This is a genomic window from Xanthobacter variabilis (assembly GCF_043831965.2).
In the GTDB taxonomy this organism is placed as follows: domain Bacteria; phylum Pseudomonadota; class Alphaproteobacteria; order Rhizobiales; family Xanthobacteraceae; genus Xanthobacter.
In genome coordinates, this window is record NZ_CM195533.1 from 2,890,954 (window position 1) to 2,947,208 (window position 56,255).

Annotated in this window: 49 protein-coding genes and 1 pseudogene (2 of these 50 only partly in view); 26 read left to right on the forward strand and 24 right to left on the reverse strand. The window is 67.9% G+C overall.

From position 1 onward, the window contains the following. On the reverse strand, positions 1 to 195 hold the beginning of the coding sequence (locus V5F26_RS12550; RefSeq protein WP_509210508.1) for a lysine-2,3-aminomutase-like protein. It extends 951 nt beyond the left edge of the window; only the first 195 of its 1,146 coding nucleotides appear in the window; the start codon lies at positions 193 to 195; its stop codon lies beyond the left edge, outside the window. A 161-nt stretch (positions 196 to 356) separates the two neighbouring features. Here V5F26_RS12550 and V5F26_RS12555 point away from each other — a divergent pair, with 161 nt between their 5' ends. From V5F26_RS12555 to V5F26_RS12565, 3 genes are all read left to right on the forward strand, one after another. Further along, positions 357 to 680: an XdhC family protein gene (locus V5F26_RS12555; protein WP_234050063.1), complete on the forward strand. Its 324-nt coding sequence runs from the start codon at positions 357 to 359 to the stop codon at positions 678 to 680. 122 nt (positions 681 to 802) lie between these two features. Next, entirely contained in the window at positions 803 to 1,504 is a 702-nt protein-coding gene (locus V5F26_RS12560) for an XdhC family protein (protein WP_394946071.1), read from the forward strand. Next, positions 1,501 to 3,201, forward strand: coding sequence for an NTP transferase domain-containing protein (locus V5F26_RS12565; RefSeq protein ID WP_394946072.1), 1,701 nt, complete (start codon positions 1,501 to 1,503; stop codon positions 3,199 to 3,201). The genes V5F26_RS12560 and V5F26_RS12565 overlap by 4 nt, the downstream gene beginning before the upstream one ends. 1,070 nt (positions 3,202 to 4,271) lie before the next feature. On the opposite strand, the gene V5F26_RS12570 is transcribed toward V5F26_RS12565, so the two are convergent. Beyond that, complete coding sequence (locus V5F26_RS12570; RefSeq protein ID WP_394946073.1) at positions 4,272 to 4,730, reverse strand: DUF488 domain-containing protein; 459 nt, start codon at positions 4,728 to 4,730, stop codon at positions 4,272 to 4,274. Between the two features lie 213 nt (positions 4,731 to 4,943). Between V5F26_RS12570 and V5F26_RS12575 the strand changes: the two genes are divergently transcribed. Further along, positions 4,944 to 6,134, forward strand: a complete 1,191-nt coding sequence (locus tag V5F26_RS12575) for a zinc-binding metallopeptidase family protein (RefSeq protein WP_394946074.1) — start codon at positions 4,944 to 4,946, stop codon at positions 6,132 to 6,134. Between the two features lie 119 nt (positions 6,135 to 6,253). Here V5F26_RS12575 and topA read toward each other — a convergent pair whose 3' ends face one another. Next, complete coding sequence (gene topA / locus V5F26_RS12580; protein WP_394058888.1) at positions 6,254 to 9,037, reverse strand: type I DNA topoisomerase; 2,784 nt, start codon at positions 9,035 to 9,037, stop codon at positions 6,254 to 6,256. A 377-nt stretch (positions 9,038 to 9,414) separates the two neighbouring features. Between topA and V5F26_RS12585 the strand changes: the two genes are divergently transcribed. Beyond that, complete coding sequence (locus V5F26_RS12585; RefSeq protein WP_394058886.1) at positions 9,415 to 9,654, forward strand: hypothetical protein; 240 nt, start codon at positions 9,415 to 9,417, stop codon at positions 9,652 to 9,654. A gap of 10 nt (positions 9,655 to 9,664) precedes the next feature. Here V5F26_RS12585 and dprA read toward each other — a convergent pair whose 3' ends face one another. From dprA to V5F26_RS12605, 4 genes are read right to left on the reverse strand one after another with little or no spacing between them, the layout of a single operon-like run. After that, entirely contained in the window at positions 9,665 to 10,819 is a 1,155-nt protein-coding gene (dprA, locus tag V5F26_RS12590; protein ID WP_394058884.1) for a DNA-processing protein DprA, read from the reverse strand. Between the two features lie 8 nt (positions 10,820 to 10,827). Further along, positions 10,828 to 11,436, reverse strand: coding sequence for a glycerol-3-phosphate 1-O-acyltransferase PlsY (gene plsY / locus V5F26_RS12595; protein ID WP_234050070.1), 609 nt, complete (start codon positions 11,434 to 11,436; stop codon positions 10,828 to 10,830). A 54-nt stretch (positions 11,437 to 11,490) separates the two neighbouring features. After that, positions 11,491 to 12,807: a dihydroorotase gene (locus V5F26_RS12600; RefSeq protein WP_394946075.1), complete on the reverse strand. Its 1,317-nt coding sequence runs from the start codon at positions 12,805 to 12,807 to the stop codon at positions 11,491 to 11,493. Then, positions 12,800 to 13,762: an aspartate carbamoyltransferase catalytic subunit gene (locus tag V5F26_RS12605; protein WP_394058881.1), complete on the reverse strand. Its 963-nt coding sequence runs from the start codon at positions 13,760 to 13,762 to the stop codon at positions 12,800 to 12,802. Before V5F26_RS12605 ends, V5F26_RS12600 begins: the two co-directional genes overlap by 8 nt. 272 nt (positions 13,763 to 14,034) lie before the next feature. Between V5F26_RS12605 and V5F26_RS12610 the strand changes: the two genes are divergently transcribed. Beyond that, positions 14,035 to 14,454: a hypothetical protein gene (locus V5F26_RS12610; protein WP_234050073.1), complete on the forward strand. Its 420-nt coding sequence runs from the start codon at positions 14,035 to 14,037 to the stop codon at positions 14,452 to 14,454. Between the two features lie 40 nt (positions 14,455 to 14,494). Here V5F26_RS12610 and V5F26_RS12615 read toward each other — a convergent pair whose 3' ends face one another. After that, positions 14,495 to 15,433, reverse strand: a complete 939-nt coding sequence (locus V5F26_RS12615; protein WP_394058879.1) for an AEC family transporter — start codon at positions 15,431 to 15,433, stop codon at positions 14,495 to 14,497. Positions 15,434 to 15,731: 298 nt separating this feature from the next. On the opposite strand from V5F26_RS12615, the gene V5F26_RS12620 reads away from it, so the two are divergent. Beyond that, on the forward strand, positions 15,732 to 17,204 hold the full coding sequence (locus V5F26_RS12620; protein WP_394058877.1) for a methyl-accepting chemotaxis protein: 1,473 nt from the start codon (positions 15,732 to 15,734) through the stop codon (positions 17,202 to 17,204). Positions 17,205 to 17,285: 81 nt separating this feature from the next. On the opposite strand, the gene ruvX is transcribed toward V5F26_RS12620, so the two are convergent. After that, the gene (gene ruvX / locus V5F26_RS12625; protein ID WP_234050078.1) at positions 17,286 to 17,810 is read right to left on the reverse strand and encodes a Holliday junction resolvase RuvX; all 525 of its coding nucleotides are present in this window, start codon (positions 17,808 to 17,810) and stop codon (positions 17,286 to 17,288) included. Positions 17,811 to 17,992: 182 nt separating this feature from the next. On the opposite strand from ruvX, the gene V5F26_RS12630 reads away from it, so the two are divergent. The 7 genes and pseudogenes from V5F26_RS12630 to V5F26_RS12660 all read left to right on the forward strand — a co-directional run bounded on the left by V5F26_RS12630 (position 17,993) and on the right by V5F26_RS12660 (position 23,684). Next, the gene (locus tag V5F26_RS12630; RefSeq protein ID WP_394058873.1) at positions 17,993 to 18,709 is read left to right on the forward strand and encodes a metal-dependent hydrolase; all 717 of its coding nucleotides are present in this window, start codon (positions 17,993 to 17,995) and stop codon (positions 18,707 to 18,709) included. A gap of 282 nt (positions 18,710 to 18,991) precedes the next feature. Continuing rightward, positions 18,992 to 20,833, forward strand: coding sequence for a DNA helicase RecQ (gene recQ, locus V5F26_RS12635; RefSeq protein WP_394946076.1), 1,842 nt, complete (start codon positions 18,992 to 18,994; stop codon positions 20,831 to 20,833). An 82-nt stretch (positions 20,834 to 20,915) separates the two neighbouring features. Continuing rightward, a pseudogene (locus V5F26_RS12640) lies at positions 20,916 to 21,230 on the forward strand (type II toxin-antitoxin system ParD family antitoxin); the annotation flags it as partial. 37 nt (positions 21,231 to 21,267) lie between these two features. Next, positions 21,268 to 21,564: a type II toxin-antitoxin system RelE/ParE family toxin gene (locus V5F26_RS12645; protein ID WP_394946077.1), complete on the forward strand. Its 297-nt coding sequence runs from the start codon at positions 21,268 to 21,270 to the stop codon at positions 21,562 to 21,564. A gap of 73 nt (positions 21,565 to 21,637) precedes the next feature. Further along, complete coding sequence (gene gatC / locus V5F26_RS12650; protein WP_234050082.1) at positions 21,638 to 21,925, forward strand: Asp-tRNA(Asn)/Glu-tRNA(Gln) amidotransferase subunit GatC; 288 nt, start codon at positions 21,638 to 21,640, stop codon at positions 21,923 to 21,925. Further along, a complete protein-coding gene (gene gatA / locus V5F26_RS12655; RefSeq protein WP_394946078.1) occupies positions 21,922 to 23,406 on the forward strand; it encodes an Asp-tRNA(Asn)/Glu-tRNA(Gln) amidotransferase subunit GatA in 1,485 nt (494 codons plus the stop codon). Before gatC ends, gatA begins: the two co-directional genes overlap by 4 nt. Further along, complete coding sequence (locus tag V5F26_RS12660; protein WP_394058869.1) at positions 23,394 to 23,684, forward strand: chorismate mutase; 291 nt, start codon at positions 23,394 to 23,396, stop codon at positions 23,682 to 23,684. Before gatA ends, V5F26_RS12660 begins: the two co-directional genes overlap by 13 nt. Before the next feature lie 399 nt (positions 23,685 to 24,083). Here V5F26_RS12660 and V5F26_RS12665 read toward each other — a convergent pair whose 3' ends face one another. The 12 genes from V5F26_RS12665 to V5F26_RS12720 all read right to left on the reverse strand — a co-directional run bounded on the left by V5F26_RS12665 (position 24,084) and on the right by V5F26_RS12720 (position 35,227). Further along, the gene (locus V5F26_RS12665; protein WP_394946079.1) at positions 24,084 to 25,025 is read right to left on the reverse strand and encodes a YncE family protein; all 942 of its coding nucleotides are present in this window, start codon (positions 25,023 to 25,025) and stop codon (positions 24,084 to 24,086) included. Continuing rightward, complete coding sequence (locus tag V5F26_RS12670; RefSeq protein WP_394946080.1) at positions 25,022 to 25,594, reverse strand: SRPBCC family protein; 573 nt, start codon at positions 25,592 to 25,594, stop codon at positions 25,022 to 25,024. Before V5F26_RS12670 ends, V5F26_RS12665 begins: the two co-directional genes overlap by 4 nt. Beyond that, positions 25,591 to 26,589 carry a vWA domain-containing protein gene (locus tag V5F26_RS12675; RefSeq protein WP_394946081.1) on the reverse strand — a complete coding sequence of 333 codons (999 nt, stop codon included), beginning with the start codon at positions 26,587 to 26,589 and terminating at the stop codon, positions 25,591 to 25,593. The genes V5F26_RS12670 and V5F26_RS12675 overlap by 4 nt, the downstream gene beginning before the upstream one ends. Before the next feature lie 2 nt (positions 26,590 to 26,591). Beyond that, positions 26,592 to 27,182, reverse strand: coding sequence for a tetratricopeptide repeat protein (locus V5F26_RS12680; protein ID WP_394946082.1), 591 nt, complete (start codon positions 27,180 to 27,182; stop codon positions 26,592 to 26,594). Next, on the reverse strand, positions 27,179 to 28,255 hold the full coding sequence (locus tag V5F26_RS12685) for a vWA domain-containing protein (RefSeq protein WP_394946083.1): 1,077 nt from the start codon (positions 28,253 to 28,255) through the stop codon (positions 27,179 to 27,181). The genes V5F26_RS12680 and V5F26_RS12685 overlap by 4 nt, the downstream gene beginning before the upstream one ends. Continuing rightward, positions 28,252 to 29,148, reverse strand: a complete 897-nt coding sequence (locus V5F26_RS12690) for a nonribosomal peptide synthetase MxaA (protein WP_394946084.1) — start codon at positions 29,146 to 29,148, stop codon at positions 28,252 to 28,254. The genes V5F26_RS12685 and V5F26_RS12690 overlap by 4 nt, the downstream gene beginning before the upstream one ends. 88 nt (positions 29,149 to 29,236) lie before the next feature. Continuing rightward, the gene (locus V5F26_RS12695; protein WP_394946085.1) at positions 29,237 to 30,121 is read right to left on the reverse strand and encodes a DUF58 domain-containing protein; all 885 of its coding nucleotides are present in this window, start codon (positions 30,119 to 30,121) and stop codon (positions 29,237 to 29,239) included. Beyond that, on the reverse strand, positions 30,118 to 31,149 hold the full coding sequence (locus V5F26_RS12700) for an AAA family ATPase (protein WP_394946086.1): 1,032 nt from the start codon (positions 31,147 to 31,149) through the stop codon (positions 30,118 to 30,120). The genes V5F26_RS12695 and V5F26_RS12700 overlap by 4 nt, the downstream gene beginning before the upstream one ends. 183 nt (positions 31,150 to 31,332) lie before the next feature. Next, positions 31,333 to 31,659 carry a methanol dehydrogenase [cytochrome c] subunit gene (locus V5F26_RS12705; RefSeq protein WP_394946087.1) on the reverse strand — a complete coding sequence of 109 codons (327 nt, stop codon included), beginning with the start codon at positions 31,657 to 31,659 and terminating at the stop codon, positions 31,333 to 31,335. Continuing rightward, positions 31,656 to 32,285, reverse strand: coding sequence for a cytochrome c(L), periplasmic (gene moxG, locus V5F26_RS12710; RefSeq protein ID WP_394058849.1), 630 nt, complete (start codon positions 32,283 to 32,285; stop codon positions 31,656 to 31,658). Before moxG ends, V5F26_RS12705 begins: the two co-directional genes overlap by 4 nt. A gap of 43 nt (positions 32,286 to 32,328) precedes the next feature. Continuing rightward, positions 32,329 to 33,234: a methanol oxidation system protein MoxJ gene (gene moxJ / locus V5F26_RS12715; protein WP_394946088.1), complete on the reverse strand. Its 906-nt coding sequence runs from the start codon at positions 33,232 to 33,234 to the stop codon at positions 32,329 to 32,331. 106 nt (positions 33,235 to 33,340) lie between these two features. Continuing rightward, positions 33,341 to 35,227: a methanol/ethanol family PQQ-dependent dehydrogenase gene (locus V5F26_RS12720; protein ID WP_234050097.1), complete on the reverse strand. Its 1,887-nt coding sequence runs from the start codon at positions 35,225 to 35,227 to the stop codon at positions 33,341 to 33,343. A 625-nt stretch (positions 35,228 to 35,852) separates the two neighbouring features. On the opposite strand from V5F26_RS12720, the gene V5F26_RS12725 reads away from it, so the two are divergent. From V5F26_RS12725 to cysG, 12 genes are all read left to right on the forward strand, one after another. Beyond that, the gene (locus V5F26_RS12725; RefSeq protein ID WP_394946089.1) at positions 35,853 to 37,373 is read left to right on the forward strand and encodes a histidine kinase; all 1,521 of its coding nucleotides are present in this window, start codon (positions 35,853 to 35,855) and stop codon (positions 37,371 to 37,373) included. Continuing rightward, on the forward strand, positions 37,370 to 38,014 hold the full coding sequence (locus V5F26_RS12730; protein WP_394058843.1) for a response regulator: 645 nt from the start codon (positions 37,370 to 37,372) through the stop codon (positions 38,012 to 38,014). Before V5F26_RS12725 ends, V5F26_RS12730 begins: the two co-directional genes overlap by 4 nt. A 181-nt stretch (positions 38,015 to 38,195) precedes the next feature. Next, positions 38,196 to 42,248, forward strand: coding sequence for a bifunctional nitrate reductase/sulfite reductase flavoprotein subunit alpha (locus V5F26_RS12735; RefSeq protein WP_394946090.1), 4,053 nt, complete (start codon positions 38,196 to 38,198; stop codon positions 42,246 to 42,248). 60 nt (positions 42,249 to 42,308) lie between these two features. After that, on the forward strand, positions 42,309 to 42,899 hold the full coding sequence (locus tag V5F26_RS12740) for an ANTAR domain-containing response regulator (RefSeq protein ID WP_394946475.1): 591 nt from the start codon (positions 42,309 to 42,311) through the stop codon (positions 42,897 to 42,899). Between the two features lie 2 nt (positions 42,900 to 42,901). After that, complete coding sequence (locus V5F26_RS12745) at positions 42,902 to 44,140, forward strand: CmpA/NrtA family ABC transporter substrate-binding protein (RefSeq protein WP_234050101.1); 1,239 nt, start codon at positions 42,902 to 42,904, stop codon at positions 44,138 to 44,140. Between the two features lie 282 nt (positions 44,141 to 44,422). Continuing rightward, a complete protein-coding gene (locus tag V5F26_RS12750) occupies positions 44,423 to 45,808 on the forward strand; it encodes a CmpA/NrtA family ABC transporter substrate-binding protein (protein ID WP_234050102.1) in 1,386 nt (461 codons plus the stop codon). Positions 45,809 to 45,862: 54 nt separating this feature from the next. Further along, a complete protein-coding gene (locus V5F26_RS12755; RefSeq protein ID WP_394946092.1) occupies positions 45,863 to 46,945 on the forward strand; it encodes an ABC transporter permease in 1,083 nt (360 codons plus the stop codon). Between the two features lie 10 nt (positions 46,946 to 46,955). Further along, a complete protein-coding gene (locus V5F26_RS12760) occupies positions 46,956 to 48,743 on the forward strand; it encodes an ABC transporter ATP-binding protein (protein WP_394946093.1) in 1,788 nt (595 codons plus the stop codon). A 117-nt stretch (positions 48,744 to 48,860) separates the two neighbouring features. Next, complete coding sequence (locus V5F26_RS12765) at positions 48,861 to 49,274, forward strand: globin family protein (RefSeq protein ID WP_394946094.1); 414 nt, start codon at positions 48,861 to 48,863, stop codon at positions 49,272 to 49,274. A 19-nt stretch (positions 49,275 to 49,293) separates the two neighbouring features. Next, entirely contained in the window at positions 49,294 to 51,738 is a 2,445-nt protein-coding gene (nirB, locus tag V5F26_RS12770; protein WP_394946096.1) for a nitrite reductase large subunit NirB, read from the forward strand. 19 nt (positions 51,739 to 51,757) lie between these two features. Further along, positions 51,758 to 52,099, forward strand: coding sequence for a nitrite reductase small subunit NirD (gene nirD / locus V5F26_RS12775; RefSeq protein ID WP_394058958.1), 342 nt, complete (start codon positions 51,758 to 51,760; stop codon positions 52,097 to 52,099). Between the two features lie 9 nt (positions 52,100 to 52,108). Continuing rightward, entirely contained in the window at positions 52,109 to 53,581 is a 1,473-nt protein-coding gene (cysG, locus tag V5F26_RS12780) for a siroheme synthase CysG (RefSeq protein ID WP_394946097.1), read from the forward strand. Between the two features lie 95 nt (positions 53,582 to 53,676). Here cysG and V5F26_RS12785 read toward each other — a convergent pair whose 3' ends face one another. The 3 genes from V5F26_RS12785 to V5F26_RS12795 all read right to left on the reverse strand — a co-directional run. After that, the gene (locus V5F26_RS12785; RefSeq protein WP_394946098.1) at positions 53,677 to 54,753 is read right to left on the reverse strand and encodes an aminotransferase class III-fold pyridoxal phosphate-dependent enzyme; all 1,077 of its coding nucleotides are present in this window, start codon (positions 54,751 to 54,753) and stop codon (positions 53,677 to 53,679) included. A gap of 118 nt (positions 54,754 to 54,871) precedes the next feature. After that, positions 54,872 to 55,930: a CobW family GTP-binding protein gene (locus V5F26_RS12790; protein WP_394058827.1), complete on the reverse strand. Its 1,059-nt coding sequence runs from the start codon at positions 55,928 to 55,930 to the stop codon at positions 54,872 to 54,874. 103 nt (positions 55,931 to 56,033) lie between these two features. Further along, a protein-coding gene (locus tag V5F26_RS12795) for a metal ABC transporter solute-binding protein, Zn/Mn family (protein WP_394058825.1) crosses the window boundary here: on the reverse strand, positions 56,034 to 56,255 show its 3' portion. The gene runs 753 nt beyond the window's last position; only the last 222 of its 975 coding nucleotides appear in the window; its start codon lies off the right edge, out of view; it ends in the stop codon at positions 56,034 to 56,036.

Consider the following 56,255-nt stretch of genomic DNA (forward strand, 5'->3'; position numbering starts at 1 on the left):
CGTCACTGCCACCGCATAGCGCTCGGCCACCGCCTCCAGACCGGCGCCCGCGCGCACCAGCCCTGCGGCCGCCAGCTCCTCGGGCGTGCGCAGCGTGGGCGCATGAAGCGGCCGCACGGCGGGATCGGCCGCGGCCTTAAGCTGGGATGACGGAGGCTGGGGCGAAGGGGCGTTTACCGAATGGGCCTGGGACATCTGCATCTCTCGATCGGTCCGCGTGGGCTCGGGCCCGATGCGCGGAAACCGGCGGCGCGGACTGGCAAGTGCCCGGCTGCGGATGCATCTATATAGTCGCGCACAGGCGGGGGCCACCGGGTCGCCCGCCTCGGTGCAGACGGAAACCGGAGGAGTGGGCCGTGTTCGCGCGCGAAGACGATGTTCTGGAGGCCGCGGAGCTCTGGCGGCGCGAGGGGCGCGGGGTGGCGCTCGCCACCGTGCTCGAAACCTGGGGATCGGCGCCGCGCCCGGTGGGTAGCCATCTGGTGATCGACGATGCGGGCCATTTCCTTGGCTCGGTTTCCGGCGGCTGCGTGGAAGGCGCGGTTGTGACCGAGGCGCAGGAGGTGATTGCCTCCGGCATTCCCCGTCGGCTCGAATTCGGCGTGGCGGACGAGGCGGCGTGGACCGTCGGGCTCTCCTGCGGCGGGCGCATCGCGGTCTATGTGGAGCCCGTCAGCTGAGCCTTGCGGCAAATGTAGCAATGGCTTGCGTTATATCCAGCGGGGAAGAAGACTCTTGCGGTGCAGCATGGGCCGTGCGATTCCATTCCCCATGCGGCGCATGGCCGTGAAGGTCTTTTGTGATGCGTCTCGATTTGCTCGCCACCCTCAATGCCGAACGCGCCGCGCGCCGCGCCTGCCTGGTGGTGACGGAACTGGCCAGTGGAGAGCAGCGGCTGGTGAGCGCGGCGGATATCGGCGGCGATCCCCTGGCCCCGGCCCTGCGGGAGGCGTTGACGCAGGGGCGTAGCGGGCTGGTGGCTGACGGCGCGGCCTTCATTTCCGTGAATATTCCGGCCCCGCGCCTGTTGCTGGTGGGCGCGGTGCACATTTCCCAGGCGCTGGCGCCCATGGCGCAGATCGCGGGCTTCGACACCACGATTCTCGATCCGCGCACGGCCTTCGCCACGCCCGAGCGCTTTCCGCAGGTGAGGCTGCTTGCCGAGTGGCCGGACCTGGCGCTACCGGCCTATGGCCTTGATGCCTTTACCGCCGTCGCGGCACTGACCCACGACCCCAAGGTGGATGACCCGGCGCTGGAGGCGGCGCTTGCCGCGCAGTGCTTCTATATCGGCGCCCTCGGCTCGCGGCGCACCCATGCCAAGCGGCTGGACCGGCTGGCTGCGCGCGGTTTTTCCCCCGAGGCGCTGGAGCGCATCCATGCCCCCATCGGCCTTTCGATCGGCGCAGCGAGTCCGGCGGAGATCGCGGTTGCGGTTCTGGGCGAGATCATCTGCGCCCTGCGCCGCCCGGCTCGCGTGAGGGCGGAAGGAGCGGCGGCGTGAAGTTCGGCTCCCTGGCGCTCGAAGAGGCGGATGGCGCCATCGCGGCCCATTCGGTCCGGGTCGAAGGTACCATCATCAAGAAGGGGACGAAGCTCGGGGTGGCCGAAATCGCCTCCCTGCGCGCGGCGGGCTATCACGAGGTGGTGGCGGCGCGCCTGGAGGATGGGGACCTGCCGGAGGACACGGCGGCCCTCATCCTGGCGGATGCGATCGCCGGGGCGGGCGTGCGGGCGGACCGCCCCTTCACCGGCCGCGCGAATCTCTATGCCGCCTGCGGTGGTGTCCTGCGCGCGCCGCGCGAGGCGGTTGATGCCTTCAATGGTGTCGACGAGGCCATGACCCTCGCCACCGTGGCGGACATGAAGATGGTCCATGAAGGGGAGCTCATCGGCACCGTGAAGGTGATCCCCTATGCGGTGCCCGAGCCGATGGTGGCGGAGGCGGCGGCGCTGGCGTGCGGCCCTTCGGATGGCGCGCGCGCCGGGCTGATGGCGGTGACGCCCTTTCGCCTGCGCCGGGTGGCGGTGATTTCCACCATTCTCCCCGGCTTCGCCGAGAAGGTGACCATGAAGACCCTGGCGGTGACCCGGGCCCGCCTCGCGCCCATGGGGGCGGACATCTGCCGGGCGGCGTCCTGCTCCCACGAGATCGCGCCCCTGCGGGACCTGCTGCGGGACGTGGTGGCGGAAGGCGCCGAGCTGGTCATTGTCTTTGGTGCATCGGCCATTGCCGATCGGCGCGACGTGGTGCCCACCGCCCTCGCGGAGGCGGGCGGGCGACTGATCCGCCTTGGCATGCCGGTGGACCCAGGCAATCTGCTGCTGCTGGGGCGGCTTGGCGATGTTCCGGTGCTTGGTGCGCCGGGCTGCGCGCGCAGCCCCAAGGAAAATGGCTTTGATTGGGTGCTGACGCGCCTTCTGGCCGGCATCGAGGTCACCTCGTCCGACATTGCGCGGCTGGGGGCCGGCGGCCTGCTGGCCGATATCGCGACCCGGCCTTTTCCCCGTGACGAAGGGGCGAGCGCCGGGCAGGAGGGGTTCGCGGCGGTGGTGCTGGCGGCTGGCCGCAGCTCGCGCATGGGAGGCGGGGTGAACAAGCTGCTGGCCCCCGTGGGCGGGGTGCCGGTGATCCGCCGCGTGGTCGAGGCCGCCTTGTCCTCCCGCGCGCGTCCGGTGCTGGTGGTGACGGGGCATGAGCACGAGCGGGTGGAAGCTGCCCTTGCGGGCCTCCCGGTGCACTTGGTGCACAATGCGGATTATGCGACCGGCATGGCCTCTTCGCTGAAGGCCGGCATTGCCGCCGTGCCACAGGGCGTCGCCGGCGCGCTGGTGGTGCTGGGGGATATGCCGCTGCTGAAGGGCAGCCTGCTGGATCGCCTCATGGATGCCTATGCGCCCGATGAAGGGCGGCTGGTGGTGGTGCCGATTTCCGGCGCCGCGCGCGGGCATCCCGTGCTGTGGTCGCGGCGCTATTTCGCGGAACTCGCCGCCCTGGAAGGCGATGTGGGCGCGCGCCACCTGCTGGTGGAGCACCAGGACGCGGTGGCGCATATCGAGGCGGGCGACGCGGGCGCCTTTCTCGACGTCGACACGCCGGAAGCCCTGGCTGCCGCCAAGGACATCGCCAAGGACATCGCCAAGAACACCGCCAAGGACACCGCCCAGGACATCGCCAGCGAGGCGGCGCCCTCGCGATAGGCGGGCGCGCGGCCGTGGCGGCTCTGGCTAAGGTGGCATTTGAAAGGCGGGCCGCGCCGAGCGTCGCCCTCGAAGGCGCCGCCGATGTCGCCGCGCAGTTTCTCGCCCCTTGAGTGCTCCGCGCGACGGGGCCTGGCAAGACCGCGCTGTGTTTCAGTATGCCCCAAGGTGGGACGTCGGCGCGCGCATGATGGGGGCGCATGACGGCGCGCGCCAGCTGCCGTGGCATCCCCATGGGCGGCGCCTCGGGCGGGGCGGCTGGCGGCGGGGCGGTGTTCAACCGGCGGGCGCATGTCGTCGGCCCGTTCCGGGCTTTCGCCGGGCCGCCCCCGATGGCGTGGGGTGGAGCTCATGGGTGACGCCGTGGCGCACAGGGGGGATGTTACCGGTCACCCAGTGTCGGTCATCTGGCGTCGGTCCGTTGGTACTGTCTCCTGCTGGGTGCCGCTCAGCTGGCTGGCGCCGCTCACTCGCAGGGTGCCGGCAGAAGCCTCTGGGCGCGGCGGACGATGTCCTGCCTCAGTGCCCGCTGCGGGGGTATGGCGGCGAAGATGTTGATGGAGATGGTAGTGATCTCCGCGATGACCTCGTCGATCTTGGAGGTCGTTTGCGCTGGCCTCGTCCGCGCCCGCGTGCCCCGCCGCCAGGACTGACCGGCTTCGCGGGGTTGTGCTTTCGGCGTGGTCGGTCTGCCTGCCGCATTTCACTTTTTGATAGTGCTGTATCGTCAAAGCCTTAAGATCAAGAGGCTCCCTCGCCTATTCGGGGATGGACCGGTTTCAGTGAAACGTCGCGGGTTTTGCGCCGTGGCCCCGCCTACGCGGGGATGGACCTTGCGTGTTCCATGTCACTGCAATCGCCGTGGCGGTTCCCCCAGCTACGCGGGGGATGGACCCCTCGACGATCTCGGCAAGGCCGCGAAGGCAGTGGCTCCCCCGCCTACGCGCGGATGGAGCCAGGGCAGGGTCACCACAAAACCCGAGGATGATGAAGCTCCCCGCCGACGCGGGGGATGGGCGTCCGCAGGCGCGTTTGGCGGGCATCCGGCCGAGCGGCGGCTGGGCGGGCTTTCAGAAGGGGGCGGCGATCAGGTGCGTGACCGGGAGATCCAGCCGCTCGCACAGCAGCTGTGCCAATTGCAGGCGGTGGCAGCCCGCCACGTGGCGCTCGTAGCACAAAAGGCAGATGTGGCGGCCCTTGGCGAGGTCGGTGAGCTCGTCCAGCGCGGCCTTTGCCGCCGGGGTTTCCAGGTGGGCGTCATAGATGCGCATGAGGGTTGCGTGATCGCCGGTGCGGGCGGCCAGCCGCCCTTCCTTCGGCGTGCCCAGCGCGCGCAGATGCACATAGCCGATGCCGTGTTCGCCGACGCCCGCCGCCAGCGCGGTCTTTGAAAAGCCGGGGCGGCGGGATGCCGCCACGGCGCGCACGTCTACCACCAGATCGACACCCGCCTCCGCCAGCGTGTCCTGGAACGCGGAGGGGGTGGTTTGCTCATAGCCCACGGTGAAGAGTGCGGTGGTCTTGCTCATGGCCTCATCACCAATTGGATCTGCTCTTCCGCTGCGACGCAAAATATTCGCCTCTGGCGCTTGCAATCGCGTTCATGTGTTGATGCTCATGGTAGCATCATGCGCGTATCACGTTCAAATATTGTGCATTGCTCTCTTGGCAATGGAGTCCCGGCCGCTTTTGCGGGATATTTCCCGGCAATGCAGGTGTACGGGTGACAGGAGGGCAGCACGATGCGCCTCTTCCAATGTGAGGTTTGCGGGCAGCTTCTTTATTTTGAAAATCGGCATTGCGAGCATTGCGGCCATCGCCTCGGCTACCTGCCGGGGCTCAACAAGCTGGTCGCGGTGGTTGCCGATGGGGACGGCGTGCGCGCCGTGGGCATGAACGAGCAGCGCTATCGCTTCTGCGCCAACGCGGAGCACGACACCTGCAATTGGCTCGTTCCCGAAGACCAGCATGAAGAATTCTGCCTCGCCTGCCGCCACAACCGCACCGTGCCGGACCTGACGAACCCCGCTTACCTGAAGAAATGGCGGCGGATCGAGATGGCCAAGCACCGGCTGATCTATTCGCTGCTCCAGCTCCAATTGCCGCTCGAAAGCAACAAGGATCGCGAGGGCGGGCTCTGCTTCGACTTCCTGGCCGATCCCCCCGAGGCGGGCTTGCCCAAGGTGATGACCGGGCATGACAGCGGCCTCATCACCATCGCTCTCACGGAGGCGGATGATGCGGAGCGCGAGCAGCGCCGCAATGACATGGGCGAGCTGTATCGCACCCTTCTCGGCCATTTCCGGCACGAGGTGGGGCACTATTACTGGGATCTCCTGGTGCGCGATGCCGGCCGCATCCAAGCATTCCGCGCGGTATTTGGCGACGAGAGCGTGGATTACGCCCAGTCGCTGAACCTCTATTACGATGCCGGGCCGCCGCAGAATTGGCAGGCGAACCATGTTTCCGCTTATGCGACCGCGCATCCCTGGGAGGATTTCGCCGAAACCTTCAAGCACTACATCCACATCGTGGATACGCTGGAGATGGCAGGCGCCTTCGGCATGCAGGTGGACCCCATGCTGGATGCCACCGGCGAGCTCCACTCGCATGTGGATTTCAATCCATACGGATCGGGCGCCATCCAGGGCATGGTGAATGTCTGGCTGCCCATCGCATTCGCGCTCAACAGCCTGAACCGGTGCCTGGGCATGGCCGATGCCTACCCTTTCATCCTGACGCCGGGCGTCATCGCCAAGCTCGGCTTCGTGCACCAGCTCGTGCATCAGATGGTGCCGGCCGATGCCGACGGCGCCATGGACCCACCTGCGAGTGGGGGCGAGCAACCCCTTGCCGCGAGCCCATCGGCGGCACTCCTGGCGCCACTCGGCGAGGAAGCTCCACCGCGCGAGGCCGCTGGCACGGCGGCGTGAGCATCGTCCCGCTTCGCGGAACGGGGCCAGCGTAGGGGCCTTGCGCGTCCTCCCGATGCGAAGTGGCATGCGCCGCGCGCAAGCGCGCCCACGCCACCGCACCGTGTGAGGGCCCCCGCTTATTCGGCGGAGGCGGCCTTTCCGGTTTTCTTCGCCGGGGCTTTTTCCGCCGAAGCGGCCTTGGTGGCGGTCTTTCCGGTCGTCGCCTTGGCCGGTGCCTTTTTGGCCGCGGTTTTTTTCGCGGGCGCGGCTTCGCCGTCGGCGTCCTCGGCCTTCGCGGTGGTCTTCGCTGCGGCCTTGGTTTTGGTGCCCGTCGACTTCGCACTCGTCGACTTCGCGCTTGTCGACTTGGCGCCCGCCGTCTTGGTGGCGGTCTTGCGCGGGGCCTTGGCGGGGGCGCTCGCAGCCTTGGCGTCGATGAGGGCGACCGCGTCAGCCAGGGTGAGGGCTTCGGGATCCGTGGACTTGGGCAGGGTGGCGTTCACCTTGCCATGGTTCACATAAGGCCCGAAGCGTCCGGCGCGCACGGTGATCGGTCCGCCGAGGGTGGGATGATCACCCAGCGTGCGGCCGGCGGGCGCCGCATTGCGCGGGCCGCGTCCCTTGGTCTGCTTTTCCGCGATCAGCGTGACGGCCCGGTTGAGGCCGATATTCAGCACGTCGTCGCCGTTTTCCAGGTTCGCGTAGGTGCGGCCATGCTGCACATAGGGGCCATAGCGGCCGATGCTGGCGAGGATGGGCTCGCCGTCATCCGGATGCTTGCCCACCTCACGCGGCAAAGCGAGCAGCTTCAGCGCGGTGTCGAGGTCCACATCGGCGGCGGCAAGGCCCTTGGGCAGGGAAGAGCGCTTGGGCTTCTCCCCATCCTTGGCTTCGCCGAGCTGGAGATAGGTGCCGAACCGGCCGACGCGCACCGTCACCTCATCCCCGCTTTCCGGGTCGAGGCCGAGCACGCGCTTGCCGTCGCCCTCCGGCGAGCCGTCGCCGGTGAGGGGCTGGGTGTGGCGGCATTCCGGATAGTTCGAGCAGCCGATGAAGGCGCCGAACTTGCCCATCTTCAGCGACAGCCGTCCATTGCCGCACGTGGGGCACAGGCGCGGATCCGAGCCGTCTTCCCGCGGCGGGAAGATGTGGGCGGTGAGCATCTCGTCCAGGGCATCGAGCACCTGGGAAACGCGCAATTCCTTGGTGGCGCCGATGGCGGCGTGGAAATCCTTCCAGAAGTCGCGCAGCACCTGCTTCCAGTCGATCTGCGCCGCCGAGATCTCGTCGAGCTTCTCCTCGAGATCGGCGGTGAAATCATACTCCACATAGCGCTTGAAGAAGCTCTCGAGGAAGGCGGTGACCAGCCGGCCCTTGTCCTCGGCCACCAGCCTCTTCTTTTCCAGCTTCACATATTCACGGTCGCGCAGCACCGCGAGCACGGCGGCATAGGTGGAGGGGCGGCCGATGCCCAGCTCTTCCATGCGCTTCACCAGCGAGGCTTCCGAATAACGCGGCGGCGGCTCGGTGAAGTGCTGGGCGGTCTGGATCTCGCGCTTGTCGAGGCCTTCGCCCGCGCTCATGGCGGGCAGGCGGCGACCCTCCTCGTCCTCGTCCTCGTCGTCCTTGCCCTCGCGATAGAGGGTGAGGAAGCCGTCGAACTTCACCACCGTGCCGGTGGCGGAGAGGTCGAGGGTGCGGGCGCCGGCCTTGGCCTCGATGTCGGCGGTGGTGCGCTCCAGCTCGGCCGATTCCATCTGGCTGGCGATGGTGCGGGTCCAGATGAGCTCATAGAGCCGGGCCTGTTCGGCATCCAGGTGCCGCGCCACCTCCTTGGGCAGGCGGCCGGGATCGGTGGGGCGAATGGCCTCGTGGGCCTCCTGGGCGTTCTTCGCCTTCACCGTGTATTTGCGCGGCACGCCGGGCAGATAGCGCGGGCCGAACTGCTTGCCGATGGCGCTGCGGGTGGCGGAGATGGCTTCCGGGGCCATGTCCACGCCGTCGGTACGCATATAGGTGATGAGGCCCACCGTCTCTCCGCCCAGGTCCACGCCTTCATAAAGGCGCTGGGCGATCTGCATGGTGCGGGCCGGGGCGAGGCCGAGCTTGCGGCTGGCTTCCTGCTGCAGGGTGGAGGTGGTGAAAGGCGGCTGCGGATGCCGCTTCACCGGCTTGGCTTCCACCGAGCGCACGCGGAACTGGGCGCTGTCCAGGGCGGCGCGGAAGGCCTTGGCCTCATCCGCCGTGCCCACCGACAGGCGGGTGATCTTCTTGCCGTCGGCGCCCACCAGCCGCGCTTCGAACTCGTCAGCGCGCGGCGTGGCGAGTCGGGCGACGATGGACCAGTATTCCTTGGGGACGAAGGTCTCGATCTCCCGCTCGCGGTCGCAGACGAGGCGCAGCGCCACCGATTGCACGCGGCCGGCCGAGCGGGCGCCGGGCAGCTTGCGCCACAGCACCGGGGAAAGGGTGAAGCCCACCAGATAGTCCAGCGCGCGGCGGGCGAGATAGGCATCCACCAGCGCCACGTCGATGGCGCGGGGCGCCTTCATGGCGTCGAGCACGGCCTGCTTGGTGATGGCGTTGAACACCACCCGCTCGACCTTCTGATGCTTGATGGCCTTCTTTTGCCGCAGCACCTCCAGCACGTGCCAGGAGATGGCCTCACCTTCGCGATCCGGGTCGGTGGCGAGGATGAGGGCGTCGGCGCCCTTCACGGCCGTGGCGATCTCATTGAGCCGCTTCTGTGCCTTGGGATCCACCTCCCAAAGCATGTGGAAGTCGGCGTCGGGATCAACCGAACCGTCCTTGGAGGGCAGGTCACGAACATGGCCGTAGGAGGCGATGACCTCGTAGCCCGGACCCAGATATTTGTTGATCGTCTTCGCTTTGGCCGGCGATTCGACGATGACGACCTGCATGACCCAAAGTCTCTCTCTGGTCCGTGGCCCCATTGCGCGGACCCTTGGGAAAGGCCTGCGCAAGACGCTCCGGCGCGGGGCATGGTGCTTGTCGCACCCCCCATCGCGGGTCGCGCCTCATTGCGCCGGTGTTCCCCCAAAGCCGGAACTCTCGGGCCACGATGCTCATTTCACAGGGGAAACGGCATCAGCGTGCGCCGGGCGCTCCAAAGGCGGCTGCAAGATGGGCACGCCGGGGGCGCCTGTCAAATGGCAAGGTTGCCGGACGCCAGAGTCGGGCCCCTTTGTTGAATGCAACCATAGGTGTGTTTAAATATGTAAATCAACCTGTAAGACCTGTGCCGGACCGGTTGGACGGCACGCGACAGGATCACCTCATGGACAAGACTGCAGGCGATGGAACCCCTCGGGATGCCGCGTCCGGGCCGCGTGGAGCGGAACTGCCCATCGTGGGTGATCCGGCCGCCGCGGCTGCCTATATCGGCGCGCTGAGCGAGGAGCTGTCGCGCCTTGCGCGGGGCAATGGCCTGACGACCCTGGCTTATATCCTTGAGATGGCCCGCCTTGAAGCGCGCGATATCACGATTGCGCGGGGCGAGGACAACAGCCGCCGCTGAGGCGGTCGGCTCAGCGCAGCGCCACCAGGCCGGGGCCGGGGCGGTCCAGGCGACCGGCCAGATCCAGTTCCAGCAGCACGATTTGAACCTCCGTCACCGCGCAACCCGACAGACGCACGAGATCATCGATGGCGGCGGGTGTCGGGCCGAGCAGTTCCACGATGCGGGCGCGCGCGTCATCGGCCGGCTCGGTGGGACCAAGGCTGTGGCCGCTCGAGGGCTGCTCCGCCTCCAGGTTGGTGTCGGCAGGCCGCCCCAGGATGGGGGCCAAGACATCGGTGATGTCGGCGGCCTCGGTCACCAGCGTGGCGCCCTGCTTCAGCAGCCGGTTGGTGCCGCCGGAGCGCGGATCGAGCGGCGAGCCCGGCACGGCAAACACCTCGCGCCCTTGCTCGCCGGCGAGGCGGGCGGTGATGAGCGAGCCGGAGCGTTCCGCCGCCTCCACCACCACGACCCCTAGAGCCATGCCGGAAACGAGGCGATTGCGCCGCGGAAAGTCGCGCGCACGGGGCTCCCAGGTCAGCGGCATTTCGGACACCACGGCCCCGAGGTCCGCCACCCGCTCGATGAGCTTCAGGTTTTCCGGAGGATAGGGCCGCGCGAGGCCACCGGCGAAAACACCTACGGTTCCCCGTTCCAGGCTGGCCTCGTGGGCGGCGGCATCGATGCCGCGGGCAAGGCCGGATGCCACCACATAGCCCGCGGCGCCCAGGTCCCGCGCCAGCTGCTGGGCGAAGGTGCGCCCTGCAGCCGATGCGTTGCGGGCGCCGACGATGCCGACCATGGGGCTGCGCAGCACCTCGCTGCGCCCGCGCACCGCGAGCAGCGGCGGCGCGTCATCCAGGCTGCGCAGGGCGAAGGGATAGTCGGCTTCGCCCAGCGCCACCAGCCGCGCCTTGCCGCGCTCCAGGGCGGCCATTTCCGCCTCGGCCTCGGCAAGGGTGGGAATGCGGGGCGGCAGCAGGCGCCCGCCGCGGCGGGCGAGGGTCGGCAGCGCCTCCAGGGCGGCCGCTGCGCCGCCGAACTGGTTAATGAGGGTGCGGAAGGTGCGCGGGCCCACATTCTCCGTGCGGATCAGGCGCAGCCAGTCCCGGCGCTGCTCGGCGCTCAGCAGCTCGCCCTTGCGTGGGCCGCCTTTGGGGCTGGAGGAGCGCTTGGGAGGCACCGGCGCGCTTAGCCCTTCGCGCCGATCTTGCCCTCAGTGCCGTTGGCCAGGCGCTGGATGTTCTGGCGATGCTTGATCCACAACAGGAGCGTGAGCACGGCCAGCAGCAGGGCCATCTTGTCGTCGCCCTTCCAGAACACCAGCGCCACCGAGGCCACTGAGGCGGTGAGCGCGGCCAGGGAGGAGTAGCGGCTGAAATAGGCTACCGTCAGCCACACCAGGCAGAACACCACCGCCACCGGCCAGGCCAGCCCCAGGATCACGCCGAGGAAGGTGGCGACGCCCTTGCCGCCCTTGAACTTCAGCCATACCGGGAAGATGTGGCCCAGGAAGGCGCCCAGCGCCGCCACCAGCGCCGCGGTTTCGCCGGCCAGCTCGCGCGCCACCAGAACTGCGATCGTCCCTTTCAGCGCGTCGCCCAGCAGGGTCAGGACGGCAAGGTCCTTGCGGCCTGTGCGCAGCACGTTGGTGGCGCCGATATTGCCGGAGCCGATGGAGCGGATGTCCTTGGTGCCCGCGCGGCGGGTCAGCAGCAGGCCGAAGGGGATGGACCCCAGAAGATAGCCGAGGACCAGCGCCAGGGGGTGCAGGAGCGACGGCGGAAGTTCAGCGAGCATGGCGGACCCGGAGCGGGGAGGGCGGATGAGGCGTGGGCGTCACACGTGGGAGTGTCAAACGTATTCGTACACGACCTCGCCGGCAACGATGGTGCGCAGCACCCGGCCCGTGAGCCGCGCCTCATCGAACGGCGTGTTGCGCGAGCGCGACTTGAGCGAGCCCGGCTCCAGCACGAACGGCATGTCCGGATCGAACACCACAACATCCGCCGGCGCGCCCGGCTTCAGGGTGCCGCCCTTGAGGCCCAGGATCTGCGCCGGCCGCGTGGAAAGGGAGGCCAGCAGCGTCACCAGGTCCACCGCGTCGGCGTGCACGAGCCGCAGCGCGGCCGGCAGCAGGGTTTCCAGGCCAATCGCACCCGGCTCCGCCTCGGAGAAGGGCAGGCGCTTGCCTTCCACATCCTGCGGCACATGGTCGGACACCACCACGTCGATGAGGCCGGAGGACAGGGCGCGAATGAGCGCCTGCCGGTCCTCTTCCGCACGCAGCGGCGGCTGCAGCCGGAAATAGGTGCGGTAGCCGGAAACGTCGAGCTCGTTGAAGGAGAGGTGATTCACCGTGACCGAGGCGGTCACCGGCAGGCCGGCTTCCTTCGCGCGCTCCAGCACCTCCAGCGATTCGGCGCAGGTGAGGGCGGCCGCGTGGTAGCGCCCGCGCACGCCGGCGACGAGCCGCAGGTCCCGCTCCAGAACGATGGTTTCCGCGGCCTTGGGAATGCCGGGCAGGCCCATGCGCGAGGCGAACTCGCCCTCGTTCATGGCGCCCTTGGAGAGGGTGGCATCCTCGGTGTGATGCACGATCAGGGCGTCAAAATCCCGCGCATAGGAGAGGGCGCGGCGCAGCACCAGCGAGTTCATCACCGAATGGTGGGCATCGGTGAAGGCGACCGCGCCGGCCGCCTTCAGCAGGCCCACCTCCGTCATCTCCTCGCCCTTCATGCCGCGGGTGATGGCGGCCATGGGGTGCACGCGCACCACCGCGGTGTCACGGGCGCGGCGCAGGATGAAGTCGACGATGGCGGGGTCGTCCACCACCGGGTCGGTGTCCGGCTGGCACACCAGGGTGGTGACGCCGCCGGCCGCCGCCGCGTGGCTGGCGGAGGCGAGGGTCTCCAGATGCTCGAAGCCGGGCTCGCCGGCGAAGGCGCGCATGTCCACGAGGCCGGGGGCCGCAACGGCGCCCTTGCAGTCCACCACCTCGGCACCCTCGGGGATGCCGGCGGCGGCGATGCCGAAGGCGGCGTCCTTGATGACGCCGTCGGCGAGATAGAGGTCGCCCTTGAAGTCGGCGCCCCGCGAGGGGTCGATGATGCGGGCATTGGCGAGCAGGAGGGGGCGCGGCTCGCGCGCGAAGATGCGGGCGTCACGCATTGGGCAGCTTCCGGGCCAGAGTGTCGAGCACCGCCATGCGCACGGCAACGCCCATCTCCACCTGCTCCCGGATCAGGGAGCGGGGGCTGTCGGCCACCGCCGAGTCGATCTCGACGCCGCGATTCATGGGGCCGGGGTGCATCACCAGCACGTCCTTTGCGGCGTAGCGCAGCTTGGCCTCGTCCAGGCCGAAATAGTGGAAGTACTCCCGCACGGAGGGCACGAAGGAGCCGCTCATGCGCTCGCGCTGGAGGCGCAGCATCATCACGATGTCCGCCCCCTCCAGGCCCGCTTCCATGGAGCGGTAGACCTCGACGCCGAAATGGTCGATGCCCGCCGGCAGCAGGGTGGAGGGCGCCACCAGGCGCACCCGCGCGCCCAGGGTGGAGAGCAGCAGGATGTTGGAACGCGCCACGCGGGAGTGAAGCACGTCGCCGCAGATGGCGACGGTGAGCCCCTCGATCCGGCCCTTGTTGCGGCGGATGGTGAGGGCATCCAGCAGGGCCTGGGTGGGGTGCTCGTGGGCTCCGTCACCGGCATTCACCACGCAGCAGTCCACCTTGCGGGAGAGCAGCGCCACCGCGCCCGACGCGTGATGCCGCACCACCAGGATGTCCGGGTGCATGGCGTTCAGCGTGATGGCGGTGTCCACCAGCGTCTCACCCTTTTTCACCGAGGACGAGCTCACCGACATGTTCATCACGTCCGCGCCGAGTCGCTTGCCGGCGATCTCGAACGAGGACTGGGTGCGGGTGGACGCCTCGAAGAAGAGGTTGATCTGGGTCCGCCCACGCAAGGTCGAGCGTTTCTTCTCGATCTGCCGGTTGAGTTCAACGAACTCCTCGGCAAGGTCCAGCAGGGAGTGGATCTCCCCGGCAGTGAGTCCCTCGATGCCGAGCAGGTGTCGGCCTCGGAGCGTGAAGGCGGGTGCGGATGACGCGGGAGCGGATGACATGGCAGGCCGCAGGCATATCCGCACCCGGCCCGGCCGGCAAGCCGAACACGCCGCTTTGCCACGCGGCCGGCGAATTTTCAGGGGGATGGCGCCCGTCACCTTGACGGCGCGCAATGCTCCGATGGCCGGCAGGAGCCACCTTGTGGGCCGAGAGAGCGGGGCCCGGCGCGCGGGATGTGTTCACGCGTTCGGCTCCGGTTCCGCTTGCGGCAAGCCCGGCGCCAGCTCGAGGCGTCAGTGATGGGCAAGGTTAAGGGCAACGGAGTGCAGTCATGAGGTCCAGGATCGGAGCACGGGGCCGGGCCGCGGCGCTGGCCGTGCTGGCGGGCGCGGCCTGCGGCATCGCTGTTTCGGCACATGCGGCCGACCTTTACGGTCGCCAGCCCGTGACCAAGGCGCCTGCGGGCGGCGACTATCAGGGCTGCGGCAACTGCGCGGCGCAGGCCCCCGCGCCGGCTCCCGCCCCCGGTGGTCCGTTTGCCATCGGCATCGCCAACGCGCCGGTGGTGGTGGGGGCGGTGCCGCCGCCCGTTTATTATGCGCAGCCGCCGCGCGTGTACCTCTACCCCGTGCCGCAGGTGAACGTGCAGGGCCCGGTGGGGCCGTTGGCTGCCCCGCCGCCGGGCACGCCCCGCAGCTGCTGGGTGACGACGAGCCCCGGTGGCGCGGGCTTCTGGGCCTCGCCCTGCTGAAGGGCGAAGCTGACTTGATGGTCAGACGGCGGGGTGAGTCTCACCCCGCGAGGGCGGATGCCGCGGTGACCACCAGGGGCAGCGTGACTGCGGCCGCGATGATCTGAAGAGTGAGGATCTCGGCCACCAGCGTGGCGTTTCCGCCCATCTGGCGCGCCAGAACATAGGCCGCCGGTGCCGAAGGCACGCCGGCAATGATGGCCACCACCACCAGTTCCACGCCAGAGAGCCCCGCCAGCAGCCCGAGCCCGACCGCGATGACGGGCTTCACCACCAGCTTCAGCGTCATCGAGGCCAGCACCAGCGGCTTCACGCGAAGAATGGTGTTCAGCGCGAGCCCGCCGCCCACCACCAGCAGCCCCACCGCCAGCGAGGCCCGCCCCAGAATGTCGCCGAACTCCAGCAGCACGCGGGGAATGGGGACATGGAAAACATTGAGCGCGGCACCGACCAGGCAGGCGGAGATGTAAGGGTTGCGCGCCAGCTGGGCGAGAATGTAGCGGGCGGTTGGCGGCTCCCGGCCGGCAAAGGCCGCCAGCACCAGCACCGCATTAACGTTCACCACCGGGATCAGGGTGACCAGCGCCAGCGCCGCGATGGTGATTCCCTCCGCACCGAAGAGGCCGCCAGCGACCGCCAGAACCACATAGGTGTTCCAGCGCACGGCCCCCTGGTAGAAGGAGGTGAAATCGGGCCCGTCTGCGGCGAACAGGCGGCGCACCGGCCGGTTGAAGGCGACGATAAGCCCCGACAACAGCAGCACCGTCCCAATCAACGAACCGGCGACGGCCAGGATGTTGACGTTGGCAAGGTCCGCCTTGGCGGCGGAGACCACCAGCAGGGCCGGAAACAGCACGAAATAAGTGAGCTTTTCCAGGCCCACCCAATGGAGCGGCTCCGTCAGCAGCACGCGACGGAGAACAACGCCCAGGGCGATGATGAGGAAAACGGGAGCAAGTGCGCTGAGGATGGTCGCCATGGCCGGGAAGATCGTGAGGGCACTCCGCCACGGGCCCGGCGGAGCGGGGCGCGCCTGAAATTCAGGGGGCGACCCAGGGCCTTAATAGCATGTCCTTTGACGGGCGCTGCGGCTCCAATCCACCTTCACATACCTGTCGTGATCCAGCTCCGGACAAGCTCCGTCTGGTTTTCCTGCCAGGAAAGGGAGAAGCCGGAGGGGGCTGCTGACAAGCGCCTCCGATGGAAAGCTGCGCCGGGGGGCATGCTTCGTCTCGCCTTCGTTGAAGTGCTCGCAGGACGACTGCGAAGGGGGCGTCATGTCAGTCATTGCGTACAGGTCCGCCGCGCCGAAGGAGGCCGAGGCGACCCGGTTTTTGGACAATCTCGCTGTCGGCGTCCTCCTCTGCGATCCGCAGAGTCTGACTATCGTCTATGCGAATCGCACGTCGCGTGAGCTCTGGCAGCAGCTGGCTTCCGCCCTGGGGAGCGCGGCGCGGGATATTGTCGGCGCGCCGCTTGACCTCCTGTTCGCCGAGCATGGGAGCAGGCCCCGGGCGCTGCTGGGGGATATGTCGAAGCTTCCCGCCAGCATCGTGCTGAAGCTTGGCGGTGAAACCCTGGAGCTGAAGCCGAGCGCCGCGCGCGGGCCGAAGGGCGAGCCGACCCATGTGCAGATCGCGTGGGACGTGGTGACCGAGCAGGCGCGCCATGCGCAGCGGGCGGACGTGCTCGCCCGCATGCTGGACGAAGTGCCGGTCAACGTGATGACCTGCTCGCTCGACGACTTCCGCATCGACTATATCAACCGCGCGAGCCGGGAGACGCTGCGGCAGGTGGAAAGCTATCTGCCCGTGAAGGCGGATGCGGTGGTGGGCTCCGCCATCGACGTCTTCCACAAGCAGCCGCATGTCCAGCACCACCTGCTCGGCAACCCGTCGAACCTGCCCCATGCCGCGCTGATCCATGTGGGGCCGGAGGTGCTGGACCTGCGCATGTCCGCCATCCGCACCGAGGATGGCAGCTATCTCCGCCCCATGGTCACCTGGTCGGTGGCCACGGACCGCCTCAAGATGGCGGATCGCGTGACCGAGGTGGTGGGCGCCATGGGCTCCACCTCCGACGAGATGCTCCGTTCCAGCGACCGCCTGCTGGAGCTGACCGAGAATAGCGAGCAGACCTCCTCCTCGGTGTCGGCGGCGGCGGTGGAGATGTCGGCGTCGTTCGACGAGATCACGCGCCAGATCAGCGGCATGACGGGGCTCTCCGGCGAGGTGGCCGACATGGCGCAGAACGCGGATCAGCGCGTCGCCGGCCTGTCCGCCAGCATGGAGCGCATCGGCAACGTCACCTCCCTCATCGCGACCATCGCGCGGCAGACCAACCTGCTCGCCCTCAACGCCACCATCGAGGCGGCGCGGGTGGGCGAGCTGGGGCGCGGCTTCGCTGTGGTGGCGCAGGAGGTGAAGGAACTGGCCGTGCAGACCGCCAACGCCACCCAGGACATCCGCCGCCTGGTCGGGGCCGTGCAGGACGAGAGCCAGTCGGCCGCAACCGCGGTGTCCGACATCACCTCCAAGGTGCGCCAGCTCAGCGAGGCCTTCACGCTGGTTTCGGCCGGCGTGGAGGAGCAGGCCGCCACCAATCGCTCGGTGAGCCAGATGATTTCGGGCGTATCCGATGCGGCCGGTGAGGCGCGCCAGTCTGCCATGGTGGTGCGGCGGGTGGCCGGCGAGGTCGGCGGCTTCGCGGCCAAGCTCAACAATGAAGTCGCGGCGCTTCTGAAGAAGTAGCGCGCCGGCGCACCGGCGCGTCCCGGAATGGGACGCCGTCGGCGCGGTGGCGGAACAGGCGCGGTACGGACCGGGTCCGAATCACTCCGACGCCGATGATCCGTCTTCGTTCCCGGTAAGGGTCTGGCGGGACAGGAAATCCAGGGCGCCCTGGAGGATGAACAGCGCGGCGTGCTGGTCCACCACCTGGGCGCGCTTGGCGCGGCTCACATCGGCGGAGATCAGCACGCGCTGGACGGCGGCGGTGGACAGGCGCTCGTCCCACAGGGCGATGGGCAGCGGCGTCAGTTTCGCGAAATTGCGGGCGAAAGCGCGGGTCGCCTGGGCGCGCGGGCCCTCGGTGCCATCCATGTTGAGCGGCAGGCCCAGCACGAAGGCCACGGCGCGCCGTTCGGCGGCGAGCGCCAGCACGCGCTGCGCATCGGGCGTGAACTTGGTGCGCCGCACGGTTTCCACCGCCGTGGCCAGTCGGCGGTCGGGATCGCAGGTGGCGACGCCGATGGTCTTGGTGCCGAGATCGAGGCCCAGCAGGCTGCCGCGCTCCGGCAGCAGGGCGGCGATTTCGGACAGCGGGCCGATGGCGGCGGAAGGGGAAGGTTCGCTCATGCCTCTGGCTAGCATGGGCCGCCGCGCGCGGCCATGGCATGCCTCACGGTGCCCCCACGGGGCCGTTGCGCGGGCGACGGCCTTCCCGGATACTCCGGCGCGATCCGCGACGGCCGGCCAGGCGCCGGGCCGCCGCATGAGGGGGCGCAGCCAAGAGCGCAATTCCAAAGGGCACGATATCTATGAAGATCACCTGGTTCGGCCACGCGGCTTTCCGGCTCGATTTCGCGGGCAAGGGCGTGCTCATCGACCCGTTCTACACGGGCAACCCGTCCTTCAATTTCGGCATCGAGAACGCCACTCGCGGCGCCTCGCACATCCTACTCACCCACGGTCATTCGGACCATATCGGCGACACCATCTCCATCGTGGAGGATGCGGCGGACGCGGGCACCGAGATTCCGGTGGTGACCAATCCGGAGATCTGCGCCTTCCTCGCCTCCAAGGGCTGCGGCGGCACCAATGTGATGATGAACACCGGTGGCACCGTGGACATGGGCGGCTTCACCGTGACCATGGTGCGGGCGGACCATTCCTCGGGCGGGCCCGGCGCGCCCTCCGAATATCTGGGCAACCCCACCGGCCTCATCGTGAAGGCGCCGGGCGAGCCCACCGTGTGGCACATGGGCGATACGGACATCTTCTCCGACATGGCGCTGATGTGTGAGATCCACGCGCCCAAGGTGGTGTTCCTGCCCATCGGCGACCGCTTCACCATGGGCCCCGAAGTGGCGGCGCTGGCCGTGAAGCGCTTCCTGCCGGGGGTCGAGGTGGTGGTGCCCATGCACTACGGCACCTTCCCCATTCTGGCTCAGGACGCCTCGGCCTTTGTGGCGGCGCTGGAAAACCACCCGGTGAAGGTGGTGGTGCCGGCCAGCGGCGATTCGTTCGAGGTCTGAGGTCGTTACGCGACACGGCCGCGCTCTTCGTCTCCCGCCGCGGGGGAGGGACTGAACGGTCGGGCGTGTCGCTGCCTGCGCGATAAGCGCCGGGGTCTTCCGCCCCTTGGGATGGGGTGTGCGCATCGCGCCCGCCTCCTCCCAACCCTCCGCCGGGCGGGTGAGGGCGCGGCGTGCGTGCGGATGATGATGGTGCTCTCCCATCCCTAAGGGCGCGCTCCATCCGGGCGTCCATGCAAGCGCGCCCATTGCGCTGTTCGGCGCGGCTCCTATAACTCGGCCATGGCCAAGCCCGATACGTCGCCAAACACGTCCCTGCCGGACCCGCTCCACGTCCTGCGCCAGGTCTTCGGCTACGATGCCTTCCGCGGGCGCCAGCGGGAGATCGTGGATCACGTCGTTGCCGGTGGCGACGCGCTGGTGCTGATGCCCACGGGCGGCGGCAAATCCCTGTGCTACCAGGTGCCGGCGCTGGTGCGGCCGGGCACGGGCATCGTCGTTTCCCCGCTCATCGCGTTGATGCACGACCAGGTGCAGGCGCTGCGGCAGCTCGGGGTGAAGGCGGCGGCGCTCAATTCCGCTTTGCCGCCCGGCGAGGCGCGGCAGGTGGAGCGCGATCTGGCCTCGGGCGACCTCGACCTTCTCTATGTGGCGCCCGAGCGGCTCCTGACCGAGTCGTTCCTGAATCTGCTCTCCGGCGCGCACATCGCCCTGTTCGCTATCGACGAGGCCCATTGCGTGTCCCAGTGGGGGCACGATTTCCGGCCTGAATATCGCCAGCTCACGGTCCTGCACGAGCGCTTCCCCGGCGTGCCGCGCATCGCGCTCACCGCCACGGCGGACGGGCCGACGCGCCGTGAGATCGTGGAGCGGCTGGCGCTGGAGGGCGGCGAGGAGTTCCTGTCCTCCTTCGATCGGCCGAACATCCGCTACCGCATCGTGCCGAAGGCCAATCCCAAGGCCCAGCTTCATGCCTTCCTGAAGGAGCATGAGGGGGAGGCGGGGGTCGTCTACTGCATGAGCCGCGCCAAGGTGGAGGCGACGGCCGAGATGCTGGCCACCCAGGGCCTCACCGCGCTGCCCTACCATGCGGGCCTCGACGCAGACACCCGCGCCCGCCACCAGGACCGCTTCCTGAAGGAAGAAGGTGTGGTGATGGTGGCGACCGTCGCTTTCGGCATGGGCATCGACAAGCCGGACGTGCGCTTCGTGGTCCATCTCGATCTGCCCAAGAGCATCGAGGCCTATTACCAGGAGACCGGCCGCGCGGGGCGTGACGGGCTGCCTTCCGAAACGCTGATGCTCTATGGCGTGGAGGATGTGGCCAAGCTCATCCAGTTCGTCTCCTCCTCCGACGCGCCCGAGGCACGCAAGTTCGTGGAGCGGCAGAAGCTCGATGCGCTGCTGGGCCTGTGCGAGACGGCGCAATGCCGGCGGCAGGTGCTGCTCTCCTATTTCGATGAGGAGCTGGCCGAGCCCTGCGGCAATTGCGACACCTGCCTCGATCCGCCCAAGACCTTCGATGGCACCGAGGCGGCGCAGAAGCTGCTGTCCTGCGTCTATCGCACCGGCGAGCGGTTCGGCGCCGGCCACGTCATCGACGTGCTGCTGGGGCAGGCCAATGAGAAGGTGGTGAAGTTCGGCCACGACCAGCTGTCCACCTTCGGCATCGGCAAGGATTTCTCGCGGGACGAGTGGCGGGCCATCGTGCGTCAGCTGGTGGCCATGGGGCTGTTGTCGGTGGACGTGGAAGGCCACGGCTCCCTGCGCCTCACCGACAAGTGCCGGCCGGTTCTGCGCGGGGCCGAGCGGGTGGAGCTGAAGGCCGAGGTGCGCGCCAAGGCGGCCAAGGCCGCGCGCGCCGCCGCGGGCCAGCGGCCGCCCCGGGCAGCGTTGTCCGATCCGGGGGACGAGGATCTGTTCCAGCGCCTCAAGGCCCTGCGGCTGGAGCTGGCGCGCGCCCAGGGGGTGCCGCCTTATGTGATCTTCCATGATGCGACGCTGATGGAGATCGTCCGCGCCCGCCCGCGCTCCATGGGGGATTTCGGCGCCATTTCCGGCGTGGGCGAGGCCAAGCTCACCCGCTACGGGGCGCAGTTCCTGGATGTGGTGCGCGAGGCATAGGGCTGGCGATACGCAGCGCGGCTTTGCCTGAAAGTCGCGTCTGCTCGATAGGCTGGCGCATGTCCCGTATTCCGCGGGCCGAGTGGGTGCTCGAAACCCGATTCCAGCGGCGGGCCGGCATGACGGCCGCGCTCCGGCTATTCCGCAAAGCTCACCAGGCCGTCATGGCGGGCAGCATCGCCATCGTTCGCCGATCATCTCGCGGAATTCCGGGGCCGCCAGGGGCGTCCAGATAGATGCCAAAGGGCGTCCCGGCCATGGCTCCGCCGACGAGGTGGCGGGCGCCGCTTTGCGTCTCCGTTCGGAGCATGGGGCCCGTCTCCGCGCCCTGCCGGCCACCGTGGCGAACGGCGAGGTCAGAGGCGTGCCGCAGGCTTTCGATATCGAATCGTTTGGCGCGGAGAAGCGGCCGGCGCGGCCCAAAAAGTCGTCTCATGAGCGGCACCCGCCTGCTCGCGCCCCGCGCCCCCGCCGATCTCGAATCAATCCGGCACCATGCTCCGGCGAGCTGGGGCGAGGGGCCGGCCGAGCGCATTGTGCGCGAAATGGCCGACACCCGGGCTGATATCGCCGCCGGGCTGGATGTGGGGCGCCAAGCGGACGCGGTGCGCGACGGCGACTTCCGGTATCCTTTGGGGGATCATGTGGCGTTCTATCGCCGGCGGCTGGAAGTGCTCCTGGTGGTGCTGCGCATCGTGGCCCGGTGCATGGATGCCGGGCGCGGGATGTGACCGGGCGGGGCCTTCACCCTTCCACCTTGCCTCCCCCCTTGCTATAGCGGCCCTCAGCTTTTGGGAGCGTCATATGTCCGTCGATCAGGCGACCGTCCGCCGGGTGGCCCATCTTGCGCGCATCGCGGTGCGCGACGAGGAGCTCGGCCACCTCCAGAATGAACTCAACGCCATCCTCGAATTCGTGGAGCAGCTGGCGGACCTCGACGTCTCGGGCGTGGAGCCGCTGACTGGCGTTGTGCCCATGGAGCTGCCCATGCGCGACGACGTGGTCACCGATGGCCACTATCCCGAAAAGGTGCTCGCCAACGCGCCGGATGCCGAGGGCGGCTTCTTCACCGTGCCGAAGGTGGTGGAATGACCAATCTGACCCAGCTCACCCTCACCGAGGCCCGCGAGGGGCTGGCCGAGGGCGAATTCACCTCCGTCGAGCTCACCGAGGCCTATCTCAAGGCCATGGCGGATGCGCGCCACCTCAACGCCTATGTGCTCGAGACGCCCGAGCTCGCCCTGAAAATGGCGAAGGAGAGCGACGCCCGCATTGCCAGCGGCGACGCCGGCCGGCTGGAGGGCATCCCCCTCGGCATCAAGGACATGTTCTGCACCCAGGGCGTGCGCACCACCGCCTGCTCGAAGATCCTCGAGAACTTCGTGCCGCAGTACGAATCCGCCGTCACCGCCAATCTGTGGCGCGATGGCGCGGTGCTGCTGGGCAAGCTCAATAATGACGAGTTCGCCATGGGCTCGTCCAACGAGACGTCCGCCTTCGGCGCCGTGGTGTCGCCCTGGCGGCGCGATGGCGACCAGGCGCCGCTGGTTCCCGGCGGCTCGTCCGGCGGCTCGGCGGCGGCGGTGGCGGCCTATCTGTGCGCGGGCGCCACGGGTACCGACACCGGCGGCTCCATCCGCCAGCCGGCGGCCTTCACCGGCACCGTGGGCATCAAGCCCACCTATGGGCGCTGCTCGCGCTGGGGCATCGTGGCCTTCGCCTCGTCGCTGGACCAGGCCGGCCCGTTCGCCCGCTCGGTGAACGACGCGGCGCTGCTGCTGCGCTCCATGGCCGGCTATGACGCGAAGGATTCCACCTGCGTGGATCGGCCCGTGCCGGACTATCAGCAGGCGGTGGGTGCCTCCATCAAGGGCAAGAAGATCGGCATTCCGCGCGAATATCGCATGGACGGCATGTCGGACGAGATCGACGCCCTCTGGAAGGAAGGCGCCAAGTGGCTTGAGGACGCTGGCGCCGAGATCGTCGACATCTCCCTGCCGCACACCAAGTACGCTTTGCCGGCTTACTACATCGTGGCCCCGGCGGAGGCCTCCTCCAACCTCGCCCGTTACGACGGCGTGCGCTACGGCGTGCGGGTGCCGGGCAAGGACGTGGTGGAGATGTATGAGAACACCCGTGCCGCCGGCTTCGGTCCGGAGGTGCGCCGGCGCATCATGATCGGCACCTATGTGCTCTCCGCCGGCTATTACGACGCCTATTACCTGCGTGCCCAGAAGGTGCGCACCCTCATCAAGCGCGACTTTGACCAGGCGTTCGCGGCTGGCGTCGACGCCGTGCTCACCCCCGCTACCCCGTCGCCCGCCTTCGGCATCGGCGAGAAGGTGAAGGCGGATCCGGTGGAAATGTATCTCAACGACGTCTTCACCGTGACCGTGAACATGGCCGGCCTGCCGGGCATCTCCGTTCCCGCCGGCCTTTCGGTGGACGGGCTGCCGTTGGGCCTCCAGCTCATCGGCCGCCCGTTCGAGGAGACGACCCTGTTCTCCCTCGCGGAGGTCATTGAGGAGGCGGCCGGCCGCTTCCCGGTGGAGGATCTCTGGTGGCGGGGCTGAACGACGCCCCCCCCGCTTTGAAGGAGGCGCGCCGCCGCATCGACGAGATCGACGCGCGCCTCATCGCCCTGCTGGCGGAGCGCTTCGGCGTGGTGGAGGGGGTGGTCCGCGTGAAGCGTGAGGCGGGCATCCCCGCTTTGCTTCAGGACCGCGTGGACGAGGTGCTGGCCAATGTGGAGGCCCTCGCCCGCAGCCAGGGCGTGCCCGAGGGCGTGGCGACCGCTTTGTGGCGGGTGCTCATCAACGAAACCATCGCCTACGAGGACAGCCACCTTTAGGGCCCGGGCGAGCCAATCGGGAACCCGCTCGGGTGAATAAGGTGCGTAAAAACAAAAGGATAGACTGATTCAGCTCCTCCACGATGACTGAAGCAGGCTAGACATCCCATGCATCGTGCCCTGTGCGCTCCGGGAACTGCCCGGGGCGCGATGCTACCGCCACGGCCTGCGCTCCGTGCGGAGCCGGTTGGCGTTTTGTGCGCTGCAGCATTTCGATCCCCTGATCTATCCTTCTTCTGTGAACTGAAGAATGGAGGAGGGGTTGCGATGCAGACGGTGGTCACCATCATGCTGATCGGCGTGGTCATGATGATCGCCATCGCCGCTCTCGATCGCCCGCAGGCATAAGTGGTCCGCGTGCCCGCTTTCGCCCAAGGCAGGGGCGAGGCGCGGGATCCGTCAGGGCATGAGGATGAGGCTGCGGGGCCCCTTGCACACCGCCACCCGGGCTGCGACGCGGAAGGCGTCGAGATCGATCACCAGCAGCTGATCGGAGAACCAGTCCGTCACATAGGCCAGGCGCCGCTGCGGATCGAGCCGCACCGCTTCGGGTGAACCGCCCACGCGCAGCGTTCGCGCGTCGCCATTCTCGGCGGGCAGCAGGGTGAGGCTGCCCGATTGCTGGTTCGCCACCAGGGCCTCGCCCGTGGGGGCACTCGCCACGCCATAAGGCATCTTGCCGACGCCATGGCGGCTCACCTCCCGGCTAGCCTTGTCGATGGCGCTCACGTCTCCGCCGCGCACATTCACCACCAGCAGGCGGCGCGGCGCGTCCGACGTATCGAAGCTGTACGGCCCTTCGCCAACGGGCACGGACGCCACCCGCTTGAACGTGCCCAGGTCGATGATGCTGACGGCGCCCGCCTCGCGGTCGGCGCTGTAGAGCTCGCGGCGGCGGGCATCCAGCGCGAGGCCCGCCGGTGCATGCCCTACCGCGACGCTTCCGGTTTCCGCGAAGGTGTCGGCATCCAGCCTGCGCACGCGATCCGCGCTCCAGTCGCTCACATAGAGCGCGCCACCATCCGGATCGACCGCGATGCCGAAGGGTTGGCCGCCGATGGCCACCCCGGCGCTGGCCCGCCCGCGCGCGGTGTCGATGCGCGTGAGCATGCCGGCATCGGGATGGGTGACGTACGCGCTCCTGCCATCGGGCGCGAGGGCGATGCCCGCCGGGGCGGGCGGCACCGCGATGCGGGCGGTGAGGGCCAGCCGCGCGGTGTCCACGACCCCGATCTCGTTTCCGCCTTGGCACACGACGAGCGCCGCGCCCGCCAAGGCCGGCGCGGCCGACACGGTGAGCATCAGCGCCGCCGCACCCCAGCGGGTGAAAGCGCGCCTCATTGCCCCACCGGGGCCTTGCCATCCACCGGACGTCCTTCGGCTTTCGCCTTTAGTCCCTTCAGGCCGTCTTCGAAGAAGCCGGTCATGGCGGTGGTCGCGGCCTCGTCGTTCAGCTCGTCAGGCGGAAAGTTGCTGGTGTCGCCGCGATAGAGCCGCGCGGCCCACTGCACCTTACTCTTTCCGGCCCCGGCATCGGTCACGGTGAGGGTGGCGGTGTAGAAGCTCACCGGAAAGGCCTCCACGTTTTCCTTGGAGAGGCGGTAGGCAATGTGGTGTTCGGCCGGTACCACCTCATCGAGGCCGTCGGTGATCTCGCCCTTCTCCAGAACCAGCACCCGCTCGGCCCCCGGCCCCTCGCCGGTGGCGCTCACGGATTTCACGTCGGGATGCCAGCCGCCGATGGCGCCGAAGTCGCTCACCAGCTTCCACACGGTTTCCACCGGCGCGTTGATCACCACTTCGGCTTCCGCCTTCTGGGGCGTCGGGCCGTGCGCGAAAGCGGGGCCGCTCAGGAGGGCGCCGGCAAACGCGGTGGCGATCAGGGCTCGGCGGGAAAGGGCGAAGGTCATGGAGTGGCAGTCCTTTTGTGGCGGAGGGAGAGAAGGAGAGGCGCCGCGTACAGGCCGCACAGCAGCGCCAGGGCGAGCGTCGCGGGAATGGGGGCGGTGTCGCGCCCGCCGGGTACCGGGCGGCCACGGGCGCTGGTGGCGAGCGCCTCGCTCAGCGCGGTGGCCGGGCCGAGCCGGGTGAAGCCGAGGCCCGTGGCCGCTGCCAGGGCCTGCAGGTGCTCCGCGCGCATGGCGCTCAGATGCTCCTCGCCCTGCGCCACCTCCGCGCCCCAGGGCGCGTTGCGCGGATGCCAGCCCTCGCGGCCGACGGCATCTTCCGGCGGGGGCCCGTGGCGGTTCTCCTGGGGCACGTCGGCTGCGCCATAGAAGCCGATTTCGTGGCCGAAGCTGTCGAACTTGGGGATGGGGGAGGCCATGGTCTCCCCGACGCCGACGATCAGCCCACGCACCTTGCCCTTCTCACCGGCGAAAGGCGGCATGCCGCCGTGGGGCAGGGGCGGGGCTTCCTGCCCATCGGTGAAGAAGAGAAGATCGGCGTCGAGGGGCACGGCAAGGTCGATGGCGGAATAGAGGCCTCGCGCCACATAGCTGTCGCCCTCCCAGGCCATGCGCCAGTCCAGGGCGGCGATGGCGCCGTCGAGAGGGGCAAAGTCGGCGCAGGTGTCGATGGGCTCGAACAGCAGGAAGCTGCGGCGCTCGGTGAAGATGCCGAGCCCCATGCGCGAGCCGCACGGCAGCCGCGCCGCCAGCTCCCGCAGGGACGTCTTCACCGCATCCAGGCGGGATGAGGGGTGCCCCTCGCGGCCGGAGTCCCGCACGTTCATGGAGCCCGTCACGTCCACCACGGCAAGCAGCCGGTAGGCCGCACGCTCGCCACGCAGGTGGGGTGCGAACACGGCCGCGAGCGCGAGCAGCAGCGCCAGCACGAGCACAACGGCGCGCGGATGACGGAGCAGCGCCGGCGGCCTGGGGGGCGCCATGATCGGGGTCGCCATGGTCAGGGCAATCCCTTGGGCAGGCCGGGCAGATCGGTCCACACCCGTTTGGGGGCCTCCTGCGGCTCTTCCTTCACGTCCCGTTCCACCTCGGGAAAGTCGCGCACGAGGCGCAGCGCCACGTCGAGATTGTATTTCGCGTCCCAAAATTGCGGGTCGATGGTGAGGGCGGCGCGATAGGCCGCCTTGGCCAGGCGCACCTGGGGCACGGCGGGGTCGATCTGCGTGCGCTCCAGGTGGGAGAGGGCACGGGCGAGGCGCGCATTGCCCAGGTCATACCAGCCGGCCGCCGCCTGTGCGGGATCACCCTTCCGCGCCAGCAGTTCCACCAGCGGGTGGGCCTCGTCGAGGCGGTCGCGCACCAAAAGGAAATGGGCGCGGGCGAACAGCACGCGCGCGCTGGCATCCACCCCCACCGGCAGGTCACGGCCGGCGGCGAGGGCGGCGATGGTGGCATTGTCACGCGCCAGCGCCGCAAGGCGCACGCCCTGGACGATGAGGCTGGCCAGGGCGCCGAGCACCACAATGGCGAGCAGCGCGGTGACGGCGCGGCGTGCGAACCGGGCTCTGGAGAAGGATCGGGTGTGACTCATGCCGCCTCCCGCGCTGAAAGGGGGCGTGCTTGTGCGTTCGGCGCGACACGGGTGGAGCGGGGGAGTGGCCTCGCGTTGTCATCCATCCGCCGCTCGGCGAGCTTGGCGGCCGTCAGCAGCGCCAGGGTGAGGGCCGCGATGGCATAGCAGACCCGGTCCAGGTCGCGGCGGGCGATGCGCTCGGTGAACAGCTGGGGCTTGCTTTCCTGGCGGTCGATCTCGGCGATGGCGTCGGCCACGGCCTGGGGGCTGCCGGCCTCGAACGCGCGATACGGCACGCCCAGGCTGGCCAGGAACAGGTTCAGATGGCGCTCGGGCATGACCTGGGGAATGTCGTCTCCCGGTGCCTCGGGCTTGTCGAAGATGCCGCGTGAGCCGGCGCTGCGCAGGAACAGCCAATAGAGCCGCACCGGCCGCCGCCCCAGCGCATCACGCAGCGCGGCCTGCACATAGGGATCGATTAGGGCGGCGCCATCGGACACCAGCAGCACGGCGCCGCTGCCTTCGGCGGGATCGTCCGCGAACGCCTCGATGGCGAGGGCCAGGCCCCGGCCCACATCGGTCAAGGCAAGGCCCGGCCGGTCGATGGCGGCGACGGCCGCCGCGACGGCGTCGCCATGGTCGCTGAGGGGCAGGACGGGAATGGGGGAGGTGGAGAAGGCGGCAACGCCGATCTGGTCATTGGGCCGCCGCGCCAGGAACTCCATCAGCAGGCGCTTGGCGGCGGCGGATTTGGATTCCTCCCCCCGCCCTGGCTGGCGATTGGCGAAGGTGTTGTCCATGCTGGCGGACCGGTCGAGCAGCAGCATCAGGTGGGACCCAGTGCCCAGGCGCGTGATGCTCTCGCTGCGGCGGTGCAGCCCAGCGAGCCCCAGCACCAGCGCCGCGATGGCGACGACGGCGACCGCTCGCACGCCGACGGCAAGGGCCGTGGAGGCGCCGTCCTCAGGGGCGAGCGCGAGAGAGGGCGCCCGCATGCCCTGGAATGGCGTGGCGAAAAGGGGCAGCAGGCACAGGGCCAGCAGGAGCAGCGCCAAGGGATGGTCGAGGCCGAGATCGAACGGCAGCGTCATGGCGCCTCCTCCACCGTTCCTTGCGGCGCGGCGCGCGGCATCTGCCGTTCCGCGCGGGCGAGGCGGCCGGAGAGGGCGACCAGATCGGCATAGGGGAGCTCGCTGCGGGCGGCGGGGATCCCGGCTCCGAAGAAGGCGGTGCGGGAGGCGCCGAACAGCCGCTCGATGTCCTCACGTTCCGGCGCGAGAGCCGGGGCCTCTTCCAGGAAAGCGCCGAGATCCTCCTTCAGCAGCCGCCGGCCGGCGCTGGCGTCGAACGCGCGGTGAAGGGTCACCAGGGCATCGCGATAGGCCTGCGGCGTCTCTTCGGCCCGGCGGCGCCGGATCTGGCGCGCCGCGGCCGCCAGCGGCCGGCGGCTGGTGGCGAACGGTCGCCAACCCTGGGCCAGCGCCAGGCCGAGCGCGGCGAGGGCCGCGACGGCGGCGGAGAGGCCGGCTTTCTTCATGTCCGGTCCCAGGGGCGCGGGGGTGGGCAGAATGTCCGGCTGCAGCGCCATGGGGTTGCCGCCATGGCTCGGCACCAGTTCGCGCAGGGGCGAGACGACGAAGCGGAAGGCCGGCACCGAAAGGGTGCGCCGGGCCTCGCCATCGCGAATGGTGAGCGGCCATGGCGGAATTTCGAGGCTGCGCGGCTCCAGCGCTGAAAAGAAGCTCTGATAGGTCATTCGCAGCCGGTAGGCGCCGGCCGGAACCGCGCCGATGGGCGGTGTGATCTCGACCGACACGAGATCGAGCCAGCTGGACACCTTGCGCGGCTGCGGCAGGCTGGCGGGATCGAGCCGGGCACCGGGATCGAGGCGAATGTCGGCTTCCAGGGTCAGCGTATCCCCGACCACATACCCGAACGCCCGCGGCGCCTGGAGCTGCAGTTCGCTGGCTTCGGCCGCGGGCATGGCGAGAAGCAGGGCGAGCGCGAAGGCCGTGGAGTGCCGCTGAGCGAAGCGGGCACCGGCTCGCGCGAAGGACGCGCGTAACACCAGCCTAGCGGCGCGCGAGATGGTCGAGCAGCGCATCGGGGTCAAACCGGTCGGTGAGGTGGAAGGGCCGCATGCCGCGTGCGGAAAACAGGGCATCACGCGCCTTGGCGCGGGCGGTGGCCCGGGCCTGCCAGCGGTCCCGCAGGCCGGGCCGCATGAGGACGAGCCGGCGGCGCCCGCTTTCCGCATCGATCATGTCGAGCAGTCCGAAGCGGGGCAGGTCGCCCTCGGCCCGGCTGTCGCGCACCACGACCGGAATCACATCGTGGCGGAACAGGGCATCGAGAATCACCGCCATGTCCGGTTCGGGCATCAGGAAGTCGGAGACCAGGAAGAGCAGGCAGCGGGTGCGCGGCAGGTCCTCGGCTGCGGCGGCAAGGCCGCGGGCACTGTCGCCGGCGCAGGGTGCCGCCTCTAGCCGCGCGCGCACCTCGCGGGCGAGCCCGCGCCGTCGGCTCGGAGGCAAGTAAAGGTCGGGGCGCGGGGCACGGTCGGCCGCCACCAGGGCGAAGGAATCGCCCGCCGCATGGGCCGAGGCTGCAATGGCGGCGGCCAGCTGCGCCGCTTCCGCCTTGAGGTTGGCAAAGCCCATGGAGCCCGAGAGGTCCACCATCACCGCCACCGTGATGGCCCGCCGGGGCGCGAAGGTGCGCACCTTGATCGCCTCGAACGGGTCGCGAATGCTCGATCGCACATCGATGCGGCGCGGGTCGGAATGGGCAAGCAGGGGGACAACGCCCCGAAACGCGCCTTCACCGCCGCTGCCGGAGGCGGCATGCGCCCCCGGCTTCAGTCCGCCCGCGCGCCAATGGAGGGCATAGGGCAGCACCGGAATGGGGGGCTCGTCCTGCCGCAGGGCGAGGCGCGCGGCCTCTTCGTGCCCGCTCATGGCACCGGCACCGTGTCGAAGGCCGCGCGGCAGAGCGCCGGTGCCAGGGTGTCGCGGCGCATCTCATAGACCGGGTCGAGGAAGATGCGGTGGGCCATCACCTCCGGGAACACGGCGCGCAGGTCTTCCGGCACGATCATGTCGCGCCCTTCCAGCCACGCCCGCACCCGCGCCGCGCGCACCAGGAAGGAGAGGCCGCGCGGGCTCGCCCCGCCTTGCACCAGCCGTTCCATCCGCACGTCCGGAAGGGTGATGCCGGCCTTGTGCGGCGCGCGCACCGCATCCCAGAGGGCAATGGTGTAGTCGGCGATGGTGGGGCTCGCGTGAATGGCTTCCTGGATGCGCCGGGCGATCTCACCCAGCCGCCGGTGATCGAGAAGCCCTTCCGCCACCTCGCCGATGAGGCGGTCCGTGTCATGAAAGCGCGGGTCGAAGATGAGGGCGCGGCGCGCCTCGCGGTCCGCCGGGGTCGCAACCTGCACTTCCATGAAGAAGCGGTCGCGCGCGGCGGCGGGCAGCTCGAAGGTTTCCTCCCGCTCCACGCGGTTGCGGTCGGCGAACACCTGGAGGTGGGGAAAATGCTCCTCCCGGCCGAAGGCGGAGACAGTGCCCTCCGCCATTAGACGCAGCAGCAGCGAGTGCACCTGCGGGCGCGCGCGATTGATCTCGTTGAAGAAGAAAATGGACAGGTCGCCGCCCCGCTTCAGCAGCGGACCCGGATCAATGCGCGGCCGGCCATCGTCGGCAATGCGCGCGTCATAGACGAGGTCGGTGGGCATGAGGTCGATGGTGCCCTCGACGCGGGCATAGGCGCCGCCGATGGCGCGCGCCATCGCCTTGAGCAGGGTGGTCTTGCCCACCCCCACGTCCCCTTCCAGAAGAACATGGCCGCGGGCGAACACGGCGATGGTCAGCAGGCGGATGACCCGCTCCTGGCCCAGCACGACCTTGCCCACCTCGCGCTCAAAGGCGAGGGCCTGCTCGCGCCAGAGCGCAAGGTCGCAATCCGCACCGGTGCTCACATCCATGCCCATCCTCGTGTGTTGGCTCCGCAGCGGCGAAGAAGGGCGCAGCCGACCGGGGCAGGGGCCATGAGCCCCCGCAACCCGGCGGGCCGCGCCAGTTAGCCCACCATCCATCGGAGGATTGCCCGGCAGAATAAAAGGTTTAGGCTTCTGCCCTGCTGGTGGGGTCCTTTGAGGCTCTCGTCATCACTCCGTGGGGATCTTCTTCACGTCGTAGACGAACTTGCCGGTCTTCTGGAAATACTCCACGCGCTTCTTGTTGCGGTCCTCCATCGCTGCGATGGACTGGGACTGCTTGTTCAGTTCCGTGGGGTTGTGCTTGGGGTCGTATTTGGAGCCGGCCACCTTGTCCGGATAGCCGGGCTTGGGCTCCCAGCAATTGCCCGGCGCGCGGCAATTGGTGCCGTCATAGGCAAGCGCGCCCGTTGCCGCGAAGAGGGCGGCGCCGGTGGCGAGGCCGGCCGCGACGACGGCATGAGCGAGGGGACGGCGGATGGACGCGAAATGGCTCACTGCTTGGTTCCTCCCGTTTCTGAATTGAGGCTGGCCGCGGTGGCGGCTGTCGCCTTGCACACCGGCGCCTCTTCCACGGGCGGGGTGTGATCGTTATGGCCGTCGAAGGGCTTGAAGTTCGCGCGCTGGGCGGGGGTGAGCCAGGTGGCCTCCTGCGGGTCGTCCTTGTAGAAATGGCGCACCCAGGCCATCACCAGCAGCATGTCATCCAAGGTGAGGGCGCCATACATGGGCCCCATCTGTCCCTGCGCGCCGCCGAAGATGGTCTCGAACAGGCCCTGGTCGGTCATGTTCTTGGGATATGTCCAATAGGCGTCGTTGAGGCCGGGGCCGATCTTGCCTTCACCATAATGCCCGTGGCAGCCCGAGCACATGGACAGGAACAGATCCTTGCCCTTGGGCAGGCAGCTCACATTTTCCAGGTAGATGTTCTTGCCGGAGGCGAGGAACACCTTCACCGCTTCCGTATCCCGCCCTTCCTCCGGCGCTTCCGAAAGGTCGAGAGGCTGGCCGGTGACCGTGTGGGTGAAATTGAGCGTCGCCTGGGCGGTCAGGGCGCAGCCGAGCACCGCGATGGTCGCGATGAGGCCGCGGGTGGCGAACTTGATCCAGCAGAAATCTCGCATGACTCAATGACCAAATCTGTGTGGGGGGCAGAAGGGCTGGCGCTCAGCTGTTGGGCTTGAGCAGCGGAATGCCCTCCTCGATCAGGATGGCGTCGATCTCGGGCCGCGCCTTCACGAGGGCGGCGTCGATCTCCTGCATCAGCGCCGCGTCGCCTTTGCGCACGGCCACCGACTGGTCGTAATGGAGCGGGATGGGCGTGCCGTCGAAGCGGGTGAGGTCGCTGGTTGCCACCGTCATGCGCAGCGGCACGCTGGAGCCCTTCACATAGCGCGCCACCTCGGGTGCGAACGCGAAGGCAATGTCGGCTTCGCCCGTACCGACTTCGCTCACCATGCGCTCGCCCGGCACCTCTACATACTGGTTGCGCGGTGATTTGAAGTTCACGAGGCTGTAGAGATAGGCCGCATTGTCCTCATACTTGCCCAGCTTCTTCAGCATAGTCTCACCGGGCGAGTAGAAGCGGATGACGAAACGACCGAGATCCTTGATCTGCTGGTCCTGCCAGTCACCGGTGGTGATGTTCCGGTCGGCCTTCGTCACGAACACATAGCTGGTGCGGTAATAAGGCTTGGAGGAGAGCACGCGCGCGTCCCCCGTATCGACGCCCATCACCACGTCGCAGAGGTTTTTGTCGAGGCCGTCGCGCACCTGGTAGATAGCGGGCTTGCCGGACCACACGAACACGGCCTCGCGGCCCATGGCGCTGGCCAACACCTTTGCGATGCGGTTTTCAAAGCCCTGCCCGTCCTTCTGGGAGAAGGGCGCCTCCACTTCGGAGGCACACACCCGCAGGGTGCCCGGCGCGGCGGCGGTGGCTTGCGGCGCCGGAGTGTCCGCCGCCCCTTTCGAGGGGGCGAACTGGGCGGCTGAAGCGCCGGTGGAGATCAAAGCAGTGCCGAACACGAAGGCGGCGAGCGCGGTGCCGGCGGAAGATGCGATACGGGGCATGGGACGCCTCCTCGTGAGGTTCGCTCGTGCCGAGGGAGCGGCACGCGGTTTGGTTCACATGAGGGGCCGGCCGCCGCCGAGGGGTGAGCGGCGGCCGGCGGGGGCATCAGCCGCCGGAGGCGTATTCACCCACGTTCGGGTCGCTGTACGGGCCCTGACCGTCGAGCGAGAACACCATCACGCCGCCACCCATCTGGGTGTAGTGCTGGAGGTTCTTGAACGCGCCCACGGAGCCGAGGCCGGCGGTGGGATCGTTCAGGTCGAACACGAGGCCCACGCCCGGCCAGCCGCCGACGCCGTAGTAGATGGCGACGTATTGCACGCCCTTGTGGGTATAGGTCATGGGATGGCCGATGACGCCCGACGGCAGCTTGAACTTCCAAAGCAGCTTGCCGGTATCGCTGTCGCGCGCCTTGATGAAGCCGTCGAGGGTGCCATAGAACATCACGCCGCCGGCGGTGGCCAGGGTGCCGCCCCAGGCCGCGAAACGTTCCATCACCTCCCACTTGTACTTGTTGTTGATGGCGTCATACGCCTTCACCTGGCCCAGGCCGAGGGCCGCCTGCCGGTCGCCCTTGGGGCCGGGATACATGTTCAGCGTCGCGCCGACGAAGAACTGACCCGCCCGATAGGGCAGCATGAAGGGCTCCCAATCCATGCAGATGTGGTTGATGCCCATGAAGAAGCTCTGCCGCTCGGGGTCGTAGCTGTCATGGCCCTGGTTGTGGTAGCCCATGGCCGAGGGGCACACATCACGCGCCACATGGTCCATGCGCGTGCCGTATTCGGGGTCGCGCTCGGGCAGGCCGGTTTTCAGGTCCACCTTCTTCACCCAGTTCACCGTGTCGTCGATCTTGTCGGCGGAAACCAGGGTGCCGTCGGTGCGGTCGAGGGTGTAGACGATGCCGTTGCGGTCCGGATGCGTCAGAAGCTTGCGCATCTTGCCGGTCTTGTCCTTCTGCTCGGACAGCATCATGACGTTGACGCCGGCATAGTCCCACTCGTCATGGGGCGTCTTCTGGTAGCCGAAATGGGCCTCTCCGGTGTCGATGTCGCGACCCCAGATGGTCATGGTCCACTTGTTGTCGCCGGGACGCATGGTCTCGTTCCACGGCGCCGGGTTGCCGGAGCCGTAGTAGATCATGTTGGTGGCGGGGTCGAAGGCGTACCAGCCCCAGTTGGTGCCGCCGCCGATCTTCCAGGCGTCGCCTTCCCAGGTCTGGGTACCGAGGCCCTTCTGGCCATATTGCGGATTGGCCTTGTTGAAGTCGTTGGCCAGCATCACCTGCTCGTCGGGGCCGGTGGCGTAGGCGCGCCACTTCTGGGCGCCGGTCTTCACGTCGTAGGCGGTGACGTAGCCGCGCACGCCGAGCTCGGCGCCGGAGGAGCCGACCAGCACCGTGTCCTTCACCACATAGGGCGCGATGGTGAGGGTGGAGCCCACCTTGATGTCGGAATTCTCAAGCTTCCAGTATTCCTCGCCGGTGTCGGCCTTCAGGGCCACCACATTGCCGTCGAGCTGGGTCTTGATGATGAGGGGGCCGGTCTTGTCGTCGCCCGGCCAGTAGGCAAGGCCGCGATTGACCACGTCGCAGCAGGCGACGGCGCGGGCGGTGGGGTTCTGCTTGGGCTTGTGCTGCCACAGGATGTGGCCGGGATCATCCAGCCCCAGCGCGAAGGTGGTGTTGGGGAAGGGCGAGTGCACATACATCACGCCATCCACCACCAGCGGCGTGCCTTCGTGGCCCGAAAGAACACCAGTGGAGAAGGACCAGGCGGGGCGGAGCTTCGCCACGTTGTCCTTGTTGATCTGCTTTTGCGGGCTGAAATTGTTGGCGCTGTAATTCTTGCCCGTCATCGGCCAATTCTCGTCGCTCTTGGCGAGCTCCACGAGCTTGTCATTGGCCCGGGCGGCGCCGGAGGCGACGACACCGCCCGCGGCGAGGGCGAGGGTGACGGCCATCAGGGATGCTGAAGACAAAAGTCTGTTCATCTGGCGTGTCCTTGGGTTTCCTCGGTCAGCTTGTTTTTGGGCGTTGACGCCCCAACGGCGCGCATGCCAGGCGGCCGCCTTTATTGCGAAGGCTTGAATGCGATCGCTTTTGCGCGTGGCCGCACGCCATCCCCGGCTGTCGGGAAGGCGCGGGACGCGGACATGGGGTGGCTTTAAATACTGTCGCCCTCCGATCGCGAGCAGTCTTTGTGATTTCTTATGATCTTATTAGTTTTGTTTCAGTTCGTGTCAGGATGTTGGGATTTTTGCGGGCCCGCTGTCTCGCGATGTTTGTGCAATTGCGGCCGGGAACTATTGGCAATCCATCGCGGGGGAGCTTGGCAACGCCTTCGGGAGCCGGGAGAAATTCGGGGCGGTCGGCGTGCGGCGGCAAAGGTAGGGTTCCCTGCCCAAGGTGTCGTGTCTTCCAGGTATAATGTGGTAGTCTTCCAGAGCGCCCGCATGTTTTGAGAAATATAATAAGAGTTTCATCAGAGCCGTGTCTGTAGTGCCGCCCGTCATTTCACGTGACGCGCGGGGCGGGACACAAGAACGGGGCACAAGAATCGGCGCGCCGGCCGTCGGTCCCGGCGGGCGGCGGCGTGGCGAAGGGGGAGGGTGCCATGTGTCGTTTTCCGTCTGTCGTGTGCTTGCGCGCGGCGAGGGCCGGCGCAGCGCCGCGCGCGGCGACATGAGCGTGGCGGATATGCTGCGCGCCGCTGCGCCGGTGTGCGAACGGGTGCTGAGGCCCCGCGGCCGGTCGCTGACGCTGCGCGCCCAGGTGCTGGGGGTTGTGCTGGCCATCAATGCGGTCGCGGCGCTGGTCGCGGGCTGGGTCGTGGTGCTCAACGCCCGTGCGGCCACCCGCAGCGAAATGGCGGCCTCCGTGGAGATGGCCGAGCAGATGGTGCGGGAGGCGGCGGAGCGCTTCGCCGCAGATCCGCAGGCGCTGGAAGATGCGCTGCCCGGCCATTTGCGCCATCTGCGCCATGTCCGGCTCTCCCTCTCCGATGCCGCCGGCCGGCCGCTGAGCTTTGCTCTTCCAATCCCGCAGCACCGTGCCGACAGCGCGGCGCCGGAGTGGTTCGGCCGGCTCATCGGGGTTGAGAAGATGGAGCGCGAGGTCGCGATCACAGCTGCTGGCGCAACGGTCGCGCGGGTGCGGGTGGAGGGGGTTCCCGACGACGAATTGGCCGAGGTTTGGGACGATGTGACGGATTTCGCCTCGGTCGCCATCGGTGTGAATGCGGCGATCCTGCTCGCGCTTTACGTGGCGCTGGGCCGGGTGCGGCGGGACCTGGCGGAGTTCCGCGCCGCCCTCGGCGAGCTGGAGCATGCGGACCTCAGCCACCCTTTGGCGCCGCCGCGCATCCGCGAGCTGGCGGCGGCAGCCGATGGGGTGAATGCCCTGGCTGAAGCCCTGGGCGCCGCCCGGCGGGAGAATACGCGCCTCAGCGCCCAGCTCGTCAGCCTGGAGGAGGATGAGCGCAGGCGGATCGCCGGCGAGCTGCACGACGAGCTGGGTCCGCTCATGTTCGGGCTGAAGGCGGGTGCAGATTCGCTGGCGCGCATGGCCGCCCAGGGGCCGCCGGATCTGGCGGAGAAGCTCTCGGCGCGGGCGGGCAATCTCGTGGATATCGTGGAGCGCATGCAGGGGGCGAACCGGCGCCTGCTGCGGCGCCTGCGCCCGGCGTCGCTCGGCCATGTTCCGCTGGCGGACGTCATTTCCGGCCTCGTCGCCGACTTCCGGCAGCACGATCCGGAACGGCATTTCCATCTGGAGCTCGGCCCGCTGCGCGCCGGCTACGGTGCTGCCACCGATGCCACTCTCTATCGCTGCGTGCAGGAGGGCGTGACCAATGCCTTGCGCCATGGGGATGCCCGCACGGTGGCGGTGGCACTGCGCGAGCAGCGGGATGGGGCGGGGGGTACGCGCCTGCGCCTCTTGGTGCGTGATGACGGCACGGGACTGCCGCCGCAGGTGCGGGAGGGGCTGGGCCTTGCGGGCATGCGCGAGCGCGTGCGCGCGTTGGGGGGATGGTGCGCGCTGGCCGATGGCAATTGCGGCGGCGCGGGGCTGACGGTGGAAATTCCCCTTGCGGGGGCGACGGCCGCGATGCCGTTCGCGGAAGAGGCGAAGTCATGACCAAGGTGTTGCTGATCGACGACCATCCCATCGTTGCGCAGGGCTGCCGCTATATTCTCGAAGAGGCGGGCGTCTGCGAGCTGATGGAGGCGGCGACCGCCCTGGCCGGCTATCGTCTGTTCCGGCGCAAGCAGCCGGATGTGGTGATCGTGGATCTCGCCCTCAGCGGCAGCGGCCTGGCGGGCCTCTCCTTGGTGCGGCGCCTGCGGGCACAGGCGGCCCGGTTGCCGATCCTGGTGTTTTCCATGCATGCGGACCCCGTCATTGCCAGTCGCGCGCTGGAGGCTGGCGCCACCGGCTATCTGGTGAAGGACACGTCCGCCGGCGACCTGCTGGAGGCCTTCGACAAGGTGCGGCGCGGCCAGCCCTATATCGGCCACGAGCTGGCGCTCGAGGTGGCCATGATGAGCAGCCGCGCCCGCCCGGGCACCATGGCTGATCTCACCCCGCGCGAGCTTCAGGCCCTCGCGCTGCTGGCGGAAGGCAAGGCCTATGGCCAGATCGCGGATGAGCTGGGGGTGAGCTACAAGACGGTGGCCAATACCTGCTCACAGCTCAAGACGAAGCTCGGCGCCGGCAATCTGGCGGAGCTGATTCACCGCGCCATCCGCTATGTGTCGGCGGCCCCGGCGGCGCGATAGGGTGGATCGGGGGCTTGCCTTTGGCCTGCGCTTCCGTTTTACTGATTGCATTCGTTTGAAATCGCCGCCGGGCCTCGCGTTGGGGCCATGCGGCTGAGGACAAGATCCTCCGTGGCAAAGCCGCCACCTGCGCTTCCGCATTGGAAGCGTCGGTGGCGGCTTTTTTCGTTTTGGGGCCGGCATGAGCAGCGCGACGCAGGCGACGGACAAGGTAAGGAGCGTGTGCCCCTATTGCGGGGTCGGCTGTGGCATCGAGCTCCATGTGCGGGGCGGCGAGGTGGTGAAAGTCGCGGGCGACAAGGCCCATCCGGTGAATGCCGGCCGCCTGTGCACCAAGGGCGCCACCTGCGCCGAGCCGCTGGGACGGGGCCGCCTGAAGGGCGCTTTCGTGCGCGAGCGCCGCAGCGACGAACAATGCCCGGCATCGGTGGACGACGCGGTGGCCCTCACGGCGCGGCGGCTGCGGGAGATCATCGATCGCGATGGGCCTGACGCCTTTGCCTTCTACGTTTCCGGACAGATGTCCATTGAGGCGCAATATCTGGCCAACAAGCTCGCGAAGGGCTTCATCCGCACGCGCTATATCGAATCCAATTCGCGCCTGTGCATGGCCAGCGCCGGCAGCGGCTACAAGCTCTCCTTCGGCGCCGACGCGCCGCCCGGCTCGTATGACGATTTCGATGCGGCGGACCTTTTCCTCGTCATCGGCGCCAACATGGCCGATTGCCATCCCATCCTGTTTCTTCGCCTCATGGACCGGGTGAAGGCAGGCGCCAAGCTCATCGTGGTGGACCCGCGCCGCACCGCCACGGCGGACAAGGCGGACCTGTTCCTTCAGATCCGCCCTGGCACCGATCTCGCCTTTCTCAACGGCCTGCTCCATATGCTGGCGGCGAATGGGAACATCGATCCGGACTTCATCGCCCGCCACACCTTCGGATGGGCGCAGGTGGAGGCGCAGCTTGCCGATTATCCGCCGGAGCGGGTGGCGGAGCTGACCGGGATCGCGGAGGCGGACCTGCGGCAAGCGGCGCGGCTCTTGGGTGAGGCGAAGGCCTGGACCACGTGCTGGACCATGGGCCTTAACCAGAGCAGCCACGGCACAGCCAACACCACCGCCATCTGCAACCTGCATCTGGCCACCGGCCAGATCTGCCGACCAGGGGCGGGGCCCTTTTCGCTCACCGGCCAGCCCAATGCCATGGGCGGGCGCGAGATGGGCTATATGGGTCCGGGTCTGCCGGGACAGCGCAGTGTGAGTTCGGCGGAGGATCGCGCCTTCGCCGAGAGCCGCTGGGGCCTGCCGGCGGGCACCATCCGTGCCGATGCCGGGGCTGGCACGCTGGCCATGTTCGAGGAGATGAAAGCGGGCCGCATCAAGGCCTGCTGGATCATCTGCACCAATCCGGTTGCCTCGGTGGCCAACCGCCAAGTGGTCATCGACGCGCTGAAAACCGCCGAGCTGGTGGTGGTGCAGGATGCCTTCCTGGACACCGAGACCGCGCCTTATGCCGATGTGCTGCTCCCCGGCGCGCTCTGGGCGGAGGGGGACGGCGTGTTCGTCAATTCCGAGCGGACCCTGACGCTGGCCAGTGGGGCGGTGGAGCCCCCCGGTGAGGCGCGGGCCGACTGGAGGCTCATCGCCGATGTGGGCCGCGCGCTGGGGCATGGGGATGCCTTCGCCTATGCCGATGCCGGCGAGGTGTTCGCGGAGATCGCTGGCTTTTCCAATCCGCTCACGGGCTATGACCTCGGCGGCGCGAGCCATGCGCGCCTGCGCGCGGGGCCGCTGCAATGGCCCGTGGCGGCGGATGGAGAGGCGCGCAATCCCGTCCGCTATCTCAATGACGGGCGCCACATGCCGCTGATGGTCGAGGCGGATGGTCACCGTCCGGGCCTGCGCTTCGCGACCCAGGACGGGCGCGCGCGTTTCGTGCCCTCGCCCCATGTGCCGCCGGGGGAATGGGCGGACGCGGACTATCCCTTGGTTCTCAATACCGGCCGGCTGCAACACCAGTGGCACACCCTGACCAAGACCGGGAAAGTGCCGACCCTCAACAAGCTGAATCCCGCGCCATTCCTGGAACTGCACCCGGTCGAGGCGGCGCGGATGGGGATCGATGAGGGGGACCGGGTGGAGGTGCGCTCGCGCCGGGGCAAGGCGGTGCTGCCCACGCGCCTCAGCGACCGGGTGAAGGAGGGCACCTGCTTTGCCCCCTTCCACTGGGCCGATGTGTTCGGCGACGGCATCGCCATCAATGCGGTGACCAGCGATGCCGTCGACCCCGTGTCCCAGCAGCCGGAATTGAAGATTGCCGCGGTCGCCCTCACCCGGGTCGGTGCCGCGCCGGAACGGGAGGCGCAACAGATGGCGGCCGCATCACCCTCTCCCGGTCCATCGGCCGGCGCTCTGTCGGCCTTCGTTGGGCTGCTGGAAACGGCTCCAAGCCTTGATCTTTCCCTTACGCGCGAGGAGCGGATCTACCTCAGCGGCTTTTTGACCGGGCTGCAGGCGCAGCCGGTGGCGGAAGGGCGCGAGGTGCCGGTGCTGCCGCCCACCGCTCCGGTTGCGGAGGCGACCCGCCTTGCGGTGAATGGCCTGTTCGCGGGCCTCTTCTCCCGCCTGCCGCTGTTGTCCTCCCAGGAGGGGCCCGCTGTCCTGGTCGCCTTCGCCTCCCAGACCGGCCGCGCGGAGGCGGCGGCGGGTGCGCTGGCGGAGATGCTGCGCGAAGGCGGGCTCGGCGTGCGTCTTGCCGCTCTTGACGATCTGTCGCCGGAAGACCTGTCGCGCGCCGGCGCCGTCGTTTTCGTGGCAAGCACCTTCGGTGATGGCGACCCGCCGGACAATGCCGGCGCCTTCTGGTCGCGCCTGAACGAAGAGCAGGCGCCGGACCTCGGCGGGCTGCGGTTCGCCGTGCTGGCCTTCGGCGACAGCACCTATGCCCAGTTCTGCGGTTTCGGCCGCAAGCTGGATGGGCGCCTGGCCGAGCTTGGGGCGCAGCGCCTTGTGGAGCGGCTGGATTGCGAGCCGGATGGGGAGGAGGAGGCCGCCGCGTGGCAGCGTGGCGTGGCGCAGCTGCTTTGCACGGGACCGGTGCCGCCGGCCCGGTCACGGGGCGAGGTGCGGACGGCCTTCAGCCGGCGCCATCCCTTTCCCGCGCGGCTTCTGCGCAACCGCCTGCTGAACGCCCCTGGCAGTGGCAAGGAGGTGCGCCAGATCGGCCTTGCCATCGGCGAATTGGCTTACGAGGCCGGCGATGCCCTGGGCGTGGTGCCGCGCAATGATCCCGCCCTGGTCGCGGAGATCATCGCCCTGCTGCAGCTCGACGCAGAAAGTCCCGTGGAGCTGGGTGCGGAAGGCGAGGTTCGCCTGCAGGACGCGCTGGAGCGGCATTATGAGATTGCCCGGCTCCATCCCGATTTCCTGCGGTGGTGGGTGCAGGTGTCCTGCGATGCGGAGCTGAGCGGGCTTCTGGCCGGCGAGCGCGCCGCTTTGGACCGATGGCTCTGGGGTCGGCAGATGGCGGACCTGCTGCGGCGCCGGCCAGGAAAGGTGGCGGCGGAAGAGTTCATAAGCGTGCTCAAGCGCTTGCAGCCACGCCTCTATTCCATCGCCTCAAGCCCCCTGACGGCGCCGGGAGAGGTGGATCTCACCATTTCCACCGTTCGCTATGGGTGCGACGGGCGGCGGCGGGGCGGGGTGGCCTCCACCTTCCTGGCGGACCGGGCGGGGGATGTGCCGGTGTTCGTGCAGCCTTCCGCCCATTTCCGGGTGCCTAAGGCGGGGGATGCGCCCATGGTGATGGTGGGGCCGGGCACGGGGATCGCGCCCTTCCGCGCCTTCCTGCAACAGCGCGAGCTAACGGGCGCTGGGGGTCGCAACTGGCTGTTCTTCGGCGAGCAGCATGCCGCCAGCGATTTCTATTATCGCGATGAGCTCGAGGCGTGGCGGGTGAGCGGCCATCTCACCCGGCTCGACACCGCCTTCTCGCGCGATCAGGCCGAGAAGATCTATGTGCAGGACCGGATGCGGCAGGCGGGCGCGGAGCTGTGGCGCTGGCTGGAGGAGGGGGCGCATTTTTATGTCTGCGGCGATGCCTCGCGCATGGCGAGGGACGTGGACGCCGCTTTGGTGGAGATCGTTGCCACCCATGGCGCGCGTGATGCCGATGCGGCGCGGGAGTATGTGGCACAGATGGGGACCGCCAAGCGTTATGTCCGTGATGTGTATTGATGAAGAGCGCCCAATCGTGCTTGCGTGGCGGGGCTTGCGAAGCTCGGGCTTGAAGGCGTGATGCGCGACGCGGACCTTTCCATTCTCGTCATCGACGAAAACGCCATTCGCGCGCAGATCATCGAGGAAGGCCTGCGCGCGGCCGGCCACACCCGGGTGACGGTGGTGCACGAAATCCAGGGCGTGGCGCGAACCATCGAGCGCGTTTCGCCGGACGTGATCGTGATCGACCTCGAAAACCCCAATCGCGACATGCTGGAAAGCATGTTCCTGTTGTCGCGCTCCGTGCAGCGACCCATTGCCATGTTCGTGGACCGCTCCGACAAGGCCGCCATCGAGGCGGCGGTGGAGGCGGGGGTTTCGGCCTATGTGGTGGACGGGCTGAAGCAGGAGCGGGTCAAGCCCATCCTCGACATGGCCATCAGCCGCTTCAACGCCTTCTCCCGCATGGCGCGGGAGCTGGAAGAGGCGCGCACCGAGCTGGAGAGCCGCAAGATCGTCGATCGCGCAAAGGCCATCCTCATGAAATCCCGCGGGCTTTCGGAAGATGCCGCCTACAAGCTCCTGCGCAGCACCGCCATGAACCAGAACCGCAAGATTGCCGACATCGCCCAGAGCCTCGTCATGGCCGCTGGATTGCTGGAGGGCTAGGCATGACCGAGGAAGCCGATATCCGCGTGGGCTTCGTGCCGCTGCTCGACAGCGCCATCCTGGTGAGCGCGGTGGTGAAGGGCTTCACCCGCGAGGAAGGGCTGGTGGTGGCGCTGCGGCGGGAGCCGTCCTGGGCCAGCATCCGCGATCGCCTGGCCGTGGGGGCGCTCGATGCCGCCCACATCCTGGCGCCCATGCCCATTGCGGCCAATCTGGGCCTGTTCCCGCTCTCACCCTCCCTCATCGCGCCCATCGCCATGGGCCTCGGCGGCAATGCGGTGACGGTTTCCAACGCCGTGGCGGGTGAACTGCGGGACGCGGGGGCGGGCGACACGCTCGACGCCGGCGTGGTGGGGCGGGCCTTGCGCGACGTGGTGGTGGCCCGCCGCGCGCGGGGGCTGGCGCCGCTGAAGTTCGGTGTCGTTTACTCCTTCTCCGGGCACAATTTTGAGCTGCGCTTCTGGCTGGCTGCCTGCGGCATCGATCCGGACCGCGACGTGCAGATCGTGGTGTTGCCGCCGCCGCAGATGCCGGGCGCCCTCGCAGAGGGGCTGATCGACGGTTTCTGCGCCGGCGAGCCATGGAACACGGCGGCGGTGCGGGCGGGCGCGGGCGCCATCGCGACGGTGAAGGCGAAGATCTGGCGTTCCAGCCCGGAAAAGGTGCTGGGGGTTTCCCGCCCCTGGGCACAGGAGAATGCGGCGGCCCTCGATGCCTTTTTGCGCGCCCTCTACCGCGCGGCCCTGTGGTGCGCCGACAGGGCGAATCATGAGGAGCTGGCGCGCATCCTGGCTTCGCCGCGCTTCATCAATGTCGACCCCGCCCTGTTGATGACCGGCCTCACAGGGGCCATGGAAGTGGCCCCGGGGCGCACCGTTCAGGTGGACGACTTCTTCCTCACCGCCGGCAAGGCCGCCACCTTTCCCTGGCAGAGCCACGCTTTGTGGTTCTACAGCCAGATGGTGCGCTGGGGCTTCTGCAGCCATTCCCCGCACAACACCCTGATCGCCCGCGATTCCTACCGGCCCGACCTCTACCGGCGCGCGTTGCGGGGGCTTGGGGCGCCATTGCCGGGGGCAAACCTGAAGGTGGAAGGCGCGCTGGTGGCCCCCACACTGGTTGGCGCGGCCAATTCCAGCCTGGTGCTGGGGCCCGACGGCTTCTTTGACGGCCACATCTTCGACCCCGATCAGATCGACGATTACATCCGATCCCAGATGGACGAGCGCGTGTCTGGATGACCTGGAGTTGCGCGTTAAGTGTCTAGAATTTGGGCAGGCGAGTGAAATAGTCAGCAAATGGCGCATGGCACAAGAAAGCCTGTTGCAGAATTAGAATAAGCGTGTTTCAGTAGCTCATCCCAATATTCGGTGCCCAATGGCGGGCACCCTGGCAAAGCCGCCAAACCGTTCAGTCCCATCCGGGGCCTGGAAACGGTTTCGCGGCTTTTTTGCGTTTTCGCCCCCGCTTTCGCGGGCCACAGCCTCCACGGGGACCTTCCCCAAACTTCGAGATTGGCGCCCATGACTGATGCCGTAACGAAGCGTTCCTTCCTCCTCTCCGCCGTGGCCGTGCTGGTGGGCCTTTCGGCTCCCGCGTTTGCGGGCGCGCTGCCGGTGGAGAAGGACGAACTGAAGCTCGGCTTCATCAAGCTCACCGATATGGCGCCCCTCGCCATCGCCAAGGAGAAGGGCTTCTTCGAAGATGAGGGGCTTTATGTGACGCTGGAGCCGCAGGCCAATTGGAAGGTGCTGCTGGACCGCGTCATCACCGGCGAGCTCGACGGCGCCCACATGCTGGCCGGCCAGCCTTTGGCCGCCACCATCGGCTTCGGCACCAAGGCCGACATCGTCACGCCCTTCTCAATGGACCTCAACGGCAATGCGATCACCGTGTCCAATGCGGTGTGGCAGCAGATGAAGGCGAAGATCCCCACGGGGCCGGACGGCAAGCCCCAGCACCCCATCAAGGCGGATGCGTTGAAGCCGGTGGTGGAGAAGTATAAGGCGGAAGGTAAGCCGTTTAATCTCGGCATGGTCTTCCCCGTCTCCACCCACAATTACGAGCTGCGGTATTGGCTGGCGGCGGGCGGCATCAATCCCGGCTATTACTCGCCCAGCGACGTGTCCGGCCAGATTAAGGCCGATGCTCTTTTGTCCGTGACGCCGCCGCCGCAGATGCCCTCCACTTTGGAGGCTGGCACCATCGAGGGCTATTGCGTGGGCGAGCCCTGGAACCAGGCCGCCGTGTTCAAGGGCATCGGCGTGCCGGTGGTGACCGATTACGAGATCTGGAAGAATAATCCCGAGAAGGTCTTCGGCCTCACCAAGGAATTCACCCAAAAATACCCGAACACCACCCTGGCGCTCACCAAGGCCCTCATCCGCGCCGCCAAGTGGCTGGATGAGAACAATGACGCCAATCGCGCCGAAGCGGTGAAGATCCTGTCCAAGCCCGAATATGTGGGTGCGGATGCCAAGGTCATCGCTAATTCCATGACCGGCACCTTCGAATACGAGAAGGGCGACAAGCGCGACGTACCGGACTTCAATGTCTTCTTCCGTTACAACGCCACCTATCCTTATTACTCGGACGCGGTGTGGTATCTGACCCAGATGCGCCGGTGGGGGCAGATCCCCGAATATAAGTCCGACGCCTGGTACGCCCAGACCGCCAAGGACGTGTACAAGCCCGATATCTACATGAAGGCGGCCGAGCTGCTCATTGAAGAGGGCAAGGCGAAGAAGGATGAATTCCCCTTTGGTACCGATGGCTACAAGCCGGCCACCAATGAATTCATCGACGGTGTCACCTTCGACGGCAAGACCCCCAACGCCTACATCGACGCCCTGCCCATCGGCCTGAAGGACCACCAGAAGGTCGAAGGCAACCAGATCACCGGCGGCTGAACACCGGCGGCCGAATACCGGTACGTCAAGATACGCAAGGCGAGGACTTTTCTCATGTCCAACGTTTCCGACACCTTCGATGGCGCAGCGGCCAAGGCGGCGCGCCGGGAGAAAGTCTTCCGCGGCATCAACCGGGCGGCCGGCTGGCTCAATGTGTTGGGTCTCGGCTTCCTGGTCCCGCTGATGAAGATCGCGGCCGGCGACAATGTTGCCGAGCAGCTGGGCGAGTTGAAGCGGGTGTTGCTGGTGCCGCTGGCGGGCATCTTGGTGTTCCTGGGCGTGTGGGCGTTCCTGGCGCCCAAGGTGCAGACCTCGCTCGGCGCCATTCCCGGCCCGGCGGCGGTGGTGGAACAGGCCGGCGCGCTGTTCGCCGACCATGTGGCCGAGCGCAAGAAGGCCGAGGCGTTTTATGCCCGGCAGGATGCCCGCAATGCCGCTTTGGTGGCTGAAGGCAAGGCCGATCAGGTGAAGGTGCGCTCTTATACGGGTAAGCCGACCTATATCGACCAGATCTTCACCTCGCTCATCACGGTGGGGCTGGGCTTCATCATCGGCACGGTCATCGCTATTCCGGTGGGCATTGCCTCCGGCCTGTCGAAGACCTTCAACGGGGCGATCAATCCGCTCATCCAGATCTTCAAGCCGGTGTCGCCGCTGGCCTGGCTGCCCATCGTCACCATGGTGGTGTCGGCAGTGTATCTCAATCCGTCCGACTGGCTGCCCAAGTCCATGGTGATCTCGGCGGTGACGGTGACCTTGTGCTCCCTGTGGCCCACAATCATCAATACAGCCCTGGGCGTCGCCTCCATCGACAAGGACCTGGTGAATGTGGGCAAGGTGCTGCAGCTCTCCGCCTTCACCACCATCCGCAAGCTGGTGCTGCCCTCGGCGCTGCCGCTGATCTTCACCGGGCTGCGGCTGTCCCTGGGCGTGGGCTGGATGGTGCTGATCGCGGCCGAGATGCTGGCGCAGAATCCGGGCCTTGGAAAGTTCGTGTGGGACGAGTTCCAGAACGGCTCTTCCTCCTCCCTGGCGCGCATCATGGTTGCGGTGTTCACCATTGGCATCATCGGCTTTGTGCTGGATCGGGTGATGTTCGCCCTCCAGTCCGCCTTCACCTTCTCCACGAACCGTTGAGGGCTGGGTCATGAGCGCGCTTCAGCCCCGTCCCAACACGCCCATTCTGGAAGCCCGCGGCGTTGCCAAGGGGTTCGGAATGGGGGAGGCCCGCAACGCGGTGCTGGGCCAGATCGATCTCGATGTGCACGAGGGCGAGTTCATCGCCATCGTGGGCTTCTCCGGCTCGGGCAAGTCGACGCTCATCTCCCTTCTGAGTGGCCTTTCCCAGCCGGATGCAGGCGAGGTGCGCTTTAAGGGCGAGCGCGTGACGGGTCCCGCCCCGGAGCGGGGCGTGGTGTTCCAAAACTACGCGCTCATGCCGTGGCTCTCGGTGGAAGCTAATGTGTCGCTGGCGGTGGACGCCGTGCACAAGAGCCGGCCCAAGGCGGAGCGGCGCGACATCGTCGCGAGCACCATCGACATGGTGGGCCTCTCCCACGCCACGGAGCGCAAGCCGGCGGAGCTTTCCGGCGGTATGCGCCAGCGCGTTTCGGTGGCGCGGGCGCTCGCCATGCGGCCGGATGTTCTGCTGATGGACGAACCGCTGTCCGCCCTCGACGCCCTCACCCGCGCCAAGCTGCAGGACGAGTTCGCCGCCATCTGCGAGCGCGAGAAGAAGACCATCGTCCTCATCACCAATGACGTGGACGAAGCCATTCTCCTGGCCGACCGCATCCTACCCCTGACCCCGGGCCCCGAGGCGACCCTGGGTCGCTCGTTCCCGGTCGCGCTGCCGCGGCCGCGGGAGCGCGGGGCCATGAATTCGGACCCGGACTTCATCCGCATCCGCGCGGAGGTGACGGAATATCTGCTGGATCTCGGCGCCCGGCGCGGGGTGGACGCACAGCGCGACATCCTTCTGCCGAATGTGGTGCCCATCACCCAGAAGCCGCTGGCCGATAAGCTGCCGGCCGCCTATGCCAAGCGTGCCCATTCGCCCATCGAGCGGCGTTTCGTGGAGTTTTCCGACCTGCGGAAGGTGTATCCGACCCCGAAGGGGCCGCTCACCGTGGTGGATGGCTTCGACCTGAAGATCAATAAGGGCGAGTTCATCTCCATTATCGGCCATTCGGGCTGCGGCAAGTCCACGGTTCTGTCCATGGCGGCGGGGCTGAATGCCATCTCTTCCGGCGGCATCGTGCTGGATGGGCGCGAAGTGTCCGGCGCGGGGCCGGACCGGGCGGTGGTGTTCCAGGCGCCGTCCCTCATGCCGTGGCTGACGGCGCGGGAGAATGTCGCCCTCGGCGTGGACAAGGTCTATCCCGATGCCTCCTCCGCCGAGCGGCGCGACATCGTCGAATATTATCTCCAGCGTGTGGGCCTGGGCGATGCCATGCACCGGCTTGCCGCCGACCTCTCCAACGGCATGAAGCAGCGTGTGGGCATCGCCCGCGCCTTCGCTTTGTCGCCCAAGCTGCTGCTGCTGGACGAGCCCTTCGGCATGCTCGACAGCCTCACGCGGTGGGAGCTCCAGGAAGTGCTGATGGAGGTGTGGGCCCGCACGAAGGTCACCGCCATCTGCGTGACCCATGATGTGGATGAGGCCATTTTGCTCGCCGACCGGGTGGTGATGATGTCCAACGGGCCGAACGCCAGGATCGGCAACATCATGGAGGTGGATCTTCCGCGCCCGCGTACCCGCAAGGCGTTGCTGTCGCACCCCGATTACTACGCCTACCGCGAAGAACTTCTGGATTTCCTCGAGGCCTATGAAGGCGGAGCCAATCCGGCTGCCGAACAGCTTCAGGCCATCCAGAACAAGCGGGCGGCGCGCATGAGGCGTCAACATCCCGGCGCCAGCGAGGCGGTGGGCTGAACCGCCTCGGGAGAGGCGGGCGGGGCCGCGTAAAAAAAGTGTTGTAACGCAAGTCATTAGAGCAATTTCCGCGGGCTGGCGCGCGCGGGGAAACGCTCTCGCTCGGAGAGATGGACGATGAATTCGGAACAGATCGATTTGGTCCGGGCCTCTTTCGCCAAGGTGTTGCCCATCCGCGAGCAGGCGGCCGGGCTCTTCTATGGCCGCCTGTTCGAGATCGCGCCGGAGGTGAAGCCCCTCTTCAAGGGCGACATGGCCGAGCAGGGCAAGAAGCTGATGGCCACCCTCGCGGTGGTCGTGAACGGCCTCACAAATCTTGAAGCCATTCTGCCGGCGGTGAAAGAACTGGCGGTGAAGCATGTGGACTACGGGGTCGCACCGGAAGACTACGCTAAGGTGGGTGCGGCTCTCATCTGGACCCTGGAGCACGGCCTCGGCGCCGATTTCACCCCCGAGGTCCGTGAGGCCTGGGTGAGCGCCTACACCACCCTTTCCGATGTCATGATCCAGGCGGCCACCCAGCCGGCTTGAAGACCTGAAGGATAAAGCCGTGACCCAGAAGCTTGTCATCATCGGCAACGGCATGGCCCCCGGCCGGATGCTGGAAGAATTGCTCGAAAAGGCGCCCGGCCTTTACGACATCACCATTTTCAATGCCGAGCCGCGCGTCAATTATGATCGCATCATGCTCTCGCCGGTGCTGTCGGGCGAGAAGGCCTATGAAGATATCATCATTCACGATGATGCCTTCTACGCCTATCACGGCATTACCTTGCACAAGGGCGCCAAGGTGACGACCATCGACCGCGCGGCCAAGACCGTGACGGCTGAGAACGGCATCACCGCGCCCTATGACAAGCTCGTCATCGCCACCGGTTCCACCCCCGTCGTCATCCCCGTGCCGGGGGCGGACCTGCCCGGTGTCCTCGCCTATCGTGATCTCGATGATGTCTCGCGCATGCTCGAGATCGCGCGGAATGGCGGCCGGGCAGTGGTCATTGGCGGCGGCCTCCTGGGCCTGGAGGCCGCCTATGGCCTGAAGCGCCAGGGCATGGAGGTGAGCGTCGTTCACCTCATGCCCACCATCATGGAACGCCAGCTGGACCCGGCCGCCGCCTATCTCCTGGAAAAGGCGCTGGCCGATCGCGACATCACCATTCTCACCAAGGCCAACACCAAGGCGATCCTGGGCACGGAGAAGGTGGAAGCCGTGGTGCTGGACGATGGCCGCGTGTTGCCGGCGGATCTGGTGGTGATGGCGGTGGGTATCCGCCCCTCCGCGCGGCTGGCGAAAGAGGCGGGCCTTGAGGTCAATCGCGGCATCGTGGTGGACGACGGCATGCGCACGTCCGACCCCGCCATTTATGCCCTGGGCGAGTGCGCGGAGCATCGGGGCCAGTGCTATGGCCTCGTGGCGCCGCTCTATGAGAGCGCCAAGGTGCTGGCGGACCGGCTTTCCGGCGGGCAGGGCGAATATCATGGCTCGGTAACCTCCACCAAGCTGAAGGTCACTGGCGTCAACCTCTTCTCCGCCGGCGATTTCGGGGAAGGGGAGGGGCGCGAGGAAATCGTGCTGCGCGACGCCGCGGCCGGCATCTACAAGCGCATCATCCTGAAAGACAACTGCATTCTGGGTGCCGTGATGTATGGCGATGTCGCCGACGGCCCCTGGTATTTCGACATGCTGAAGCGCGGCACCGATGTGTCGGAGCTGCGCGCCACGCTCATTCATGGCCAGGCCTTCCAAGGCGGGGGCGAGGCCAAGGACCCGGCTGCGCTGGTGGCCGGGCTGCCGGACGACGCGGAAATCTGCGGCTGCAACGGCATCTCCAAGGGCAAGATCGTCGCCGCCATCCGCGAGAAGGGCCTGACCACGCTGGCGGACGTGCGGGCCCACACCAAGGCCTCCGCCTCCTGCGGCTCGTGCACGGGTCTGGTTGAGCAGGTGATGGCGCTGACGCTGGGCGAGGCCTATCGCCCGGCGGTGGTGGAGCCGGTGTGCGGCTGCACGGATCTTGGCCATGACGATGTGCGCCGCCTTATCCGCGCCAAGGGGCTGAAGACCATTCCCGCTGTGATGCAGGAGCTGGAATGGAAGACCTCCTGCGGCTGCGCCAAGTGCCGGCCGGCGCTGAACTACTATCTCGTCTGCGAATATCCGGACGAATATGCGGACGACTACCAGTCCCGCTTCATCAATGAGCGCGTGCACGCCAACATCCAGAAGGATGGCACCTATTCGGTGGTGCCGCGCATGTGGGGCGGGGTGACCTCGTCCGCCGAGCTGCGCGCCATTGCCGATGTGGTGGACAAGTTCGCCATTCCCATGGTGAAGGTCACGGGTGGCCAGCGCATCGACATGCTGGGCGTGCGCAAGGAAGACCTGCCCGGCGTGTGGGCCGATCTCGGCAAGGCCGGCTTCGTGTCGGGCCAGGCCTATGCCAAGGGGCTGCGCACGGTGAAGACCTGCGTGGGCTCGCAATGGTGCCGCTTCGGCACCCAGGATTCCACGGGCCTGGGCATCCGCATCGAGAAGTTCATGTGGGGCTCATGGACACCGGCCAAGGTGAAACTGGCCGTCTCCGGCTGCCCGCGCAACTGTGCGGAAAGTACCTGCAAGGATATCGGCATCATCTGTGTGGATAGCGGCTACGAGATCCACTTCGCCGGCGCGGCGGGCCTCGACATCAAGGGCACGGAGATCCTCGGCACGGTGAAGACCGAGGACGAGGCGCTGGAACACGTGGTGGCGCTCGCCCAGATGTATCGCGAGGGCGCGCGCTATCTGGAGCGCATCTACAAATGGGCGAAGCGCGTCGGCTATGACGAGGTTCGCGCCCAGATCATGGACGATGCCGAGAAGCGCAAAGGTTATTTCGAGCGCTTCGTGTTCTCCCAGAGGTTCGCGCAGGTCGATCCCTGGTCGGAGCGGGTCTCCGGCAAGGACAAGCACGAATTCAAGCCCATGGCGGTCATCGCCCAGGCGGCAGAGTGAGGGCGCAAGGATGACCGACATGAACTGGATCGCCATTGGCCACCTCAGCGACATTCCCCGCCGGGGCGCCCGCTGCGTCACCACCCCGAGGGGCCGTATCGCCGTGTTTCGCACGGTGGATGACGCGGTGTTCGCCGTGGTGGACCGCTGCCCCCACAAGAAGGGGCCGCTCTCCCAGGGCATCGTGCATGGCCATTCCGTGACCTGCCCGCTGCATAATTGGGTCATCTCCCTGGAAGACGGCACCGCCCAGGGCGCCGACGAGGGCGCAACGCCCACCTTGCCACTGCGCAATGAGGATGGGGCCCTGTTCATCAGCCTCGACACCCTGTCGCTGCCCGCCGATCTGGCGGCGGAATAGGAGGACGCTATGGCCTGCGCATCGCTTCCTGCTCCCTTTTCCGTTGGCCGCGAACCGGTTGCCCGTCGCCCCGCGCGGGTGGAGCCGCTGGCGGTGCTGCCCGTGTTCCTCGATCTGAAGGGCCGAAAGGCGCTGGTGGTGGGCGGCTCCGATGCCGCCGCCTGGAAGGCGGAGCTGCTGGAGGCGGCTGGCGCCAAGGTCCATGTGTGCGCCGAGATGCTCGGGCCGGCCATGGCAGCGCTGGTGCAGGAAGGGCGCATCTCCCACGAGCCTGCATCCTGGCGGGCCGCGGCGCTCGACGCCTTCGCGGTGGCAGTGGCGGACCTGGAGGGCGCGGAGGCGGAGGACTTCGCGCGTGCCGCCCGACGGGCCGGGGTGCCGGCGAACGTGATCGATCAGCCGGCTTTGTGCGCCTTTCAGTTCGGTTCCATCGTGAACCGCTCGCCGGTGGTGGTGGGCATCTCCACCCATGGCGCGGCGCCGGTGCTGGGGCAGGCCATCCGTAGGCGGATCGAGACGTTGCTGCCGCGCCACCTTTCGGCCTGGGGTGCCCTCGCCGCGCGCATCCGCCGCCAGGTCGCGGAGCGCTTCGCCACGGTGGCGGAGCGGCGGGGCTTCTGGGAAGCCTTCGCGGAACGAGCGTTCACGTCCGCGGCCGCACCGCAGGCGGCGGAAGACGTGGTGTCGCGGCTGGCTCGCCCGCTGCCGCAGGGCGGCTCAGTCACCCTGGTGGGCGCGGGCCCGGGCGATGCCGAATACCTCACCTTGAAGGGCATGCGCGCGCTCCAGTCGGCAGACGTGATCCTGTTCGACGATCTGGTGTCGCCGGAGCTGCTGGAGCTCGCCCGACGCGAGGCCAAGCGCATGCTGGTGGGCAAGCGCGGCGGGCGCGAGAGCTGCCGGCAGGAGGACATCAATGCGCTGATGCTGCGGTTCGCGCGGCAGGGCAAGAGGGTGGTGCGGCTGAAGGCGGGCGACCCTTCCGTGTTCGGCCGCTCGGGCGAGGAGATCGCGGCCCTGGAGGCGGCGGGCATTCCCGTGAGCGTGGTGCCGGGCATCACCACGGCGAGCGCGCTGGCGGCGGGGCTCAACACCTCGCTCACCCATCGCGATGCCGCGCAGTCGGTGCGCTTCGTCACCGGCCATTCGCGCAAGGGCGTGTTGCCGGACAATATCGATTGGCGTGCCGTGGCCGATCCTGCCACCACTACCGTCTTCTATATGGGCGGCCGCACCGCATCGCAGATTGCCCGGAGGCTGATGGACCAGGGCATGGCCCCCGCCACGCCCGTCATCATCGCTGCCAATGTCAGCCGCACGGATGAGCGACGCTGGAGCGGGCCCCTGTCTGCCCTGGCGGACGGCATGGCGCAGATGGGGCATGATGACCCGGTGGTGATCGGCATCGGCCGTGTGTTCGCCGGCGTCAATGCCGCCTCCGCCAGCGATTTTGCCGCCACGCCGGCGCTGGCCGTGGGCTGACATGAGCGGCTTGCGCCCTGGCGCCATCGGCCCTGGCGCTGCCTGCCCCGGGCGCGCCTCTCCTCAAAGTCGATGGCACGGGAGGAGTTCCGTGCTCACTCCATGCCTTGAGCGATGTGCTCAAGGATGGCGATCGCCATGTCGATTTCCTTTTCGCGCACCGTGAGGGCCGGGAACAGGCCCAGCACATTGCCCATTGGGTGGGTGCGCAGGCCCGCGGCGGCCGCCCGCTCGGCCATGGCGAGGGCGCCGGCGGGGCACTCCAGCCCCTGCATCAGGCCCAGGCCCACCACCGCGCTGAAAATGGCGCGGTGGTTGAAGGACAAAGTGGACAGCCGGTCCTCCAGCGTCCAGGAGCGGCTCTGCACCTCGGCCGCGAAGTCCGGATTGGCGATGCGGTCCACACGCACATGGGCCAGTTCCAGTGTCGCCTCACTGGGGGCGAAGGCCGGCGGGGTGGCCCCGCGCGCGACCTTGCCGGTGGTGAGCACGCCGGCGAGGGGCTCTTCTCCCGCCAACCCGTGGCCCAAAATCATCAGATCCGGCGTGACGCCCGTCCATTCATACGCCCACATCATGCCGGTGCGGCAGAGCCCGCTGGCCGTCTCGTCGAAGGCGAAGACAATCCCGTAATCATCCGTGGCCTCGCGCAGAACGGCGAGCAGGCCGCGGGAGGTCTCCTCGAAGGTGGGAACCGTGCGCACCGGGGCCACGAGGATGCCGGCGGTGCGCGGCGTGATGGCCGCCAGCACCGCGCCGGGATCGTCGGTGGTCAGAATCTCAATGCCGTCCTCTCCGGCGAGGCCGTCGGGAAGGGGCGTGTTCTGCGGGCCGGCGCAGTAGATGAGGTGGGTGCGCTTGGGTCGGCCCGCCACCTTCTGGAAAGCCCGGATGGTCTGTAGCGCGAACCGGCCGGCGCTCGCGCCATCGGGCAAAAGAAAGCCCTGGTCCGCGAACGAGACGGGCAGCAGCTTTTCAATGAGGGAGGGGCCGCTGCGGTCGCCCGGATCGCTCTCCTCCAGTTCTTCCGCGTCCTCGTCGGGGGCGAGGTCGTAGGGCGCATCGAAGTTGAGCGCGCGGAGCTCGGCCTGCGGCGGCTGGGGCCCAGCGCCAAAGGTGGCCGTGCCCGCGGGCTGGGGCTGAGCGGCAGGGGCGAGAGTGGGGTCGGACATGCAGCCTCCTTCCGGCCTCACGGCGGTTCGCACGTGTTCGCATCCGCCGCAAAGGTGCGCCGCAACCGGGCGGACCGCAAGCCGGTCCGCCCGGTCGGGGGAGAATGGCGGCGCGCCCTCAGGCGACGCAGGAGAGGAAGCCGTCCTTGAGCTTTGCCTCATCGAGCTTGCGACCGATGAAGACAATGCGGCTGACCCGCTTCTCATCGTCCTTCCAGGGGCGCTGGTGGTCACCGTCCAGAATCATGTGGACACCCTGGAACACGAACCGGTCCGGATCATCCTTGAAGGACAGGATGCCCTTGGAGCGCAGGATGTTCGGCCCCTCGGTCGCCACCAGATTCTGCACCCAGGGGAAGAACTTTTCCGGGTTCAGCGGCGCATCGGTGGAGAAGGAGACCGACTGCATCTCGCTGTCGTGCACCGCATGCAGGCCATGGTGGTGCCCATGGTCGTGGTCATGACCACAGCCGCAATCGGGGCCGTGCTCGTGGTCGTGATGATGGTGGTCGTGCTCGTCCTCCTCCAGGAAAGCGGGCTCGATCTCCAGGATGCGGTCGAGGTCGAAGGCGCCCTGGTTCAGCACCTTGGCCACATCGATTTCCGACTTCTGGGTGCGGTAGAGCTTGGCATAGGGGTTGATGCCGCGGATGCGGGCTTCCACCTCCTTCAGCTCTTCGGCGCCCACGAGGTCGGTCTTGTTGAGCAGGATCACGTCGGCGAAGGCCACCTGGTTCTTGGCCTCGGGCGCGTCCTTCAGGCGGTCGGAGAGCCACTTGGCATCGGCCACGGTCACCACGGCGTCGAGCCGGGTCTTGGCCTGCACTTCCTCGTCCACGAAGAAGGTCTGGGCCACGGGAGCGGGGTCGGCAAGGCCGGTGGTCTCGATGATGATGCCGTCGAAGGCGCCCTTGCGGCGCAACAGGCCGTCGATGACACGGATAAGGTCGCCGCGCACGGTGCAGCAGATGCACCCGTTGTTCATCTCGAACACTTCCTCGTCGGCGCCCACCACGAGGTCGTTGTCGATGCCGATCTCGCCGAACTCGTTGACGATGACGGCGAACTTCTTGCCGTGGGGCTGCGAGAGGATGCGATTGAGCAGCGTCGTCTTGCCCGCGCCGAGATAGCCGGTGAGGACGGTCACGGGGATCTTGTCGGACTGAATATCTGCCATGGTTCACACCTGAATGGGCGCGCGCCCGGCTTGGGGCCGGGCGCCACTGGGGTGTCGCGGATCAGCTCCGCGCGTTGAAAATCTCGTCTGGCCCGGGAGCCGCTCAGCTCGACAGGGCCGAGGAGAGCGTCTTCACGTTGGACTGGATCATCAGGATGTAGGTGGTCGCGGGGCCTTTGTCATCGGACAGCGCGTCGGTATAGAGCTCGCCGCCGATCTTGGCGCCGCTTTCCTTGGCGATGCGCTCCACGAGGCGCGGGTCGCTCACATTCTCCAGGAACACGGCGGGGATCTTCTGCGCCTTGATCTGGCGGATGATGCGGGC

What these genes read in the sequence shown, in the direction of transcription:
- V5F26_RS12680 (WP_394946082.1), bottom strand. Translation starts at nt 27,182, where the DNA reads ATGAGTCACACCCGATCCTTCTCCAGAGCCCGGTTCGCACGCCGCGCC.
- gatA (WP_394946078.1), top strand. Translation starts at nt 21,922, where the DNA reads ATGACCAATCTGACCCAGCTCACCCTCACCGAGGCCCGCGAGGGGCTG.
- V5F26_RS12745 (WP_234050101.1), top strand. Translation starts at nt 42,902, where the DNA reads ATGACCGAGGAAGCCGATATCCGCGTGGGCTTCGTGCCGCTGCTCGAC.
- cysG (WP_394946097.1), top strand. Translation starts at nt 52,109, where the DNA reads ATGGCCTGCGCATCGCTTCCTGCTCCCTTTTCCGTTGGCCGCGAACCG.
- V5F26_RS12630 (WP_394058873.1), top strand. Translation starts at nt 17,993, where the DNA reads ATGAAGATCACCTGGTTCGGCCACGCGGCTTTCCGGCTCGATTTCGCG.
- nirD (WP_394058958.1), top strand. Translation starts at nt 51,758, where the DNA reads ATGAACTGGATCGCCATTGGCCACCTCAGCGACATTCCCCGCCGGGGC.
- V5F26_RS12790 (WP_394058827.1), bottom strand. Translation starts at nt 55,930, where the DNA reads ATGGCAGATATTCAGTCCGACAAGATCCCCGTGACCGTCCTCACCGGC.
- V5F26_RS12685 (WP_394946083.1), bottom strand. Translation starts at nt 28,255, where the DNA reads ATGACGCTGCCGTTCGATCTCGGCCTCGACCATCCCTTGGCGCTGCTC.
- ruvX (WP_234050078.1), bottom strand. Translation starts at nt 17,810, where the DNA reads ATGAGCGAACCTTCCCCTTCCGCCGCCATCGGCCCGCTGTCCGAAATC.
- V5F26_RS12665 (WP_394946079.1), bottom strand. Translation starts at nt 25,025, where the DNA reads ATGAGGCGCGCTTTCACCCGCTGGGGTGCGGCGGCGCTGATGCTCACC.
- V5F26_RS12695 (WP_394946085.1), bottom strand. Translation starts at nt 30,121, where the DNA reads ATGAGCGGGCACGAAGAGGCCGCGCGCCTCGCCCTGCGGCAGGACGAG.
- gatC (WP_234050082.1), top strand. Translation starts at nt 21,638, where the DNA reads ATGTCCGTCGATCAGGCGACCGTCCGCCGGGTGGCCCATCTTGCGCGC.
- V5F26_RS12735 (WP_394946090.1), top strand. Translation starts at nt 38,196, where the DNA reads ATGAGCAGCGCGACGCAGGCGACGGACAAGGTAAGGAGCGTGTGCCCC.
- V5F26_RS12760 (WP_394946093.1), top strand. Translation starts at nt 46,956, where the DNA reads ATGAGCGCGCTTCAGCCCCGTCCCAACACGCCCATTCTGGAAGCCCGC.
- V5F26_RS12740 (WP_394946475.1), top strand. Translation starts at nt 42,309, where the DNA reads ATGCGCGACGCGGACCTTTCCATTCTCGTCATCGACGAAAACGCCATT.
- recQ (WP_394946076.1), top strand. Translation starts at nt 18,992, where the DNA reads ATGGCCAAGCCCGATACGTCGCCAAACACGTCCCTGCCGGACCCGCTC.
- V5F26_RS12670 (WP_394946080.1), bottom strand. Translation starts at nt 25,594, where the DNA reads ATGACCTTCGCCCTTTCCCGCCGAGCCCTGATCGCCACCGCGTTTGCC.
- plsY (WP_234050070.1), bottom strand. Translation starts at nt 11,436, where the DNA reads ATGCTCGCTGAACTTCCGCCGTCGCTCCTGCACCCCCTGGCGCTGGTC.
- V5F26_RS12610 (WP_234050073.1), top strand. Translation starts at nt 14,035, where the DNA reads ATGAGGTCCAGGATCGGAGCACGGGGCCGGGCCGCGGCGCTGGCCGTG.
- V5F26_RS12575 (WP_394946074.1), top strand. Translation starts at nt 4,944, where the DNA reads ATGCGCCTCTTCCAATGTGAGGTTTGCGGGCAGCTTCTTTATTTTGAA.
- V5F26_RS12730 (WP_394058843.1), top strand. Translation starts at nt 37,370, where the DNA reads ATGACCAAGGTGTTGCTGATCGACGACCATCCCATCGTTGCGCAGGGC.
- topA (WP_394058888.1), bottom strand. Translation starts at nt 9,037, where the DNA reads ATGCAGGTCGTCATCGTCGAATCGCCGGCCAAAGCGAAGACGATCAAC.
- V5F26_RS12690 (WP_394946084.1), bottom strand. Translation starts at nt 29,148, where the DNA reads ATGCCCGCGGCCGAAGCCAGCGAACTGCAGCTCCAGGCGCCGCGGGCG.
- V5F26_RS12645 (WP_394946077.1), top strand. Translation starts at nt 21,268, where the DNA reads ATGAGCGGCACCCGCCTGCTCGCGCCCCGCGCCCCCGCCGATCTCGAA.
- V5F26_RS12570 (WP_394946073.1), bottom strand. Translation starts at nt 4,730, where the DNA reads ATGAGCAAGACCACCGCACTCTTCACCGTGGGCTATGAGCAAACCACC.
- V5F26_RS12750 (WP_234050102.1), top strand. Translation starts at nt 44,423, where the DNA reads ATGACTGATGCCGTAACGAAGCGTTCCTTCCTCCTCTCCGCCGTGGCC.
- V5F26_RS12615 (WP_394058879.1), bottom strand. Translation starts at nt 15,433, where the DNA reads ATGGCGACCATCCTCAGCGCACTTGCTCCCGTTTTCCTCATCATCGCC.
- V5F26_RS12600 (WP_394946075.1), bottom strand. Translation starts at nt 12,807, where the DNA reads ATGCGTGACGCCCGCATCTTCGCGCGCGAGCCGCGCCCCCTCCTGCTC.
- V5F26_RS12755 (WP_394946092.1), top strand. Translation starts at nt 45,863, where the DNA reads ATGTCCAACGTTTCCGACACCTTCGATGGCGCAGCGGCCAAGGCGGCG.
- V5F26_RS12720 (WP_234050097.1), bottom strand. Translation starts at nt 35,227, where the DNA reads ATGAACAGACTTTTGTCTTCAGCATCCCTGATGGCCGTCACCCTCGCC.
- V5F26_RS12785 (WP_394946098.1), bottom strand. Translation starts at nt 54,753, where the DNA reads ATGTCCGACCCCACTCTCGCCCCTGCCGCTCAGCCCCAGCCCGCGGGC.
- V5F26_RS12675 (WP_394946081.1), bottom strand. Translation starts at nt 26,589, where the DNA reads ATGGCGACCCCGATCATGGCGCCCCCCAGGCCGCCGGCGCTGCTCCGT.
- V5F26_RS12620 (WP_394058877.1), top strand. Translation starts at nt 15,732, where the DNA reads ATGTCAGTCATTGCGTACAGGTCCGCCGCGCCGAAGGAGGCCGAGGCG.
- V5F26_RS12700 (WP_394946086.1), bottom strand. Translation starts at nt 31,149, where the DNA reads ATGGATGTGAGCACCGGTGCGGATTGCGACCTTGCGCTCTGGCGCGAG.
- V5F26_RS12585 (WP_394058886.1), top strand. Translation starts at nt 9,415, where the DNA reads ATGGACAAGACTGCAGGCGATGGAACCCCTCGGGATGCCGCGTCCGGG.
- V5F26_RS12605 (WP_394058881.1), bottom strand. Translation starts at nt 13,762, where the DNA reads ATGTCATCCGCTCCCGCGTCATCCGCACCCGCCTTCACGCTCCGAGGC.
- V5F26_RS12560 (WP_394946071.1), top strand. Translation starts at nt 803, where the DNA reads ATGCGTCTCGATTTGCTCGCCACCCTCAATGCCGAACGCGCCGCGCGC.
- V5F26_RS12765 (WP_394946094.1), top strand. Translation starts at nt 48,861, where the DNA reads ATGAATTCGGAACAGATCGATTTGGTCCGGGCCTCTTTCGCCAAGGTG.
- moxG (WP_394058849.1), bottom strand. Translation starts at nt 32,285, where the DNA reads ATGCGAGATTTCTGCTGGATCAAGTTCGCCACCCGCGGCCTCATCGCG.
- moxJ (WP_394946088.1), bottom strand. Translation starts at nt 33,234, where the DNA reads ATGCCCCGTATCGCATCTTCCGCCGGCACCGCGCTCGCCGCCTTCGTG.